Source organism: Mesorhizobium sp. M0518 (assembly GCF_040321125.1).
Classification (GTDB): Bacteria; Pseudomonadota; Alphaproteobacteria; order Rhizobiales; family Rhizobiaceae; genus Mesorhizobium.
Window position 1 is genome coordinate 1 of record NZ_JAMYQY010000028.1, and the last position, 57,671, is coordinate 57,671.

Annotated in this window: 47 protein-coding genes and 1 tRNA gene (1 of these 48 running past the window's edge); 19 read left to right on the top strand and 29 right to left on the bottom strand. The window is 63.6% G+C overall.

Going from position 1 to position 57,671, the window contains the following annotated elements:
• Positions 1-114 precede the first annotated feature (114 nt).
• From NKI66_RS28725 to leuD, 4 genes are all read right to left on the bottom strand, one after another.
• Positions 115-465: a VOC family protein gene (locus NKI66_RS28725; protein ID WP_023810903.1), complete on the bottom strand. Its 351-nt coding sequence runs from the start codon at positions 463-465 to the stop codon at positions 115-117.
• An 11-nt stretch (positions 466-476) separates the two neighbouring features.
• Positions 477-860: a RidA family protein gene (locus NKI66_RS28730; RefSeq protein WP_023810902.1), complete on the bottom strand. Its 384-nt coding sequence runs from the start codon at positions 858-860 to the stop codon at positions 477-479.
• A gap of 311 nt (positions 861-1,171) precedes the next feature.
• Positions 1,172-2,101: an Ivy family c-type lysozyme inhibitor gene (locus tag NKI66_RS28735; RefSeq protein ID WP_023810901.1), complete on the bottom strand. Its 930-nt coding sequence runs from the start codon at positions 2,099-2,101 to the stop codon at positions 1,172-1,174.
• Positions 2,102-2,185: 84 nt separating this feature from the next.
• Positions 2,186-2,791: a 3-isopropylmalate dehydratase small subunit gene (gene leuD / locus NKI66_RS28740; protein ID WP_023810900.1), complete on the bottom strand. Its 606-nt coding sequence runs from the start codon at positions 2,789-2,791 to the stop codon at positions 2,186-2,188.
• 127 nt (positions 2,792-2,918) lie between these two features.
• Here leuD and NKI66_RS28745 point away from each other — a divergent pair, with 127 nt between their 5' ends.
• Entirely contained in the window at positions 2,919-3,344 is a 426-nt protein-coding gene (locus tag NKI66_RS28745) for a GNAT family N-acetyltransferase (protein WP_023810899.1), read from the top strand.
• 223 nt (positions 3,345-3,567) lie between these two features.
• Here the strand turns inward: NKI66_RS28745 and NKI66_RS28750 are convergent, their stop codons facing one another.
• The 4 genes from NKI66_RS28750 to NKI66_RS28765 are packed head-to-tail and all read right to left on the bottom strand — an operon-like array spanning position 3,568 to position 8,587.
• Positions 3,568-4,734: an NAD(P)/FAD-dependent oxidoreductase gene (locus NKI66_RS28750; protein ID WP_023810898.1), complete on the bottom strand. Its 1,167-nt coding sequence runs from the start codon at positions 4,732-4,734 to the stop codon at positions 3,568-3,570.
• A 29-nt stretch (positions 4,735-4,763) separates the two neighbouring features.
• Entirely contained in the window at positions 4,764-6,362 is a 1,599-nt protein-coding gene (locus tag NKI66_RS28755; RefSeq protein ID WP_023810897.1) for an ATP-binding protein, read from the bottom strand.
• Positions 6,353-7,045, bottom strand: a complete 693-nt coding sequence (locus NKI66_RS28760) for a response regulator transcription factor (RefSeq protein ID WP_023810896.1) — start codon at positions 7,043-7,045, stop codon at positions 6,353-6,355. Before NKI66_RS28760 ends, NKI66_RS28755 begins: the two co-directional genes overlap by 10 nt.
• Positions 7,046-7,048: 3 nt before the next feature.
• Entirely contained in the window at positions 7,049-8,587 is a 1,539-nt protein-coding gene (locus tag NKI66_RS28765; protein ID WP_352753744.1) for a DUF4153 domain-containing protein, read from the bottom strand.
• Between the two features lie 521 nt (positions 8,588-9,108).
• Here NKI66_RS28765 and NKI66_RS28770 point away from each other — a divergent pair.
• Together NKI66_RS28770 and NKI66_RS28775 are read left to right on the top strand one after the other, a co-directional pair.
• Positions 9,109-9,999 (top strand): HpcH/HpaI aldolase/citrate lyase family protein, encoded by an 891-nt coding sequence (locus NKI66_RS28770; protein ID WP_352753745.1) that lies wholly within the window; start codon positions 9,109-9,111, stop codon positions 9,997-9,999.
• A gap of 51 nt (positions 10,000-10,050) precedes the next feature.
• Entirely contained in the window at positions 10,051-10,257 is a 207-nt protein-coding gene (locus tag NKI66_RS28775) for a DUF1737 domain-containing protein (RefSeq protein WP_127261267.1), read from the top strand.
• Here the strand turns inward: NKI66_RS28775 and NKI66_RS28780 are convergent.
• On the bottom strand, positions 10,244-11,119 hold the full coding sequence (locus tag NKI66_RS28780; protein WP_352753746.1) for a hypothetical protein: 876 nt from the start codon (positions 11,117-11,119) through the stop codon (positions 10,244-10,246). The genes NKI66_RS28775 and NKI66_RS28780 overlap by 14 nt on opposite strands.
• On the opposite strand from NKI66_RS28780, the gene NKI66_RS28785 reads away from it, so the two are divergent.
• A complete protein-coding gene (locus tag NKI66_RS28785) occupies positions 11,106-11,792 on the top strand; it encodes a TetR/AcrR family transcriptional regulator (RefSeq protein WP_352753747.1) in 687 nt (228 codons plus the stop codon). The two genes, NKI66_RS28780 and NKI66_RS28785, sit on opposite strands and share 14 nt — an antisense overlap.
• A 30-nt stretch (positions 11,793-11,822) precedes the next feature.
• On the opposite strand, the gene NKI66_RS28790 is transcribed toward NKI66_RS28785, so the two are convergent.
• Positions 11,823-12,245, bottom strand: a complete 423-nt coding sequence (locus NKI66_RS28790) for a metallopeptidase family protein (RefSeq protein WP_023763026.1) — start codon at positions 12,243-12,245, stop codon at positions 11,823-11,825.
• Positions 12,246-12,428: 183 nt separating this feature from the next.
• Here NKI66_RS28790 and NKI66_RS28795 point away from each other — a divergent pair, with 183 nt between their 5' ends.
• The 3 genes from NKI66_RS28795 to NKI66_RS28805 are packed head-to-tail and all read left to right on the top strand — an operon-like array spanning position 12,429 to position 18,245.
• Positions 12,429-13,481 (top strand): ImuA family protein, encoded by a 1,053-nt coding sequence (locus tag NKI66_RS28795; RefSeq protein ID WP_352753749.1) that lies wholly within the window; start codon positions 12,429-12,431, stop codon positions 13,479-13,481.
• Complete coding sequence (locus tag NKI66_RS28800) at positions 13,423-14,898, top strand: DUF6504 family protein (RefSeq protein WP_128304307.1); 1,476 nt, start codon at positions 13,423-13,425, stop codon at positions 14,896-14,898. The genes NKI66_RS28795 and NKI66_RS28800 overlap by 59 nt, the downstream gene beginning before the upstream one ends.
• Positions 14,895-18,245: an error-prone DNA polymerase gene (locus NKI66_RS28805; protein WP_352753750.1), complete on the top strand. Its 3,351-nt coding sequence runs from the start codon at positions 14,895-14,897 to the stop codon at positions 18,243-18,245. The genes NKI66_RS28800 and NKI66_RS28805 overlap by 4 nt, the downstream gene beginning before the upstream one ends.
• A gap of 225 nt (positions 18,246-18,470) precedes the next feature.
• On the opposite strand, the gene NKI66_RS28810 is transcribed toward NKI66_RS28805, so the two are convergent.
• From NKI66_RS28810 to NKI66_RS28825, 4 genes are all read right to left on the bottom strand, one after another.
• Positions 18,471-18,710, bottom strand: a complete 240-nt coding sequence (locus NKI66_RS28810; RefSeq protein WP_023810889.1) for a Trm112 family protein — start codon at positions 18,708-18,710, stop codon at positions 18,471-18,473.
• Positions 18,711-18,719: 9 nt separating this feature from the next.
• Positions 18,720-19,391 carry an LON peptidase substrate-binding domain-containing protein gene (locus NKI66_RS28815; protein ID WP_023810888.1) on the bottom strand — a complete coding sequence of 224 codons (672 nt, stop codon included), beginning with the start codon at positions 19,389-19,391 and terminating at the stop codon, positions 18,720-18,722.
• A 103-nt stretch (positions 19,392-19,494) separates the two neighbouring features.
• Positions 19,495-20,496, bottom strand: coding sequence for a thioredoxin (gene trxA / locus NKI66_RS28820; protein WP_127297739.1), 1,002 nt, complete (start codon positions 20,494-20,496; stop codon positions 19,495-19,497).
• Positions 20,497-20,580: 84 nt separating this feature from the next.
• Positions 20,581-21,078 carry a prolyl-tRNA synthetase associated domain-containing protein gene (locus NKI66_RS28825; RefSeq protein ID WP_023810886.1) on the bottom strand — a complete coding sequence of 166 codons (498 nt, stop codon included), beginning with the start codon at positions 21,076-21,078 and terminating at the stop codon, positions 20,581-20,583.
• Positions 21,079-21,323: 245 nt separating this feature from the next.
• Between NKI66_RS28825 and NKI66_RS28830 the strand changes: the two genes are divergently transcribed.
• From NKI66_RS28830 to NKI66_RS28840, 3 genes are all read left to right on the top strand, one after another.
• A tRNA-Gly gene (locus NKI66_RS28830) sits at positions 21,324-21,398 on the top strand.
• Positions 21,399-21,606: 208 nt separating this feature from the next.
• Positions 21,607-22,299 (top strand): hypothetical protein, encoded by a 693-nt coding sequence (locus NKI66_RS28835; RefSeq protein WP_245490573.1) that lies wholly within the window; start codon positions 21,607-21,609, stop codon positions 22,297-22,299.
• Positions 22,296-22,715: a PIN-like domain-containing protein gene (locus NKI66_RS28840; RefSeq protein ID WP_127297740.1), complete on the top strand. Its 420-nt coding sequence runs from the start codon at positions 22,296-22,298 to the stop codon at positions 22,713-22,715. Before NKI66_RS28835 ends, NKI66_RS28840 begins: the two co-directional genes overlap by 4 nt.
• An 11-nt stretch (positions 22,716-22,726) precedes the next feature.
• Here the strand turns inward: NKI66_RS28840 and NKI66_RS28845 are convergent, their stop codons facing one another.
• Entirely contained in the window at positions 22,727-23,503 is a 777-nt protein-coding gene (locus tag NKI66_RS28845; RefSeq protein WP_352753751.1) for a SapC family protein, read from the bottom strand.
• Between the two features lie 358 nt (positions 23,504-23,861).
• Here NKI66_RS28845 and NKI66_RS28850 point away from each other — a divergent pair, with 358 nt between their 5' ends.
• Entirely contained in the window at positions 23,862-24,131 is a 270-nt protein-coding gene (locus tag NKI66_RS28850) for a DUF6916 family protein (protein ID WP_352442381.1), read from the top strand.
• A gap of 299 nt (positions 24,132-24,430) precedes the next feature.
• Here NKI66_RS28850 and NKI66_RS28855 read toward each other — a convergent pair whose 3' ends face one another.
• The 7 genes from NKI66_RS28855 to NKI66_RS28885 all read right to left on the bottom strand — a co-directional run bounded on the left by NKI66_RS28855 (position 24,431) and on the right by NKI66_RS28885 (position 40,438).
• Positions 24,431-24,976: a GNAT family N-acetyltransferase gene (locus tag NKI66_RS28855; protein ID WP_352753752.1), complete on the bottom strand. Its 546-nt coding sequence runs from the start codon at positions 24,974-24,976 to the stop codon at positions 24,431-24,433.
• A 3-nt stretch (positions 24,977-24,979) separates the two neighbouring features.
• On the bottom strand, positions 24,980-26,296 hold the full coding sequence (locus NKI66_RS28860; RefSeq protein ID WP_128304311.1) for a DUF8189 domain-containing protein: 1,317 nt from the start codon (positions 26,294-26,296) through the stop codon (positions 24,980-24,982).
• A 29-nt stretch (positions 26,297-26,325) separates the two neighbouring features.
• Entirely contained in the window at positions 26,326-26,850 is a 525-nt protein-coding gene (locus NKI66_RS28865) for a phage tail protein (RefSeq protein WP_352753753.1), read from the bottom strand.
• Positions 26,851-26,859: 9 nt separating this feature from the next.
• Complete coding sequence (locus NKI66_RS28870) at positions 26,860-27,366, bottom strand: phage tail protein (RefSeq protein WP_023810879.1); 507 nt, start codon at positions 27,364-27,366, stop codon at positions 26,860-26,862.
• A 12-nt stretch (positions 27,367-27,378) separates the two neighbouring features.
• Positions 27,379-27,879 carry a phage tail protein gene (locus NKI66_RS28875; RefSeq protein WP_023810878.1) on the bottom strand — a complete coding sequence of 167 codons (501 nt, stop codon included), beginning with the start codon at positions 27,877-27,879 and terminating at the stop codon, positions 27,379-27,381.
• A gap of 210 nt (positions 27,880-28,089) precedes the next feature.
• Positions 28,090-28,755, bottom strand: a complete 666-nt coding sequence (locus NKI66_RS28880) for a hypothetical protein (RefSeq protein WP_352753754.1) — start codon at positions 28,753-28,755, stop codon at positions 28,090-28,092.
• Complete coding sequence (locus NKI66_RS28885; protein ID WP_352753756.1) at positions 28,652-40,438, bottom strand: beta strand repeat-containing protein; 11,787 nt, start codon at positions 40,436-40,438, stop codon at positions 28,652-28,654. Before NKI66_RS28885 ends, NKI66_RS28880 begins: the two co-directional genes overlap by 104 nt.
• A gap of 257 nt (positions 40,439-40,695) precedes the next feature.
• Here NKI66_RS28885 and NKI66_RS28890 point away from each other — a divergent pair, with 257 nt between their 5' ends.
• Complete coding sequence (locus NKI66_RS28890; RefSeq protein WP_245273202.1) at positions 40,696-41,262, top strand: invasion associated locus B family protein; 567 nt, start codon at positions 40,696-40,698, stop codon at positions 41,260-41,262.
• Between the two features lie 67 nt (positions 41,263-41,329).
• Entirely contained in the window at positions 41,330-42,574 is a 1,245-nt protein-coding gene (locus NKI66_RS28895) for a M24 family metallopeptidase (RefSeq protein ID WP_128304314.1), read from the top strand.
• 281 nt (positions 42,575-42,855) lie between these two features.
• Here NKI66_RS28895 and NKI66_RS28900 read toward each other — a convergent pair whose 3' ends face one another.
• The 5 genes from NKI66_RS28900 to NKI66_RS28920 all read right to left on the bottom strand — a co-directional run bounded on the left by NKI66_RS28900 (position 42,856) and on the right by NKI66_RS28920 (position 48,921).
• The gene (locus tag NKI66_RS28900; protein WP_352753757.1) at positions 42,856-44,292 is read right to left on the bottom strand and encodes an amidase; all 1,437 of its coding nucleotides are present in this window, start codon (positions 44,290-44,292) and stop codon (positions 42,856-42,858) included.
• 321 nt (positions 44,293-44,613) lie between these two features.
• Entirely contained in the window at positions 44,614-45,705 is a 1,092-nt protein-coding gene (locus NKI66_RS28905; protein WP_023814186.1) for a Gfo/Idh/MocA family protein, read from the bottom strand.
• A 305-nt stretch (positions 45,706-46,010) separates the two neighbouring features.
• Positions 46,011-47,174 (bottom strand): ABC transporter substrate-binding protein, encoded by a 1,164-nt coding sequence (locus tag NKI66_RS28910; protein ID WP_023813384.1) that lies wholly within the window; start codon positions 47,172-47,174, stop codon positions 46,011-46,013.
• A gap of 68 nt (positions 47,175-47,242) precedes the next feature.
• The gene (locus NKI66_RS28915) at positions 47,243-48,097 is read right to left on the bottom strand and encodes an ABC transporter permease (RefSeq protein WP_023813385.1); all 855 of its coding nucleotides are present in this window, start codon (positions 48,095-48,097) and stop codon (positions 47,243-47,245) included.
• Positions 48,094-48,921: an ABC transporter ATP-binding protein gene (locus NKI66_RS28920; protein ID WP_023813386.1), complete on the bottom strand. Its 828-nt coding sequence runs from the start codon at positions 48,919-48,921 to the stop codon at positions 48,094-48,096. Before NKI66_RS28920 ends, NKI66_RS28915 begins: the two co-directional genes overlap by 4 nt.
• Positions 48,922-49,257: 336 nt before the next feature.
• Here NKI66_RS28920 and NKI66_RS28925 point away from each other — a divergent pair, with 336 nt between their 5' ends.
• Together NKI66_RS28925 and NKI66_RS28930 are read left to right on the top strand one after the other, a co-directional pair.
• On the top strand, positions 49,258-50,202 hold the full coding sequence (locus tag NKI66_RS28925; protein WP_352753759.1) for a MurR/RpiR family transcriptional regulator: 945 nt from the start codon (positions 49,258-49,260) through the stop codon (positions 50,200-50,202).
• A gap of 116 nt (positions 50,203-50,318) precedes the next feature.
• On the top strand, positions 50,319-52,133 hold the full coding sequence (locus tag NKI66_RS28930) for an NAD(P)/FAD-dependent oxidoreductase (RefSeq protein ID WP_023813388.1): 1,815 nt from the start codon (positions 50,319-50,321) through the stop codon (positions 52,131-52,133).
• Between the two features lie 234 nt (positions 52,134-52,367).
• Here NKI66_RS28930 and NKI66_RS28935 read toward each other — a convergent pair whose 3' ends face one another.
• A complete protein-coding gene (locus NKI66_RS28935) occupies positions 52,368-53,600 on the bottom strand; it encodes an amidohydrolase/deacetylase family metallohydrolase (RefSeq protein WP_023813389.1) in 1,233 nt (410 codons plus the stop codon).
• Positions 53,601-53,629: 29 nt separating this feature from the next.
• The gene (locus tag NKI66_RS28940) at positions 53,630-53,995 is read right to left on the bottom strand and encodes a RidA family protein (protein ID WP_013528752.1); all 366 of its coding nucleotides are present in this window, start codon (positions 53,993-53,995) and stop codon (positions 53,630-53,632) included.
• 219 nt (positions 53,996-54,214) lie between these two features.
• Between NKI66_RS28940 and NKI66_RS28945 the strand changes: the two genes are divergently transcribed.
• From NKI66_RS28945 to NKI66_RS28960, 4 genes are all read left to right on the top strand, one after another.
• Positions 54,215-54,700: a hypothetical protein gene (locus NKI66_RS28945; protein ID WP_023813391.1), complete on the top strand. Its 486-nt coding sequence runs from the start codon at positions 54,215-54,217 to the stop codon at positions 54,698-54,700.
• 265 nt (positions 54,701-54,965) lie between these two features.
• Positions 54,966-55,757, top strand: a complete 792-nt coding sequence (locus NKI66_RS28950; RefSeq protein WP_023813393.1) for a COG4705 family protein — start codon at positions 54,966-54,968, stop codon at positions 55,755-55,757.
• A 430-nt stretch (positions 55,758-56,187) separates the two neighbouring features.
• Entirely contained in the window at positions 56,188-56,865 is a 678-nt protein-coding gene (locus NKI66_RS28955; protein ID WP_023813394.1) for a winged helix-turn-helix domain-containing protein, read from the top strand.
• Positions 56,862-57,671, top strand: the 5' portion of a protein-coding gene (locus tag NKI66_RS28960; protein ID WP_023813395.1) for a HAMP domain-containing sensor histidine kinase. It continues 564 nt past the right edge of the window; the window shows 810 of its 1,374 coding nt (coding positions 1-810); the start codon lies at positions 56,862-56,864; the stop codon falls past the right edge of the window. The genes NKI66_RS28955 and NKI66_RS28960 overlap by 4 nt, the downstream gene beginning before the upstream one ends.

Below are 57,671 nucleotides of genomic sequence, written 5' to 3' on the forward strand. Positions count from 1 at the left end.
TCATCCTCAATGCAAAAGCACGCGATGCGCGCAACGAGTTCGTAATTGCAACTTGACACCCCAGATAGTCGCTCTCCCCCACTCACGTGGGGGCGAGGAACCCGAGCTAAACCATCACCTGTGCGAGAGAATGTTGACCAGCCGGCCGAACGGATCGCGCACATAGAAGCGCCGCACGCTCCAGGGCTCGTCGGCCGGTCCGTATTCGATGGCGAAGCCGGCGGCCTTCATGGCGTCGAGCGCCGCATCGACATCGTCGACCTCGATCGACAGATCCGGCACCGGCGTACCGGAGCCGCCTTGCGCCATGAAGCTGACCTGCACCTGCATCTCTTGATCGGAACCGTAGGTCGCGATCCAGCCAAGGTCCATCAGCACGTCGAGGCCGAGCACGTCCTGATAGAAGCGCTTCGCCGCCGCGATATTAGATGTCTCGATGTTGGCAACGATACGCCGGACTTTCATCGGCCTGCCTTTCATGCCGTGCGCCGCAGCGCCGTCACTTCGATCTCGATCTTCATTTCCGGTCTGTTGAGCTGGCAGACGATCATCGTCGCCGCCGGCCTGATGTCGCCGAACGTCTCGCCGAGGATCGGGAAGACGATGTCCACGAAGGCCTGGTCGGTGATGTAGTAATGCGCCCGCACCACATCGGTCATCTCGAAGCCGCCGTCACGAAGCGCCTTGCCGATCGTCGCCAGGCAATTGCGCGTCTGTGCCTCGACCGTATCGGGCATCGTCATCGTCGCATAATCGTAGCCGGTCGTTCCCGACACGAAACACCAATCGCCCTGCACCACCGCGCGCGAATAGCCGGCGGTCTTTTCGAAGGGCGAACCGGTGGAGATCAGTTGTCGCATGGGGTTCTCGTGAGTTGTGGTGGGCCATTTTGCAGGGAAAGGGCAGATCTGACCATGGGTCAACGCAGAGCGACTGGCGCTGCAAAGGCATTTTTATGTCGGCGGGACAGCACCCCCCTCTGGCCTGCCGGCCATCTCCCCCGCAAGGAGGGAGATCGGATGTCTCGAATGCTTTCGCCAGTTACAAACGGTGCAGAGATAGGCAGAGCGGCCAAGCTGCCGATCTCCCCCTTGCGGGGGAGATGCCCGGCAGGGCAGAGGGGGGTGTGAAGGATCGCGGCGAAACAGCTTTTGGTTCACCGCCGAAATGCCTAGTTCGCAGACCCCAGCGCCTTGTCCAACGCCGCCTTCACATCGGCCGGCCATGTCGCCACATCAGGCCACGCCTGCGGCTTGCCATTGTCGCCGCGGCGCGCAAAATAGAGCCTGTGCTGGGCCGGGTCGACCGCCATGAAGCCGTCATTGCCGCCGCAGTCATGCGGCACGCAGCCGCTGGCGTAGAAGGCGCCCGAAGCGGTCTTTTCCGTGCCGCCGCCGACCAGCAGGCTGGTCGCCATATCGGGCATGTCCTTGCCCAGCAGCTTTTCGGCTTCCTTGTAGACAGCCTCGTTGTGGAAGGCGTCGATGATGTTCTGGTACTTTTCCGGATCGATGTCTTTCCAGTCCGTGCCGGGTTCCGGCATGTAGGTCAGGTTGCCCGAAATCGTCAGCCCATCGGTCGGCGACCATTGCAAAGCCGGTTTCTCATCCCCCGGCAACAGATACGGCACGAAATAGATGGCATTGTCGGACACCGCCGAGGGCGGGGCGCCGCACTGGTCCTGCTCGACCATTGTGCTCTGGATCGTGCCACCTTCCGGTTTCCAGACGATCACCGTCGCCGGCCCGCATTGGTTGCCGCCGTCGCCGACATCGAACAGCGCCACCTTGACGCCGCCGACTTCCACGATTCTGTCAAAGAAGACGTCATAGTTCGTGGCCAGCTGCTGGCCGTCATAGGCAAGCACCTTCTCGCCATACTGTTCCTTCTGGGTGATGGTCAGCGTGCCGCCTTCGAAAGGGACGGGCGCCTGCTTGTCGTCATCGGCAGCGTCGGCGGCGTTCGTCCCCTGATCGGCGGACGGCTGGTCCGTCGCCGGGGCCGGCTGGGTGGCGGGTGCCTGTGTCTGCGCAAACGCGCTCACGGTTTGCCCCAGCAACAAGGCCAGCCCGCAAACGCCGGCAAGAAGCAAACGTGTCATGACTGTCCCTCCACTCAGTCGCAACGAACCCGGCGCAACGAAGGCCTGAAAAGCGGCCGGGCCTCCGCCTGGAGTGTGTACCGCTCAGGCCCAGGGGCGCTGTTCGGCGTTTCGCTTCTCGAACGAGGCGATGGCGCCGGCCTTCTCCATGGTCAGGCCGATGTCGTCGAGCCCGTTGAGCAGGCAGTGCCGCTTGAAGTCGTCGAGGTCGAAGGTCACGACACCGCCGTCGGGACCACGGATTTCCTTGGCTTCGAGGTCGACCGACACGGTGGCATTGGAGCCGCGCGAGGCGTCGTCCATCAGCTTCTCGAGATCCTCGGGGCTGACGGTGATCGGCAGGATGCCGTTCTTGAAGCAGTTGTTGTAGAAAATGTCGGCGAACGAGGTCGAGATGACGCAGCGAATGCCGAAGTCGAGCAGCGCCCATGGTGCGTGCTCGCGGCTGGAACCGCAGCCGAAATTATCGCCGGCGACCAGGATCTGCGCCTTGCGGTAGGCCGGCTTGTTGAGCACGAAATCCGGGTTTTCCGAGCCATCGTCCTTGTAGCGCATTTCGGCGAACAGGCCGGTGCCGAGCCCGGTGCGCTTGATCGTCTTGAGGTAATCCTTCGGGATGATCATGTCGGTGTCGACATTGACGATCGGCATCGGAGCGGCGACGCCGGTGAGCTTGGTGAACTTTTCCATGGCTTTTGCCCGTGTTTTCGTTGCGGGGGAATTTGCTGACGCCGGTTTACACAAAGCCGGCGGCAAATAAAAGGCAACTGTTCGTGCATGGTGGCACAAGCCAGCCCGATGGTGCAGTCTGACGGCCATGGCAGAAAACGCACACGTCCTCTATAACAGCGAAGCCGCGCTCGACATCGCCGAATTCCGGCGCGTGCTGGTCGAATCCGGCCTCGGCGAGACACGACCGGTCGATGATGAAGCACGGCTGCGGGCGATGCTGTCGGGCGCCAACCTGGTGCTGACCGCGCGCCTCGACGTCGAGGGCAAGCCGCTGATCGGCGTTATCAGGGCGATCACCGACTTCTCCTGGGTCTGCTACATCTCCGAACTCGCCGTTTCCCGATCGGCGCAGGGGCTCGGCATAGGCAAGGGCCTGATGGACGAGGCGCGGCGGCAGCTTGGACCATCGGTCGCCATCAGCCTGATCTCCATGCCCGACGCCGTCGGCTTCTACGAACGTATCGGCATGAAGCGCATGGCGGATGCCTTCTGGTTCGACCGCAAGGGCTGACGTGCGGTCACCTGACTTGCAACGGCTAGCGGGACAGCGCCCCCCTCTGTCCTGCCGGACATCTCCCCCGCAAGGGGGGAGATTGAGCGCTCAACCGCTTTCGCCAATTCCTGCGTCGCAGGAAAGAGCAAGGCGCTGAAGCTGCCGATCTCCCTTCTTGCGGGGGAGATGGCCGGCAGGCCAGAGGGGGGAACTCGACAGAACGGCGGTCTGCGCTGATCGCTCAAATCACATTCAATTCCCGGAACGCCCTTCCCTCCGCCACCCGCTCATACCCAAACGCCGAGCAGTCCACCGTGCGGTAGCCACCATGCACGATCAGTTCGGCCAGCGCCTTGCCGACCGCCGGCGCCTGCTGCAGGCCGTGGCCGGAGAATCCGTTGGCGAAGATGAAATTGCCGACTTCGGGATGCGGACCGATCACCGCGTTCTGGTCGAGCGTGTTGTAGTCGTAGTGGCCGGCCCAGGCGCGGGTCGGCTTGATTGCCTCGAAGGCGGGAATGCGGGTCGCCAGCACCGGCCAGATCACCTCTTCGAACAGCGGCCAGTTTACCTCGAAGTCACCGGGATCGGGTGCGCGGTCGCCTTCCTCCGGTTCGGCGCCGCCGGTGAGGTAGACCGAGCCTTCCGGACGGACATAGATGCCGGAGGGATCGACCAGCAGCGGCATGTCGGCATATTTCTCGCGCGCCTCGAAGACGAAGACATTGCGCTTGCGCGGCTCGACCGGCAGTTCAAGCCCGGCCATGGCAGCCACCTTGCCGGCGTTCGGGCCGGCGGCGTTGACGACGATGCCGGCCTTCAGCGTCTCGCCATTGCCGAGGCTCACCCCGGTGACGCGATTGCCATCGCGCGCGATGGCGGTGACATCGGCGGTGATGAAATCGACTTTCTTCTGCCGCAGCGCCTTGCGGAACAGCGTCAGCATCGCATGCGCGTCGAACCAGCCTTCGCCGGTGCGGCCATAGGCGCCGGCTGAAATGCCCTCGGTCGACAGCCACGGGAACCGGCGGGTAAGCTGGTCGGCATCCTCGAGCATGATGTCGGCGCCCTCCGCGATCTGCGCCTCGTGATTGCTCTTGAGGATCGGCAAGCCGTCCTCGCCTGCAAGGATGAGGTAGCCGCCCTCGCGAAAGCCGATATCGGCGTCATCCCCGAACTCTTCCTTCAGCCGCCGGAACAGTTTCAGCGTGAACTGCGTCAGGCGGATGTTTTCCGGGATCGAGAATTGCTGGCGGATCGAGGCCATGGACAGCGTCGTTGCCGCATGCGCGAATTGCGGGTCGCGCTCGACCAGCGCGATCGTGCCGGAAAATCCTTGCTCACGCAGGTAATAGGCGACCGAGGAGCCGACGATGGCTCCACCGATGATGACGATGTCGTAGCGCATTTTTTCTCCGATCCGGCCGATGGTGTCCGTCACGCCACCGGCACAATGATCTCGAAGCGCGTGCCGCGTTCGCTGTCAACCAGCGCGATCATACCATCATGCGCTTTCAGGAGGGCCAGCACGATGCCAAGCCCCATGCCGGTGCCGCCCTGCTCGCGCCGCGTGGTGAAGAACGGCTCGAAAATGCGCGCCCGGTTGCTGGGCGAAATGCCGGCGCCGTCGTCGCTGACCAGGATGCTCGCCTTGCCGGCGCTCGTAGCCGAGACAGAAACCGCCGTCGCGCCGTGCCTGGCGGAATTGTCGATGAGATTGGCCAGCACGATAGCCGCGTTCTCGGCCGATATGCGCAATCTGATGTCGCCGCCGGCTCCGACGCAAACCGCCAGCCTGTTGTCGACGGGCAGCAGCGCCAGCGCCGCACCGATCGATGTGCTTTCGCCGCTCGGCGCCAGGTTTTCGGCACGCGCTAGGTCGAGCAGACGGCGAACCAGCAGATTGAGCCGCCCGGCGTCGGTGACGATATTGTCGGAAAAGCGCCGCCGCTCCGTATCGTCCATAGCGCCACCGGAATCGCGCAGCAGTTCGGCCGCGCCCTGGATCGCTGTCAGCGGCGATTTGAGCTCGTGCGAGACATGGGTGGCGAAAGTCTGGATGCTGTCCGACCGCGCCTGAAGCTTTTCGGCCATGTCGAGGAAGGCTGCGGACAGCTCCGCCATCTCTCGCGTGCCGTGATGGTCGAGCGGCCGGATCGCCGTGCGGTCGCCGGCGGCGATGCGCTCGGTGCGGTCGATCAGCGCATAGATCGGCCGGCTGACGGTGCGCAGGAAGATGAGACCGATGAGCAGCGTGCCGCCGAGAATGGCAATCGCCGCCAACGTCACCTTGCCGCGTTCGCCATAGAGATGTTTGATGATGTTGTTGGGCGTCCGCGACACATAGACGACGCCGGCGACCTTGCCGTCGACGGCGACCGGCAAAGCGACGAAGACCCGCACCTTGGTGCCGCGGCTGACCGAATAGAGCGGTGGCGCCGGCTGGTCGGGAATGCGCAGCCTGAGCGCGCTGGCATAGTGACCGGCAAGCGCTGCGCGCACCTCCTCGGCCGCACCGAGCGACTGGCCGACCTCGCCACGACCGGCGATGACGACGCCCCGGGGATCGAGCAGCCGGAAGCCGGCCAGCGTGGTTTTCTGCGTGGCGTCGAGAATACCGGACAGACGGGTACCGATCGCGGCAAAGGTGGGATCGACGATCGCAGGCATCGCCGCCGGCCGGGTCGGCAGCACATAATCCGAGGCAAGATCGAGTTGCGGCTCGATTGGCCTGTAGAGCGGGTCCGGATTGTCGCTTCGGCTTGAAGCTCCGCTTGGCCTCGGCATCGGCGCGCCGAGCTTGTCCGCCGCAATACCGGCGTCACGCACATCCTGCGCATAGATGGCGGCGATGGCCGCCCCTTGCGCGATCAGCTCCGCTTCGGTCTGGCGGATCAGCTGGTTCTCGTAGAGACGGAAGAAGAACAAGCCGACCAATGGCAGGGCCATCACCATGATCAGGATGGCGACGACGACCGTGGCAAGCCGTGGCCGCCATTTGCGGCCGACCCATTTGCCGGAAGTCGTCAGCCGCATCGGCCGAGCCGGAAGCCGACGCCATGCACCGTCTCGATAACATCCAGGCAACCCACTGCTGCCAGCTTGGCGCGGATGTTGCGGATATGGCTGTCGACGGTGCGGCCGGCGACATGGATGTTGCCGGCATAGGCACTGGCCATCACCGCGTCTCGGTCGAGCACATGCGCCGGCCGCGCCAGGAACCCCTTCAGGATCGAGAACTCTATTCCTGTCAACGATAGCGCCTTGCCGTCGAAGCTGGCAGCGTGACTGGCCGGCGCCAGAGCCAGTTTGCCATGCGAAAACTGCCTGTTGTCGACCGGTTCGGGCGCCGCCGGGCGGGCGCGCCGCAGGATGACGTTGACGCGGGCGACCAGCTCGCGCGGGCTGAATGGTTTCGTTACATAGTCGTCGCCGCCCATTTCGAGCCCGAGGATGCGGTCGATCTCCTCGTCGCGCGCGGACAGGAACAGCACCGGCACATCGGATGTGTGCCGCAGTCGCCGGCAGACCTCCAGCCCGTCCATCTCCGGCATGCCGATGTCGAGCACGACAAGATCCGGCGCCCGGCGTCCGATCGCTTGCAGGGCGGCGGCACCGTCGGCCACCCCTGTCGTTTTCATGCCGGCCTTTTCCAGCGCAAAGCAGATCACTTCGCGGATGTGCGGGTCATCGTCGGCGACGAGGATGTGATGCGGCATGGATCAGCGGCCCGGCATGGAAGGTTCGATAGCGGAGGGAATCACGAACGGCCCCTTGGTGTCGAGATATCGAAGCAGCCGCCAGTCGCGAAAGCTCCAGGCCCGCCAGTTCTGCTGGATAGTTCGATACCAGATTTCATCACTGCCGCGCACGCCAGCCAGTTCGCGGTTCGTGCCGGCGGCCGCCGTCTTGCCCTGCTGCTCGAGGAACCGATCGAGTGCGGGAAACGCGCCCGGACCGAGCGAGTGAAGATACCAGGCGTCTAGGGGAATGCCCTGGCCGGTCATTTCGAGGGAATGGTCGACATTGTAGTTGGCGATCGTCGCTGCAAAATTGATGAAACAGCCGGCATAAAGCGCCAGAGATAACGTCAGAAGATTGGCGGACAGCAGCCATTCGTTGGATTTTCCCAGTGCGATGCGGGCGATGATCAGGGCAAGCCCCGATGCGACCAGCCCCATCCAGACGAAGGCGGCGACGCGCCAATAGGTCAGCGCATAGATGCCGACATAGAGGTCGAGCCGCAGGATCGACGAGATGACCAGCATGATGTTCTGCACCACCCAGGCATAGACCAGCCGGCGGATGAGCGGATCGGCCGATGTCTCGCTGCCTGGCCGCAGCGCTGACAGCACGAAGCCGGCGGCAAGCAGCGCAGTGACGATCAAGGGATAGGCGCCACGATGCGCGTAGGCCGCGTAGCTCAGCCCGTCGGGAAGGGCCGCCCCGCCCCACAGATAGGTGGCGTCGAGCGCCGTCTGCAGCGCAAACAGGACGTTGAAGACGATCAGGGCGCGCAGGATGGCCGCCTTGCCGAACAGGATGTCTTCGATGGTGGTGACGGTTTTGTCGGCTTGAGCGCTGACGGCCGGCGCCGCGTGCGGGATGCGACGAACCAGGCGCGGCAGGCGCGGCCGCAGAAAAGCCCAGACAGCAGCTAGCACGAAGAGCCAGAAGGCAATCCGCGCAAGCTGGATAAGATCGAGCAGCCTCACGAGGTCGATCAGCGACAGCCAGTAGTCGATCACCGGGTTGGCGGCGCCGAACAGCGCCAGGAAGACCGCACCCAGCGTCAGCGGCATCACCCAGACAGCGATCGCCGCCAGCCGGATGCGCCGTCGGCCGAACCGGCGCGCCGTCTTGCGCCAGCGGATGAAATCATTGGCGAAGCGGAGCGGCGCCGCCAGCCCGAACAGCGCGATCTGGCCGGCAATACGCGCGATACCAGGTCGCAGCCGTCCGCTCAGCGAAAGCGCGAAGACGACCAGGGCCGCTAGCGCGATCGAGACCGACAAGGCACTGATGTTCTCGGCGAGCGGCAGCAGCGCGACAAGCAGGGCGGCGGGCTTGAGCCAGACCCTGCCGTCGCTGAAGGCCGCGGGATGCACGGCGACCACCGCTGCGGCAATCAGGGTGGCAAACAGGAAAACCGTGATGCCGGCGGGTTGGCCATAAAAGAGAGAATCCGCAAGTGCTGCCAGCAGGATGGCGACACCGAAGCGGCTGCAATAGCCTGGCGCGGCGGTGAAGAAGGATATCATGACCTGGCCTTCCTGATGGCGTCCGGCCGGATTGCCGGCGGGGTTCTGCGGACAAAGGGAATGAGGGTTGCGACAGGACACGCTCGCAGCGGATCGGCTAGCCACCAGCCTTCGCTGCGCAGCCGGTGAGGCAGACGGGGTTTTGCTCTCTTTTGCATGGTGCCTGTCTCGCAGGGCGGCGGGGAGACGGCAGGGCGGATCCGAGGAGGTTTTCCGCAAGCCTGTGCAGTTTTCGTGCAGGCAATTGAGGTTGAATTCGCCATCTTTCTAACGTGGGCGCTGCCCCTCGCCTGCCTGCCGGCATCCTCTCCCCGTAAACGGGGCGAGGGATGCTCTTATCTCCGGTTTCGCCAATCTCCAGCGTCGCAAGAAAGGCGCCGGCGTTGCGGCCAGCTACTCTCGCCCCGTTTACGGGGATGTCCGGCAGGACGGTGAGGGGCAGCACCAGCTTTCGCGATTGGCTCGCCTCAGGTACAAGTCGGGCGCTTGCCTCGACCGCCCGCAGGCGGCATAGATCACCCATGGAAACCTATCGCCCGCGCCGCTCCGTGCTCTACATCCCGGCCTCCAACGACAAGGCCTTGGCCAAGATCGCGCAGCTTGCCTGCGACGCAGTCATCATCGACCTGGAAGACGCCGTCGCTCCGGCCGACAAGATCACTGCCCGCGAAAAACTGGCCAGCATTTTCGCCGGCCATCCCGTTGCCAGCCATATTGGCAGACGCTGCGAGATGATCGTGCGCATCAATGCGATATCAAGCGAATGGGGCGCCGACGACCTGCTGGCTGCCGCAAGCTGTGAGCCCGACGGCATCCTTCTGCCCAAGGTCGACACGCCGCGCGACCTGCTCGAGGCCGGCGATGTGCTTGACGACAATTTTGTCCCCGACAGCGTGAAACTATGGGCGATGATCGAGACGCCCAAGGCGCTGCTCAACATCGGCGCCATCGCCGAGCTTGGCCGTGATCCGGCCTCGCGGCTAAATTGTTTCGTTGCCGGAACGAATGATCTGGTCAAGGAGACCGGCATTCTGGCAACGCCTGATCGACGCTACCTCGTGCCATGGCTGATGCAGATGGTGCTGGCCGCGCGCGCCGGCGGCATCGACATGCTCGACGGCGTCTCCAACGATTTTCGTGACCTCGACGCTTTCACCCATGAATGCGCGGAAGCCGCAGCCATGGGGTTCGACGGCAAGAGCCTTATCCACCCGGCCCAGATCGAAGCCGCGAACCGAGCCTTTGCGCCGTCCATGGAAGCGGTGGCCGAGGCGCGCTCGGTGAAGGAAGCCTTCGCGCTGCCGGAAAATGCCGGCAAGGGCGTGATCGCGCTGAACGGCAGGATGGTCGAGCGGCTGCACTTGGCGCAGGCCGAAAAACTGCTGGCGAAGGCAGCCGCCATCGGGTCATAAATGCTCGATGGATGTAAGCGGGCTATGGCTATTCACGACAGGAATTGAACAATGAAACTCTACCGCTTTCTGTCTGCTCCGGACGATGCCAGCTTCTGCCACAAGGTGACGGCGGCGCTGAACAAGGGCTGGCACCTGTTCGGCTCGCCGACCTATGCCTACGACAAGAAGGCCAAGACGATGCGTTGCGGCCAGGCCGTGGTCAAGGATATCGACGGCCAGGAATACGGGCCCGACACCAAGCTCAGCGACTGGTAGTCGGCGCTCGCATCCACAGCCAGCCAGCCAGCCAGGCTATCGCTGCCGCAAGCGTCACCAGGCCCAGGTCGAGAGCCCACTCCGGCACGAGCGCACGGAGAGCGACAGGCACTGCGCCAATGAAATAAATGGCGAGCGGAATGCGCGGCACGCCTCTTGCAACGACAAGAGAGATTACAAACGCCAGCGTCCCAAGCAGAAAAAGAACCGAACTGGCGACCAGAGCCAGCCCGAGAGGGCCAGCGCGCAGATCGATGATGGTTGTCAGCGGAAGTTTCGAAAATACCAGATTGATCACCACTTCCACACCGACCAAACTTGCCAGTGCAACGAAGTTGATGACAAACGCGATGGTGCCGAACAGGCCCGCGCGCCGGCCAAACGCAAGAAACAGGCCGACGACAAGACCAAGCGCCAATATCTCGGCGACCGGTGCGAGAAGTTGCGTCAGATCGGTGGTCGCGATGAGCGAGCTGCGTTTGGCCGCGTTGACCAGGAGAATAAGCGCGCTTCCGACGCCGGCCGCGGAGGCAAGCCGATAAAGCGTAGCGCTGGGCACAGCCGCGCTCGACTGGATGGTCGTGGAATTCTCCTTGTGCTGAGCTTCTTCGGCTGAACTCCTCAGCGAAATGAGCGATTGCGGACGGCGGGGTTCGGCGGTTCTGGCAAGCATCTTCGTTTCCTCATCCGGGAAAACGGGAGCCGCGAAGACCGCAGGCCTGTTCCGATCCCATCTGTAATCACTGCTTACATGCTCTTGCCTGCATTGTAAACAGTGATTACATAAATCGCGGATCGTGCTACAGATGCGTGAAGCAGGCCTCCGGAACGAAAACGAAGGAGAAGAGATGGCAAACGCCAAGACGCCTCACCGCACCGGCTACCACCATGGCCATTTGCGGGACACGTTGATCGATGCTGCAATTAAACTTGTCGAGGAAGGCGGCCCCGACAATGTAAGCGTGCGCGAAGCCGCAAAGCGGGCCGGCGTTTCCCCCGGCGCGCCCTTCCGGCATTTTCAGTCGAAAACAGCGCTGCTGACCGCGGTCGCCGAACAGGCCATGAACCGGCTGACAGAGGCCGTTGCCAATGCACTTTCAGCAGTCGACAGCGCGGATCCCATCGCGGCCTTCGAAGCAATCGGACAAGGCTATCTGGAATGGGCGATCGCCAATGCCACGCATTTCCAGATCATCAGTTCCCGAACCCTGATTGATTTCGACGCGTCGGACAGTCTTCGCGGTCAGAATGAGGCCATTCGCCGGAAGATGATCGACCTGCTGACCCAAGCGCAACACCAGGGTCAACTGACTGCGAACGCGGATTTCGATCATCTGGTTCTTGCCGCTCGTGCCTTTGTCTATGGGTTGGCACGAATGGTGGTTGATGGTCATTTTCCGGAGTGGCATCCGTCCGAGCCGCCATCGCTCGCCGTGCGCAAGGCGCTGCATCTTTTCATCAGCCGAATGACCAACCTATCTGAAGCGATATCCCAGAAACCCTTGCCGCCGCTGGGTTCTGGACCGACTGGATAGGAATGGACATTTCACGCGACGCAGAACCAGCTATTCCGCCGCCTCTTCGATCTTCTCCATATCATCGTCCGACAGGCCGAAATGGTGGCCGATCTCGTGGATCAGCACGTGGGTGACGATGTCGCCCAGCGTCTCTTCGTTCTCGGACCAGTAATCGAGGATGGCGCGGCGATAGAGCGTGATCCGGTTCGGGCCTTCGCCTGTCTGCGGGTTCCAGCGCTCGGCGATGCCGCGTCCCTCGAACAGGCCGAGCAGGTCGAACGGCGTTTCCAGCGACAGATCGTCCATGATCTCGTCGGTCGGGAATTCGGCGATCTGGATGACGATCTCGCCGGTCAGCTTGCGAAAATCCTCCGGCAGATGGGCGTACGCCTCCAGCGCCAGGAACTCCATTTCGTCCATCGAGGGCGAGAGTTCGTCGTGCCAGGTGCGGGTCTTGTAGATGCGGGCCATGCTTTGTCCTTTGATCCCGGCATATAGGCTTTCGCACCGTAATCGGCAAATGACACGGGCCGATGCGCCTGCGCCATCCATGCCGAGAGGAATAAATTCCCTATGTGTCTGCTTGACTCTTGGGATGCGCTCTGGAATCTATAGAGAACATAACAGGAACAATGTGAGTGGAAGCTGACCGTCATGGCGATGACCGCTGTGGCGCGGGAGACTGTTTTTGCCCTGCGCCGCCAGATCGCGAAAATCGAGGGAACGCTGCCCGAGCGCTTGGCTGCGCCGGCCGCCGCGCCCTTTGATGCCGACGTCAACACCGATCTCACAATCGTCCGGCGTGGCATTGCCGCGGCGTTGCCGGATGCGTTCCTGCCTGTTGGCGTCGAGCGCCTCGACGCCGCCCTGAGCGGCGGCCTGCCGAAGGCCGCCCTGAGCGAAATCCATGGCACGCAAACCCGCGATGCCGGGGCCGTCGCCGGCTTCGCTTTGTCGCTCACAAGCCTGATCCTCAAGCAAACGCCGGGGCTGCCGGTGCTGTGGATTGGCACATCGGAGATCTTTCGCGAGGCCGGCTTTCCCTATGCCAGGGGGCTTCACGCCTCGTTCGGCATCGAGCCGGAGCAATTGCTGTTTTCCGAGGCACCGAGACTTGTCGATGCGCTGTGGGTCGCCGAGGAGGCGGCCCGGATGACGGCGCTCGCCGCGGTCATCCTCGAAATTCGCGGCAATCCGCAGCGGCTTGACCTGACCGCGACACGCCGGCTGCATGCAAGGGCGCAAGCGGCCGGCCGCCCGGTGTTCCTGCTGCGGCAGGCGGCCGAGCCCGAACCGACGGCGGCACCCGTCCGCCTCATCGTCACGTCGGCACCGGCGGTGCCGCGCGACACCATCGCCGGGCCGCTGGCCGGCTCGATCGGCCGCCCGGCCTTCACCCTCACCATCGGCAAGAGCCGCACGGCCCTGCCTGGACAATTCACACTGGAGTGGAATCCCGATGAATGCGCATTCGACGAAAGAGCGGGCGACGAAAGAGCGGGCGACGAAGGAGCAGGTGGGGAAAGAAACCGGCCAAAGAATCCTGTCCCTGTGGTTTCCCTATCTGGCGGCGGAAAGGGTCCTGCGCCAGCGTCTGGGGCGGTCCTGGCGTTCCCGGCCGTCGGATCACCCATCTCACCCGCCGCTCGTGATCAGCCATCGCGACCGCAACGCACAGCGCATCTCGGCCCTCGACGAGCGGGCTGAGGCGCTGCACCTGAAGCGCGACATGGGCATCGCCGATGCGCGCGCCATGCATCCGTCGATCGACATCGTCGAGGCCGATCCGGAAGCCGACCGCCGCCTGCTCGAAGGCCTTGCCGACTGGTGCGACCGCTACACCCCGCTGGTGGCGCTGGATGGCGCGGACGGCCTGTTTCTCGACGTCACCGGCTGCACCCATCTGTTCGGCGGCGAACGTGCCATGCTGGACGACATCCTGTCGCGCTTCTTCCATCAGGGTTTCGATGTCCGTGCCGGGCTTGCCGCGACGCCGGGCGCGGCTTGGGCGGCGGCACGGTTTTGCGGCGACCGCATCGTTGTGTCAGGCGAGGAGGAAGCGCTGCTGGCACCCCTGCCGCTGGCCGCGCTGCGCATCGAACCGGCGACCCGCACCAGCCTGGAAAGCGTCGGCCTGCGCACGGCGGGCGCCGTCATGGCGGCACCGCGCGCGCCGCTCGCCCGCCGCTTTGGCACCTTGCTGCTCCTGCGCCTCGATCAGGCGCTTGGCCGCCTCGACGAGGCAGTCTCGCCGCGCCTTCCCGTCGCGCCGCTTTCGGTCGAACGCCACCTCGCCGAACCCATCACCCTGACCGAGGACATCGAACGGCTGGTGGGCATGCTGGCGGCGACCTTGAAAACCGATCTCGAGCGCCGCGGCGAGGGTGCCAGGACACTGGCGCTGCTGCTCTTTCGCGTCGACGGCGCCGTCAGCCGCATCGCCCTCGGCACCTCGCGGCCGATGCGCGAACCCATGCTGATCCAGAAACTGTTCCATGAAAGGTTGGCCGCGCTCGAACAGGATATCGATGCCGGCTATGGTTTCGATCTGGTGCGGCTCTCGGTGTTGGCGGCAGCCACCTTCGGCATGCAGCAGGCCGATCTGACTGGCGAAACGACCGACGACGGTGCCGATATCGCGCTGTTCGCCGACCGCATCCGCGCCCGGCTCGGCGAGGGGGCGGTTCTCCGGCCGGTCGCGGTCGAAAGCCATCTGCCGGAGCGTGCCGTCGCCACGATCCCCTTCACCGAAGCGCCGCGCCGGACCACGCCGCCGAAGAAGCCGGACAGGCTGCAGGCACCAAAAACCATTTTTCCGCCGGAACGGCCGATCCGGCTGTTCCGCTCGCCCGAACCCATCGATGTGCCGGCCACTGAAATGCCGGAAGGACCACCGCTGAACTTCCGCTGGCGGCGCGCGCTCTACCGGGTCACGCGCGCCGAAGGGCCGGAACGCATCGCCGCCGAATGGTGGCGCGAGGCAGCGAGCGATCCGATCACGTCAACCCGCGACTATTTCCGTATCGAGGACGCCGATGGTCGCCGCTATTGGCTTTACCGGCAAGGTCTTTACGGCAACACGCAGGTGCCGCCGCGCTGGTTCATGCATGGTGTCTTCGCATGAACGCGCTGACCGTCATTCCCTTTGCCGAGTTCGGCATCCAGTCGAATTTCTCCTTCCTGCGCGGCGCCTCCAAGCCGGAGGAGCTGGTGGTCGCGGCCAAGCTCCTGGGCTTCTCGGCGATCGGGCTTGCCGACCGCAACACGGTGGCCGGCGTGGTGCGCGCCTGGCAGCAGGCCAAGGTCGAAAAACTCTCCTATCATCCCGGCTGCCGGCTGGTTTTTGGCGACGGCACGCCGGACATCCTCGCCTATCCCCAGGACCGCAAGGGCTGGGGGCATCTGTGCCGCATGCTCACCCAAGCCAATCTGCGCGACGAGAACGAAAAAGGCGCCACCCTTCTCCAGCGCGGCGACCTCCTCGAATGGGGTGACCTGATGTCACTCGCAGTCCTGCCCGGTCTGTCGGCGGGCGCGGAAGATAGTCTTCCCCTGCTTCGAGGCCTCAAAGGCCGCTTCGGCAGGAACCTGCGGCTTGGCGTTTCGCCCGACTACGCCGGCAATGACCGTTTCCGCATCGAGCAGGCCGCGGCTCTTGCCGAGAGCGTCGGTATTCCGCTGATGGCGACCAACGACGTTCTCTATCACACCGCCGAACGGCGCCCGCTGCAGGACGTGCTGACCGCGATCCGCCTCAACACGCCCGTCGCCGAGGTCGGGCTGCAACTCACCGCCAATGCCGAGCGTCATCTGAAGCCGCCAATGGAGATGGCGCGCCTGTTCCGCAGGCATCCGCAAGCATTGGCCGAGACCTTGCGGTTTGCGGAAAGCCTGGGTTTTTCCCTTGAGGAGCTGAAGCACAACTATCCAGAGGAGACGACTGAGGCAGGCGTCGACCCTCAGACGGAACTGGAGAGATTGACTTGGGAGGGCGCCAGGAAACGTTACCCCGAGGGCATCCCTGACAAAGTGGAAGGACTCATCCGGCACGAACTCGAAATTGTCGGTCAGAAGAAATACGCCCGTTATTTTCTCACCGTTCGCGACATCGTTCGGTTCGCGCGTTCGGAAGAGGTCGGCATTCTGTGTCAGGGTCGCGGCTCCGCCGCAAACTCCGTCATCTGCTATTGTCTGGAGATTACGGAGGTAGATCCTGGCCTTCTGGACGTTCTTTTCGAGCGCTTTGTTTCGACGGAGCGCGACGAACCTCCAGACATCGATGTCGACTTCGAACATGAGAGGCGTGATGAGGTCATCGCCTATATCTACAATAAATACAGCGCCAAACGCACAGCCTTGGCCGCAGCCGTCATCAGCTATCGCGGCCGTTCGGCGCTACGCGAAGTGGCTAAGGCAATGGGCCTGTCGGAAGATGTCAGAAGCGCTTTGGCGAGCACGATCTGGGGTTGGTCGACCTCCGAACTTGGCGAGAAGGAGGCTCACGCTGGCGGCATCAACCGCACCGACCCGCTGGCAAAACTGGTGATCGAACGCTCCAACGATATCATGGGCTTTCCCCGTCATCTGTCGCAACATGTCGGCGGCTTCGTCATCACCAAAGACCGGCTCGATGAGATCGTGCCCATCGTCAAGACGGCGATGGACGAACGCAAGATGGTCGAATGGGATAAGGATGACCTGGATAATGTCGGCATCCTCAAAGTCGATGTGCTGGCGCTTGGCATGCTGTCTTGCCTGAGGCGTGCTTTCGATCTGCTGGAAACCCACTACGGAGTAAGGGACAAGTATGACCGGCGGCTGACCCTTGCGACAATTCCGCAAAAGGATAGCCGCGTTTACGACATGATCTGCCGTGCCGACACATTGGGCGTCTTTCAGATTGAATCGCGTGCCCAGATGTCGATGCTGCCGCGTCTCAGGCCCCGCACATTCTATGATCTGGTCATCGAAGTGGCGATCGTGCGACCCGGTCCTATCCAGGGCGATATGGTGCACCCCTACCTTCGTCGACGGCAGGGAAAGGAGAAGGTCGAGTATCCGAGCAAGGAACTTCAAGCCATTCTGGAGCGAACTCTCGGTGTGCCGTTGTTTCAAGAGCAGGCAATGAAGATCGCGATCGATGCCGGGGGCTTCTCGCCTGGTGAGGCGGATAAGCTAAGACGCGCTATGGCCACCTTTAAGCGCAGTGGCATGATCAAAAACTATGAAACGCTGATGGTCGAAGGGATGGTCAAGAAAGGCTATCAACGAGACTTCGCCGAGCGCTGCTTCAAGCAGATCGAGGGCTTTGGCGAATATGGCTTTCCCGAAAGCCATGCCGCTTCCTTCGCCCTGCTCGTCTATGCCTCCTGCTGGTTCAAGACCTTCTATCCCGACGTGTTCTGCGCCGCGATCCTGAATTCACAGCCGATGGGGTTTTACCAGCCGGCCCAGTTGGTGCGCGACGCAAGCGACCATGGCGTCGACATTCGCGACGTCGACGTCAATTTTTCGGTGTGGGATTGTACGCTGGAAAAGGCGCCATTCGATCCGGCCCGTATCCTCCCGCGCCATGCCGAAATGCGCGGCGTCATCGAGACGAAGCATGCCGTCCGGCTCGGCTTCCGCCAGATCAAGGGCCTGTCGAAGGAGCGCATGGCGGCCTTCGTCGAACGGCGCGGCTCAGGCTACGGATCCGTCCGGGATGTCTGGCTGCGCTCCGGCCTTGATGTCGGCGAGATCGAAAAACTGGCGCAGGCCGATGCCTTCCGCTCGCTCGGCCTTGATCGTCGCGAAGCGTTGTGGGCGGTGCGCGCGCTCGACGGCAAGAGCGCCGCCGAAAGGCTGCCGCTGTTCGACCAGCCGGCGCTTCGCCTGCGCGAGCTGGAGCCCGAGACGAAGCTGCCGAAAATGCCGCTCGGCGAGCATGTCATCCATGATTACCGCGCGCTCGGCCTGTCGCTGAAGGCGCATCCGGTCGCCTTCCTGCGCGAGCGGCTCGACCGCGCCGGCGTCATTCCCAATGCGAACCTGCCTTCCGTGCGTGACGGCAGGCGCGTCTCCGTCGCCGGCCTCGTGCTGGTGCGGCAGCGCCCCGGCAAGGGCAATGCGATCTTCCTGACACTGGAGGACGACAAGGCGGTGGCCAACGTCATCTTCTGGCAAAGAACCTTCGACCGTTACCGACCCATCGTCATGGGTGCCCGTTTCGTCAAGGTCACCGGAAAATTGCAGTCGGAATCGGGCGTGGTCCACATCGTCGCCGAGAGGATCGAGGATCTGACGCCCTGGCTGACCGTGCTTCTGGAGAAGGTCAGCGGGGCCATCCCGGCGGTTCCTCCGGGAGACCTCGCCAAGGAGCGTTCGGATCGCTCCAGCCCCGCCAAACAAAGCGCACCGATCCGGCAGGATCTCGCAATGCTGTCGGAAGAAGCGGAAAGGGTCATGCCCAAGGGACGGAATTTTCAGTAGTGTCAAAAACTTCGATGGCAGCGGGACAGCACCCCCCTCTGTCCTGCCGGACATCTCCCCCGCAAGGAGGGAGATTGGCAGCTTTGGCGCTTTCGCACATTCCAGCAACCGTGGAGATTAGCGAAAGCCGAGACTACATCCAATCTCCCCCCTTGCGGGGGAGATGGCCGGTAGGCCAGAGGGGGGTGCTGTCCCGCCCACCTCGCCAGCCTGTGGTGCAAGAACTCAGCCCGGCCCACCCAAGCGTGGCGGCGGCGGGGCGAGCACGTCCTCCACCGAAAGCGTCCGCGCCTCGGAGGGCAGCATGATCGGGATGCCGTCACGCACCGGATAGGCAATCTTGGCGACCCTGGAAATCAGTTCGCCGCGCTCTGGATCCCAGGCCAGCGGCCCCTTGGTCAGCGGGCAGGCCAGCAGCTCCAGCAGCTTGGGGTCGACCTTCCTCTCGTCACGTCCGTCCGCCATCGCGCCCTCTTACTGCAAACTCGAGCCAAAATCCTCATTCTCGCGCGCCAGCGCCATTTCGGTGATGGCGATCAGCGTCTCCGCCCGGGTCTTCAGGTCGGCTGCTTCGAGCAGCGCCTGTTTCTCGGCCGGCCCGTAGGGCGCCATCATCGACAGCGCATTGACCAGCATGGCATTTTCGGCGCGGCTGACGCTTTCCCAGTCGGCCTCCAAATCGTTGGCCTGCAGATAGGCGCGAAACGCCTTGAGCAGCGATGGCCGGTCGATCTCGTTGTCCGCCTGATCCTCGTCGAGATCGGCAAGGAAAGGCGCGGGCTTGCACTGGCGAAACGGCGTCTTGACCGTCAATTCGTGGGCGATGCGGAACCGGCACACGCCCTGCAGCGAAATCAGGTAGCGGCCGTCGCCACTCTCGGAAAAGGCGATGATGCGCCCGGCGCAACCGACATTGCAGAGCTCCGGCTCGCCATCGCCGCGCAAGGCGCCGTCGAGACTGGGCTGGATGACGCCGATGAGCCGCGAGCCGGCAATCGCCTCGTCCACCATCTGCAGATAGCGCGGCTCGAAGATGTTGAGCGGCATGCGGCCTCCCGGCAGCAAAAGCGCACCCTCGAGCGGAAAGATCGGGATCGTCGACGGCAAATCCTTGGCGAGCCGGTAATGCGCGTTTCCCGCTTGCACCATATTCCTCCGATCGCTTCACCAGAAGCGCGTCATGGCAGTTCTAATCTGGCGCAGTCATGGCCGACGCCAAGCCCGTGCGGCAAAACAACCGGCAAACGGCTCAGGAAAACAGCAATGCCGACAATTTGCGGCGCGCGGCAAGCGTTGCCTCGTCGGTCATGCCCCATGCCTCGAACAGCTGCAGCAATTGCGTCCTGGCGCCATCCTCGTTCCAGCTTCGGTCGGCCTTGATGATGGCCAGCAGATTGTCTGCGGCCGCAGTGCGGTCGCCGTTGGCGTTCTGGATCATGGCCAGATCGAAGCGCGCCTGGTGATCCCCAGGATTTTCCGCCAGCCGGCGCTCGAACTCGGCTGGATTGCCGAGAGCCGCCGCTTGCGCCGCAACCGCCATCCTGGCGCGCAGGGCTGCCAGCGGCGGCGCATCCTTCTTGGCCTCCGGGGCTGTTGCCAAAAGCGCCTCGGCGCCTTCCGTGTCGCCGGCGTCGAACAACAGTTCGCCCAGTCCGGCGATCGCCTCGATCGTCTCCGGCGCCTGCGCCAGGATGGCGTCATAAATGTCGGCCGCGGTCTGCATGTCGCCGGCCTCGCGCGCTTCGGTCGCCGCGGCCAGGGCTTCCGCCACCGGCGGCGCGCCATTGCCCTTGCCGCCGACCTTGGTGATGAATTCGTTGATCTGGCTCTCCGGGATGGCGCCCATGAAGCCATCGACCGGCTGGCCGTCCTTGAAGGCGATGACCGCCGGGATAGACTGGATGCCGAGCTGGCCGGCGATCGAGGGATGGTCGTCGATGTTCATCTTGACCAGCTTGACCCTGCCGCCGGCGGCCTTGACCGCCTTCTCCAACTGCGGCGTCAGCTGCTTGCAAGGCCCGCACCAGGGCGCCCAGAAATCGACCAGCACCGGCTGGCGGCGCGATTCCTGGATGACATCGGCGGCAAAGGCAGCCGTCGTCGTGTCCTTGATCACATCGGCGGGAGCGGCGGGCGCATCGCCAAGCGCGACTTTCGCCGGCGCCGGCGCCGCTCCACCATACTGCACCGAGGTGGTGTACTGGCCGCCATTACCGCCAAAGGAGCCGCCGAACGGATTGTTGTCGCTCATCTCTTTACCCTTCCGTGGCGCCGCCGGCCGGCGGCCAGGCGCCCTATGCTTCAGACCATCTGACTCAAGCCATCCATGTGGCGATCACACGGAGACTTTCAAGATAGCAGCATCGTGCCCGGTTGCCTCGACGAATCTGATCAGGTCCCGCGCCGCGATCGATGTCGTCGCCTCATTGGTCAGCGGATGCCCATTGATCACCGCATGCTCCATCAAATCCTTGTCGAGCACGAGCTTGACCCTGTTTGCCGTGTCGTTGATGACGCCAAAGACCGTCACGGCGCCCGGTGTGACGCCGAGCAGCTCCATCAGCATCTCCGGCTTGCCGAAGGAGACCCGGCTGGCGGCGCCGATCACCTGGTGGATCTGCTTCAGGTCGACGACCGCGTCCTCGCCGACGGTGACCAGGAAGAAATTATCCTTCTTGTCCTTCAGGAACAGGTTCTTCGTGTGCCCGCCGGCGATTTCGCCGCGCAACGCCTGCGAATCCGCGACCGTGTAGAGCGGCGGATGGCGCTTCGTCGAGGCGGCAATCCCGAGTTCAGCGAGAAAGGCCATCAAATCGGCTTCGGTCTTCGGCATCGGTTTCGTTCCGTTTCTCAAGCCAGCCGTTTACGGCCAATGGGGCAGCCGACACAAGACCGTCATGCGACATCATGGTGAGCGGCACCGCCCTTCGCGCTGGCGCCCCGCCGCCCGCCACTCACGCGCCCGCCGGCGGCTTGCCGGCCCCGCGCGGCGTGTCACAAAAAGCCTGTGATTTCCCTGTTGCAATCGCCGCGCTCTTCAGCCATATAGGCCCGGCTTGCGGCCAAGACGCCGTGCGAGCGGGTGTAGCTCAGGGGTAGAGCACAACCTTGCCAAGGTTGGGGTCGAGCGTTCGAATCGCTTCACCCGCTCCAGTTTCCTCTAGAGGGAATCAAGCAGATAAGAAGGCCGTCTAGTGCGGCTTCTTCTTTGTCTACAGTTGCAAGCTACCGCATAGCTACCCGCATGCGGAAAGCGAAAATCATGCAAATCGTAGATTGTGCTTGCCAGATCAGTCACTATTGAGCGCGCATATTGACAGCCGCCCAAGACGCTGAATCTATAAGGCAAGGGAGCATCGAATTGGACAGTCTGATCGGAGTCGGTGTCTACACGCCTGCGGAAGCGGGTCGGCTTTTGCATATCCGTCCTGCCAAGATTGCTAGGTGGCTCCGAGGCCACAACATTAAGGACCAGAAGTACGCGTCACTTTGGTCGCCTGAAGTTGATTTGGGGGATGAGCGGGTTTTTCTTGGCTTTCGAGACCTTATGGAAGTTCGGGTCGCGGATGCCTTCATTCGCGCCGGAGTTTCGGCGATGCGTGTTCGCGCGGCCATACATCTTGCCCGAGATATCATTGGTCAAGACCGTCCGCTTTCAACCAACCGCTTTCGAACGGACGGCCGGGAAATTTTTGTAACCGTCATAGAAACCGGCGAAGATGGCGAAGAGCGAGAACGGCTCCTGAACCTATTTCGTCGCCAGTATGAGTTCAAAGGGATCATCGAGCCGATCTTAAAAACTGTCGATTTTGGCGACGATGGCAACCCGCTTTTGTGGTGGCCCGGCGGTCGCCGGCTCAATGTCGTTGTAGACCCATCGCGGTCTTTCGGTCAGCCAATTGATGCCGCTTCAAGCGTGCCGACGGCGATCCTTGCAGCAGCTGCGCGTCAGGAAGGGATTATTGGCGCCGCCCGTGCCTATCTGGTGCCGGAAGCGTCCGTCCGCCGATCTATTGAGTTTGAGACATCCATGGGGCATGGAATTGCGGCGTGAACGTGCTGTTTGACAACTGCACCGCACCGCTATTTGCTACGACTCTGGACGGTTTCATAAGCCATTACGGGCATCGTGCTTTTCACATCAAGGACGTGCCAGGCCTTCCTGGCGGTCGGCACTCGGCCGACATTGACTGGATCAAACATCTTCAAAGCGCACCAGAGACATGGATCTTCATCTCGGGGGATGGCCGCGTTCTGAGAAACCCAGCCGAGAGAGCGGCTTTGCGATCAGCCGGCCTTCACGGATTTATTCTGGCGCCCGCTTACCAGAAAACGCCAATGAACCAGGTGGCGGCAACCATCGTCTGGAAGTGGCCCGAGATCGAAGGGGTCACTAAATTGGTCGCCGCGCCTTCTATGCACGAGATACCGATTCAGCGGATCAGCAAGTTGCGCGCTCTGCCTCTTTAGACTCGAGAGCCTTACTCCGCCTTCCGCAGCGACGCCTGATGCACCAGCGAGGTCCAGCTGTTGGTCGAGGCGAGGTGGCAATAGAGCAGGCCGAGCGCGCCGGATTTGCGCAGGTCGAGAAACGCCTCGTCGCTCAATCTGTTGAAGGCCGGCTCGTCGATCACCTGGAAATCGGTGAGGTTGAGCACCTCGCCGCCTTCCAGCGTCACCTTGCTCTGGCGCGGTGAAAACAGGCCGTGCGCATCGATCTTTTCGACCATCTCGCGGGTGGCTCTGAAGTCGATCTGGAACTGGTTGCAGAAGGCGAGCGCCTGTTTGGTCGCTTCGTTCGGCTCGTTGCCGGTGAAGAACGGCAGGATCTTGTCATCGCGGGACGGCGCCAGCAACTGGTCGACGACCCGGTCGCTGGCCCGTTCGACGCACAGCGTCAGCCGGCCGGCCGATGTCGGGTCTTCGGCCAGGATGAAGGGATAGCGCCGGACATAGGCGGGGATGTAGTGCGGCCCGGTCCATTTGCCGTCGGCATCGACGAACAGGTTCTCGTTCTGGCGCACGCCGGTGATGATCACCGGCGACTTGGCCGGGCCGATAAAGACGATCGGGTAGGATCGCATCGCCGCCGGCATTTCCGACGCGACCACCGGAATGGCGTGCGCGGAGCGGGCGAAGCCGAAGTCGCTGCGCGCGGTCAGGCCTAGCGAGCCGTGCCGCGCCGGATTGAGCGCCTCGGGCCTCGAATAGAACAGCGGCAACGCATCGCCCGTCCCGTTCGTCTTTGCATCCGCCATCATCCGTCTCCCGCACGCCCATCAGGCTGCCAATGGTCCCGAAGCCGGGATCTATGCTTGTTTGCGCTGATCTTGGGCCGAAAGGAATCCCGCGCAGGAACAAAGTACTACAGCGTCTCTTGCGCGCATAAAAGGACAGGCGGTGCTGTATTTTGGGATGCGGCGGTCGATTGTCTTGGGGAACACGACCGCCGGCCTGCCCGCCTCTGGACAGCTTGCGGCGAAGCGGCGACAGTGCCTCCGCTGGAGCAATTCCCGGAAAAGTGTGTAGTGGTTTCCCTTGCAATTGCGAAGAAACAAAAGCCGGATCAGCGATCCGAACGCTGAACCGCTCCAGCGGACAGATTAAGGAAACGGAATGGCGTCGGTGTCGGATTTCGAGCAGGGACAAACCTTCACCATAGAAGCCGGGGGCCGGCAGATCCCGCTCGAACTGAGCGCGGTCAAGCCCATCGCCGCCAGCCCGCGCCCGGGTGGCGGTTTCTCGCTGCTGTTCAAAGGCCCGCGCGAAATCGCATTGCCGCAGGCGACCTATTTTTTCACGGGGGAAAGCGGCAGCCACGAGATCTTCATCGTGCCGGTCGCCGCCGATGCGACGGGGCGGCTGTACGAGGCGGTGTTCAATTAGGACCCAGTTTTGGGCTGCATGCAGGCCTATCGCATCGTGACAGGGCCTAATGCGACAATCCTTGCCGCCGGCGCCGCCCCTCACTGTCCTGCCGGACATCTCTCCCCGTAAACGGGGCGAGAGTGGCTGGCTGCGACGCGGGCGCCTTTCTTGCAACGCTGGAGAGTGGTGAAATCCGCGGCGAAAGCGTCCCTCTCCCCGTCACTATACGGGGAGAGGATGCCGGCAGGCAGGTGAGGGGCAGCGCAAACGATGACCATAGACAATGATCGCATCTGCCAACAAATCGGTTCCGACGATCATAGATCGTCGCCCCCTGACGGCGCACAGGCCATCAGGTCATAAACGCCCTTGTCCTCGACGACCGCGAAGCCCAGCGCCAGGTAAAGCCGTCTCGCCGGATTGTGCTTCTCGACATGGATCGAGGCTGATTTGCCGGCTAACCATGCCTCGTCGATGAGGTCGCGCAGCAGTGCGGTGCCGTAGCCCTTGCGGCGATGCTCCGGCAGGAAAGCGATGTCGATGATGCGGTGCTGGCTCGGCCAGCGCTCGATGTAGAGGCGGCCGATGTCTTCGCTATCGCGTTCCACCACCAGCCAGTCGGCCTCGGGATAGTGTTTTCGGTAATGCGCGTGCTGGGCCTGGAACTGCATACCGAGGAATTCGGCCTTATGCGCCTCGCTCCACGACGTCACCGCGAGTTCTTCGAAGCGGGTCGAGGCATAGAGCCGCGACAGGAACGGCAAATCCGCTTCCGTCGCAGCGCGGAAGCCGAGCCCGGCCGTGTCAGACCGGGGCCAGACCGGACGGGCCTGCTTCGCTTGCGCCACGCTGGCGTAAATCAACCGTCAGACCGGCGGCGTCAGGTCGCGCACGACGACGATCTGCTTGAGATTGTTGTCGGTCAGCGACGTCCAGTTATACTCCCATTCGGAACTGTCGATGCCCATCTGGTTGATCGTCCACAGGCCGTTGGTGCCGTCCGGCATGAGCGCCAGGCTGAACAAAGCGAGCCGGCCGTCGGCATTGTAGTTGAGCGTCAGGCGCGTCGAGCGAAGGGATGCGCCGAAATCGCGCCATCCCGACCAGTTCTGGGTATAGGCATCCCATTGCGCGTTGAATTGGAGGAAGTGCTGCTGGTCGGCGGCGACCAGCACGATATCGCCGTCGCCCTGGATGCCGGCGGCAAGCGCAAGGTTGGGCGCCCTGGAGTAGCCGGGTGTCGCCCACTGCGTCCACGTATCCGATCCGGCGGGCATCTGGCGCGTATGCAGCACCTGGCCGTTCTGGGTCAGGGCGAACAGATTGGTGGCGCCCAGCGGGCCGACGACCGGCGCCATCTCGATGAAGCCACCTGTCTGGGTCGTGTCGATCTGCACCCAACCCGTCCAGTCGGCGGCCTTCAGGGCCTGCGCCTTCGCCTGCTGGCAGCGATAGAGATGCAGGTTCGAATTGATGCCGAACAGGGCGATGCGGCCGTCGCCCTGGCGTATCGCCGAAACCGTCACCAGCCCGCCGGGGATCTGGATCCAGTCGCTCCACGGTTTGGCCGGCGGCGTCAGCACGTCGACGGTGACGACGATCGGTGTCGTCGTGCCCGGCGGCGTGATGGTTTTCTGCACCTGCACGATCTGGTCCGGATTCTGGTAGATCCACCAGATGCGGCCCTGATTGTCAGTGACGAAGACCTCGATGCGGCCGTCGGCATCGCGCGCCATCGAAAGCTTCTGATAGGAGGTGGCGCCGGGCGGCGTGCCGATGCCCATCGGCGCGGTCCATTTCTCGACCGGGCCGATCTGGTTGGCGTCTTCGGTGATGAAGGACAGATTGGTGGTTCCCGATGGCTGCGCGACCACGGCGACACGGCCGTCCTTGGTGAGGCCCGCCGTCATGATCACCCAGGCGCCGGGCGCGATGAACGACCAGGCCGAAGGCCATGGCCCGTTCGGCGAAAGCTGCGCCTTCTGGATCAACTGCCCCTTGGCGGAATCGATCCCCACCACCATCAGCCGCGACAGTTCGAAAAACGACGTGCCGGCCGGCTTGTGCTGGTAAATGGATGGAGGGCTGGACGGCGCCGGGCGGACACTGGCCCTGGAAGCCGCTTTCGGCGCCGGGGCTTTCGCTGCGGGGGCCTTCGACTTCGGTTCTGCGTTCTTGGCCATCGTACGGTCCTGCCCTTTTGGTTCGGAATTCAGCTTCTTGGCGGGAAGACGCCTTGCAGCGCGATGCAGAAATAGAGCGTCAGATAGGGCTGCAGATTGTTGTGTGGCAGGTCGCCGCCGGCAGGGGGGAGCGATTGAGGACTCATCTGCGTCAGGTTGGCCGCCGGGGTATAGATTGTTGCGTTGGTGGATTTGGCCAGGCTTCGCGTCGATGACGGCGCATTGAGCTCGCCCAGATCAATGTCATGGTCGCGCATTGCGTGAGTGTGGTTAGGAATTTCCGATTCGAGCAGGGTTACCGTTTCCGTACCGCCAGGCTCGCCAAGATCGTGCAGGGACAAGCCCGGCCCCTGACCCCAGAACATCGGCGCACGGCCTTGCAGATCGGGCAAAGCGAAATTGGACTTGCCGTCGCCGCCATAAGTGGTGCCTAGCAGCGAAAACAGCGCCGTGTTCTGCGACAGCGGCAGCAACTGCCCGTCGCACCACGCCCAGCCCCTGGGCGCGAAATTGAACGGAAAGATCCGGATTTCGGCGACGAACGGGTCAGCCATGATGTCCTCTCAGGTGGGCGACGGAAAGATGCCGAAAAGTGAAATGATAAAGCTGATGCAAAGATACGGCTGGAAATTGTTGTGCGGCTGGCTGCCGCCAACGGCTGTTACAGCCTGCTGGGCCATGTTGGTATCGGTCGTGTCCTGGATGTAGGGCAAGGCGCCACCGCCAATCTGTGCAACGACCTTCCCGCTGGGACTGGTATCTTGACCAATATTCAGGGACGCGACCATTGGATGGCTGTGTGAAGGAATCTGGGAAATTGTCATATTGACTTCCTCCACGCCTCCCGTCTCCGCGAGGATAAAGCCGTTGCCCTGATGGAGCGGAACACGGCCTTGCAGGTCGGGCAGCGCAAAGGTGCTCTCGCCATCGCCGCCATAGGTTGTGCCAATCAGCTGGAAAAGTGTCTCGTTCTCCGAGATCGGCAGCAATTGTCCCTCGCAGAACATCCAGCCGGCCGGCGCGAAGTTGCCGGCAAACATGCGTATCTCGCCAACGTAAGGCTGTGCCATGGTCGCGCCTCCTTAATTTGGCGAAGGAAAAATGCCCTGCAGGGCGATGCAGAAGCTCAGCGTCAGGAACGGCTGCATGTTGAGATGCGCCTGACTGCCGCCAATACTGGCAATTGTGCTCGGGCTCAGCGTCGTCACGTTCGCGAAGTCGCTATACAGCCGCCCCGGAACCACCCCCAAAACGTTCCCAACACCATCTTGGCTACTACCGGTGTTTGTGCTGGCCTGCGCAAAATGAACGTGTGTCGGCATTTCGGAAATCGACAGCGTGTGGTTTTGCTCGCCACCGCGCTCGCCAAGTGTGTGACTGCTTCCGACGTGGATTGGGATACGTCCCCGATAATCGGGCAGTGCGAAATTGACCTGGCCGTCACCGCCGAAAGTGGTTCCAAGCAGTGAAAATAGCGCCTGGTTCTGGTTGATTGGCAAAAGCTGCCCGTTACAGAGCGCCCAACCCTTGGGCGGGAAGACAAATGACATAATCCTGATTTCCGATAGAAATGGTTCGGCCATGTCTCACGCCCTCATTAGGTATCAGTAGAATACACGGAACGGCAGCGAAGTCTACTTGACCTTTTCAATAAAATAAGCGTTTCATAGAATAATACGAAGTATTAAACAATAAGAGTGGGAAAAAACTAGCGCAAAATTGTATAGCGTCGCACCAGAGTCACGACGCTCGACAAGCCGAGCGGTGTCGCTACTACCGCCTCCGCGCCGCCATCATGGGAATGGCGGCGTGGCAAGCCCGGTAAATCCGATCGGGAGGGCAACCGGCTCAAACGTCGCGGTAGATCCAGAAACAACTGTATTGCGGCTGTTCAGATAAGCGGCCACTGCGGCGGTATCCGTGTTACCCCCAGCGTAGCCATTGAGGTTGAATGTCCCGGTGAAGCGCTGACGCACTCGGATGTCGCCGGCCGCCATCGTGCCGCCAAGCGAATGGGTGAAGATGTTGGCGAGAGCACCGGCGCCCCCTATGTTCAGATCGACGGACGAACCATCGCCAGACGGCGACGTGATGCCCGACTGAACGAGAATGCCAGCGACTGCATTTCCGGCGCCATCCAGTTTGATGTCAATCGCGTTGCCGGTTATCTGGGCCAGGATGCTGCCGGCGCCGTCCTGTCCGGTCTGGACAAGGATGGCGCGTTGCGAGCCGGCATAATCGATGGTGTTGTTTTTGATCCCGACCCGCATGGCGCCGCCGCCGGCATTGATTACCGATATGCCATCAGCTGTCAGCCCGTTTGCGACCGTGATGGTGTTGTTTTCAATTCGAGCGTCAAAAGTGAAGCCGTTGTCGAACGCCGAGCCGAGTAGGCTCACCACGACGAAGTCGCCCGTGGCCGTACTGCTCAGCGTGTTGCCGGTGGCGACGAGGCTCACATCGCTGTTGTCCCCGGCGCTGACGGACAGCTGATCGTTGTTGCTGCTCGACGTGCTGTTGATGACGTTCAGGTTCATCGTGGAACTGTCGAACGCATCGGCGACGATACCACCGCTGAAGTTGTTGCTCGAATTGGCACCCGAGAAGTTGATCGTGGCGTTCGACGTTCCACGGATGCCGAACAGATACCCGCTGCCAAGCACGGCGCCGGTCGAGCTGCCGCCTGAAATCGTCAGCGCGAGCGTGCCGGAGCTGGAAGTTGTCGTCGCCGCTGCCCGTGATCGTGGTGTTCGTGACCGCGCTGATGCCGGACATGTTGTAGAAATGGATGCCGTCTTCATCCGCGCCATTGCCGGCATTCGATATGCTGCTGTTGCTGAGTGTGAAGTTCGAAACGGTATTGCCGTTGATGCCTTGCTCGGCGCCGCCCGAAATGGCGATCCGGTCCAGCGTCGCCGTAGAGACGTTTTGAAGGTGGATGGCCGCGTTGGTCGCGAGGTTGTCACCGGTCGAAAGCCCCGAATTGTCGGCATCGAGATCGTCGGTGCCGGCATTGGTGAAATTCATGTTCTTCAACGTGATGTTGCTCGCGCTGATGAAACTGGCGCCGCGCCCGGTTGTGTTCTGAATAGTGCCGCCCGAGCCGGCGGTGGTGCCGACGCCTGTAACGGTCAATCCAGCCGAGCCCGTATTGTTGAGCACGATGCCGTTGGTGCCGCCATTCGCCGAAATGCTCTGGAAATTCAGCCCGCTGGCACCGATCGTCGTGTTGACGACGTTGAGCGCCGTGCCTGTGCCGGAGGTGATCGTGTTGCCGGTGCCCTGCACCGTCACCGTCCCTCCGCCCGTGGCGCTGAAGCCGCCGCCGCTCGTTGTGTTGATAATCAGCCCGCCATTGGTGAAGTTGATGGTCGCGCCGGGGTTGCTGGTCAGGATGACGGCGGCATTAACACCGGTCGAGAGCGTCTTGACCGCGCCGCCGAAGTTGATCGTGCCGCCGGCGTTGCTGAGCACGGCAATGCCCAGCCCGCCATCGCTGCGAGTGATCGTGCTGGCGCTGTCGAAATTGATTAAACCGCCGGCCATGCCGCGGATATTTGCGACATTGCCGCCGGGGTTGGTGATGTCGACATTGTTCAGGTTGACGACCGCGCTGACGTCGTCATTGCCTGGCGTGCCCTGATCGCCGTCGACGACAAAGGCATGGTTCGCAGCCCCCGCGTCGGTCTGGATGGCGACATTGTTGAAGGTGTAGGTGCCGGTCGCGTTGTTCAGCGAATCGCCGAGAATGGTGATGCCGGCCGTGCCCGTCAGGCTGGCATTGTTGACGGTGACGCTGCCCGCCGCGCCGTCGATCACAATGCCGGTGCCGCCGGTGTCGTTGAGCCCGTTCGCCACGGCAGTGGTGAAATTCAGCGAACCGCCGGCGGTGTCGGCGACGACGATCATGCGCTGGCCGGCGGTGGCTTGCGTGATCGTGCCGGCATAGGTGACGGTGGCGGTGCCGCCATTGACATTGAACGCGGTGCCGCTCGGGCTGGTGATCGAGGTGCCGGTGCCGAAATTGAACGTGCCGCCCGAGCCGTTGAGGATGTCGACGCTGGCATTGCCGCCATTCAGCGTCGTCGTGCCGACGAAACTGTAGATGCCGTCCGCATTGTCGAACTGCAGGCCGGTGCCGTTCGTCGCCGACAGCGCGCCGGTGGCGAAGTTGAGCGTGCCGCTGTGGCCGCCCGCGACGCTGACCAGGGTGGCATTGTTCGACTGGCTGACATTGCCGGTATAGTTGAGGTTGGCGGTGCCGCCGCTGACAGCGATGGTTGCCGCGCTGCCGCCGACCAGCGAGCCGGCGCCGAGATTGATCGTCCCCAACCCGATCACGTTGGTGAGGACGACGGCGCTGTTGCCGCCGGCGCCGTTGCTGGTCGAGGAAAAATTCATGCCGGTGGCCGCGACGGTGACGCCGCTCAGGTTCATCGCCACACCGGTGCCCGTGGCGATGGAGTTGCCCACGCCGGTGACGCTGACCGTGCCGGAGCCCGTGGCATTGAAGCCGGCGCCTGCCGAGGTCACGATCGCCAGACCGCCGCCGTTGAAATTGACCGTCACCGGGGCGCTGTTGCCGGCAATATCGACGCCAAGCCCGCCGCCGCTCATGCCGATGGCGTAGCTGGCGCCGCTGATGTTGTAGGTGCCGCCGGTGTTGGCGGTGATCGATATGCCGGTGCCCCCGCCGGTAAAGCTGTTCGAGGCGCCGGACGCCGTCACCGTGCCGCCTGCATTGTTGTTCAGCGATACGCCCAGCCCGCTGGCCGTCAGATTGCCGCTCAGGGCGACGAGGCCGGCGCCGGCAAGCCGGCTCTGGACATTCAGCGCCGGACTGAATGCGCCCGAATTGTTGACCGTGCCCGAATAGCTCACGGCAGCCGTGCCGCCGACGACATTGAACGACGCGCCCGTCGCCCCGCTGAGCGCGCCGGTGCCGAGATTGAGCGCGCCGCCGATATTGGTCAGGCTGACATTGTTGACGCCGCCGGTCGACGAGGTCGAATCGAGCGCGATGGTGGCGGCGACACCGGAGAGATTGATCGCTGTGCCGCCGGTTGCGTTCACCGTCTGGGCGGCAGCCGTAGCGGTGATGCCCATCGTGCCGCCGGTGGCGAGAATGCCGGTGCCGGCGGTGGTGTCGATGGTGACGCCGTTGGTGAAGCTGGTTGTGCCGCCGGCCTGCGAGAGACCAACGCCGCTGGTCGTGTCGATGTTGGCGAGACCGGTGACGTTGAGCGTGCCGGTCTGGACTCGGATGCCCCCGCCTGTGTTGGGGACGGTGACATTGTTCACCGTCACCGTGTTGAAGTTGAAGGTGCCAGTGTTGGTGTTGATGGCATCGATGCCGAAGCCCGTCGTGTTGGTGATGCTTGTCCCGCCGGTGACGGTGAAGGTCCCGGCGACGCCGTCGAAGATGATGCCGCTGGCGCCGCCTAGGGCGCTGACGGTGGCAAACGTCATGTTGACGGTCAGCGGATCGAGATCGAATGCCGCGCCGTTCGTGGTGGTGACCACGCCACCGCTGTTGTTCAACGTGAAATTGGTGGTTTTGGTGTTGGCGATGACACCGGTGCCGCCATTGTTGGCAAGGCTGAGCGTGCCCAGATCAAGGGTACCGCTGGTGTTGGTGAAACTGAGGCCATTGCCCTGGACGCGAGCGCCTGGGTTACCGATGCCGAGCGTGCCAGCGCTGACGGTGCCGCCGGCGCCGTCGGAATCGAAGCGGACATTGTTGAAGGCGATGCCGCCACTGCCGGCGCCGCCGGTCACCTTGTTGCCGGCAAACGACCTGATCGCAATTGAATTGTCGGTCGCATTGATGTTCTGACCGGCGAAGGACGCTGCGAGGCCGGAGCCGGTCGATTGCAGCGTGTTGCCGTCAATCGACAGCAGAAGCGTATTGGCCGGAGCTCCCGTGGTGGAGAAATCGAGCGCGTTGCCGCCGGCGGCGATGGTGTTGTTCCTGACGAAGAAACTGGAGGCGCCGGTCGCGTTGACGGCAACGCCCGCACCGGAACCGAGATTGCTGACGATCAGGTTCTGGATGCCGCCCGTGAAGATGCCGCTGCCTGATGTCGCCAGATTGATGACCTGCGTGGCGTTGTTGCTCTGCAGGACCGGCCGCAGCGTGTCGATGCCCCCCGGCGCCGAAATGATCGGCGAGTTCTGCACCGTGGTGAAGTGGAACGCGGCGGAGGCGCCGCTGCTGGTGTCGACACCGAGCTGCGAAACATCGACGGCCGCGTCGCCGCTCTTGAAGGCGAGCAGCACCTGCCCGTCATCGAGGTTGAACGTGGTGCCGCTGAGGTCGATGGTTTCCTGGGCGCCGTTGACGTTCTTGTCGATCAGGACCACGACGTTGGCCGTGGAAGCCTGTGCGCCCGCGTAACTGCCCGGATTGGCGAGGCTGCCGTCGCCGGTGCCGCCTTCGGTGACGTAGTAGACGCTGATCGATGACAGGTTCGAAACGTCGCCGGTGAAATTGACGTCGTTGAAATTGTAGTCGCCATTGGTCGGCAAGCTATCGGTGGTGTGGATGACCTGGCCGCCGGTGGTTGCGATCGACGACTCGGCCGGGCCGGCGCCGTCGCCGAACACCAGCCTGGCGTCGGTGGCGCTGGAGAACTGCACGCCATAGCCGACATTGGCGATAGTCGATTTCTGGCCGGCCGGATTGTTGTTGACGGTGTCGCCGAGCTGGATCGTGCCCGTGCCGGTGGTGCCGGCCATGTCAATTCCGATCGTGCCGGCGAAGCCGCCGCCGTCTACATCAAAATCGTCCGCGGTGATGTTGCTCGCGCCGAGCGCCGCGCCGTTGAGGTCGAGGCCGACCGCATTGGCGGCATTGAGCCCGATGGTCAGGCTGGCGAAATTCAGCGTCGAGCCGAGCGTGCCAGAGACCTGGACGCCGGTCGTGGTGACGCCCTGCAGGTCGACCGCGCCGAGATTGAGGGTGCCGCCGCTGACATTGTTGAGCGATATGCCGGTCGCCGCGCCATTGACCGAAATCGTATCGAACTTGATACCACCGGCGCCGACCGTCGCGCCTTTCGCCCCGGCGACGACCGCCGTCGCGTCGCCAAGCTTCAGCGCCGTGCCCGTGCCGGTGGTGATGGTGTTGCCGTCGCCGGTGACGCTGATCGTGCCGGGGCCAAAGGTGCTGGCGGTGAAGCCGGCGCCGCTGCTGGTGGTGATGACGAGGCCGCCATTGGTGAAGTTGAGCGTGCCCTTGGTCTGCGGGTCCATCACGTACGACGGTGCCTTGACGATGGCATCGTTGGCGCCGGTGTTGAATATCTTCGACGTACCAGAGAAGGTGACCGTGCCGTTGGCCGAGCCGCCGATGGCGACACCCTCGCCACCGCTGTGATCGATGGTGCTCGAAATATCGTATATGCCTTCGGCATGGCCAAAGAAGTCGAAGGCCGTCGATGACGTGGTGGAAACGACGGAACCGCTCATGTTCAGACGGGTCGCATCGCCGCTGGCGCTTATCACCGATCCCGCACCTACCGTGATCGAACCTTTGTAGGTCAGCGTGGTGAAGGCCAGGTCATTGCCGCCGCCGAGGCTGATAGCCGAGACGGTGGTGTTCGTGATGCTGGCGCTGCCGTTGACGCCGACGTTGACGGTCCCGCCCTGCGAGCTCTGTATGATGCCGAACTGGCCGCCATCGATGGTCAGGGTGGATCCGGCGACATTGGCGATGTTGACGGTGCCAACCTCGGGACCGCCGATATCGAACCCGGCATATTGGACGTCGAGATCGATCGTGCCGGTGAAGTTGACCTCCCCGGTGCCACTCAGGGCGTACAGCCAGGCGCCGGTGTATCCAGTATCCCTCAGGCCGCCGATGTTGACATCCCCGACGAGATTGGCGCCCAACAGCGTCACGCCGGCACCGCCGGGGTCGCCGGGAAGAGCAGGGATCGTGGAGTCCGCCGAGATGCTGTCGAAGGTAATGCCGGCGCTGCCGACATTGGCACCATACACCACAAGTCCGTCGCTGCCGGCATTGATCTCGTTGCCGGCGCCGGTGACGGTAATGATGGTGGAGGTTGCGCCAGCCGGGCCTAAATCGCCAATTGCGACGAAGCCCGCCCCGGTCATTGTCGTTATAGCAAGGCCACCATTGGTGAAGTCGATCGTGCTGTTGGTATTGAGTGCCGGGACGGCTGAAGCGTAATTGCCAATGATGCCCAAGCTCACGCCGTCCGTCGCGCCCGAGCTGATCACCTTGCTGGTGCCCGAGAAGGTGATCGCGGCCGCGTCGTTGCCGGCAACGACGATGTTGCCGCCGGCCGCCGCATTGGTATCGGTGAGATTGCCCGACAGCGTCACCGAGCCGCCGGTCATGCTCTGGATCGACACCGCGGCGCCCGTGCCGTTGCTGGCGATCGTGCCGCCATAGGAAATCGTCGCGTTGCCGCCGCTGGCTGCGGTCCCCGAGCCGACATTGAACGACGTGCCCGAACCGGTGTTGGTCAGCGTACCGGTGCCGAAGCTTGCCGTGCCGCTGAGGTTCTGCAGGTCGACGCCGCTGCCGGAAGCGAATGTGGCACTTGTCGAGGCGAAGTTGATACCGGCCGTGATGCCGTCGAGCGCCGCCGCCTGCGCGTTGGTGGCGTTGATCGTGCCGGTCACGACATTGACCGTGCCGCCGCCGGTGGCGCTGAACGCTGTCACGCCGTTCGTGGAGACATCCAGATCCGCGAAGGTGATGACAGAGCCCGTATTGCCGGTCAGCGAGACGCCATTGCCGTTGACCGTCACCTTGTCGGTGAAATCGACCAGGCCGCCGCTGCGGTTGGCGATCGAGATGCCGCCGCCGGTCAGCGTGCCCGCCGGTCCGCTGTTGGGCAGCGTGCCGCGCGTGACCGTGATGTTGCCGGTGCCGCCATCGACGTCGAGCAGCGTGCCGGCAACGTTGACGTTGTTGTCTGTGATCGACAAATTGGTGTCGAGGCCGACGACCTTGAACGCCGTCTGGCCGGTGGCGACATTGCTGACCGTGACGCCCTGGATGACGATACCGCCGACATTGCTGAAGCCGGCAGCATTCTGGTCGATGGTGAAGACCGAACCGCTGCCGCCAGTGAAGTCGAATGCGGTGTCGCGCACCTGATTGCTGCCGAGCAGCTGCAACGTATCGCCGCCCGTGCTCTTGACCACGCCCTCATTGCCGGTGACGTTGCCGCCGGTGGCGCCGAGATTGCCCTGGACATTGATCGGCTGGATGGTGCCGGAGGTGATGATCGAACTGCCGTTGCCGAAGCCGGCGATCGACTGGCCCGAATCGAGCGTGAACGGCATGGCGCTCAGATCGACGGTGCCGACAAAGGCGAAGGTCTGCGTGCCGGTCATGGCATCGGCCTGGGCGGCCGTGACCGTGGTCACGTCGGCGCTGAGCCCGTCCGTGTTGGCGTGGACGATGCCACCGTCCTGGGAAATCATGACGACCGCGCCGACCGCGCTGGCCAGATGGGCGGGACCGGAGAAGGTGACATCGTCGAAATCATAATTGCCGAGCGTCGGATCGAGCCCGATCGTGTTGACTGTGTAGCCGCCGGCGGTCGCGCTGATGAAGGATTCCAGCCCGTCACCCGCATTGCCGTCACCAAAGGTGAAATTGGCGTTGGCGGAGGTCGCCGTTGTGCCGCCGGACGACAGTTCGACGCCGACGCCAACCTTCGAGATGCTGGAGCCCTGCAGGAAGGTGATGGTCTTGTTGCCGATGGTCGACGACAGGTCGATGCCGCGCGAGGTCAGGTCGTCGGTGCCGGTGATCGTCGTCACGCCAAAATCGGCTGTCGTTGACGAACCGCTGAAGTCGATGCCGGTCTGGTTGGCGCCGGAGCCCATCGTCACATTGGTTGTTCCAAATGTGACATCGGCATTGGTCAGGGCGAAGTTGATGCCGGCTGGACCGACGGTCGAACCCATCGTCACGCTGGTGGTGCCGAAGGTGACGGCGCCGGCATTGTTGCCGATGCCGATGCCGTCCGCGCCAGCGCCCGTCACCGTAACCGCTCCGAAGGTCGCCGATGCGGTGCTGGCGACATTGGCGACGGCCAGGCCGGTGCTCGTGGCATTGGTGATCGACAGCGGCGCGGTGACGTTCAGCGTCGCCGTGCCGGCAAGGCCGACAACAACCACACCGCCGCCGCCTGTCGCCGAGAGTGTCGGGCCGGTGAAGCTGATCGCGCCGCCGACCGGGGGCAGCGACGAGCCGATCGCGAAAAGATTGCCGTTGCCGGTCGAGGTGACGCTGCCGCTGAAGGTCACCGAGCCGCCGGTGGTGCCGTCGACCTTGACCGCCGTGCCTGGCGCGGTTGCCGAGCTGAATATGTTGGCTGCTACACCGATTGTCGCGCTGCCACCGGAAATGACGACACCGTCGCCAACGCCCGAATTGGTGATGGTGCCACCGAGGATCGTGATCGAGCCCGTGTTGTTGGTCAGGCTGACATCGGTGCCCGCGACATTGGTCGTCATCAGATTGGTGATGGTGAAGGTCGATGACGAAGCGTTGATTGCAAGGCCGTTGATGCCGCCACCGGTGCCGCCGATAGTGACATTGCCACCCAGGAACGGGCCGCCCGAGACGGCATTGAAGTTGAGCGCCGTGGCTGCCACGACGCCTGTCGTGATGCTGTCGAACGCCATGCCGCCGGTGCCGATGGTGACGCCGTCGAGATAGATCGCGTGGCCGGTGCCGGTGGTGATCTGCTCCGTGCCCGCGGCCGCGACATTGACCGTACCGCCGCCGGTGGCGCTGAAGCCGGTGCCGGTCGTGGTGGTGAGGTCGAGCCCGCCGTTGAATTTGATTGTGCCGCCGGTGTTGCCACTCAGGTTGATCGCGAAGGCGGTGGCGGTGCTGGCGGTGATCGCTCCGCCGAACGTGGCACTGCCGCCGCTCATGCCAGAGATCGTCACCGCGCTGGTAGCAGCGGTCTGGTTGATGGTGCCGTTGTAGGTGACGTTGGGCGTCGAGTTGCTGATGGAGAAGGCGTTGCTGCTCGTGTTGGCGATGGAACTCCCGACCCCGAAGGTCAAGGTTCCGCTGGAACCGCCGACGATGCCTATGCCTACGCCGCCGCCGGTGATGTCGAGATCGTCGAAGGTGGCGATGCCGTCGAAATTGTTGGTGGACAGCGCGGCACTGGTGGCGTTGGTGATCTTGGTGTTGCCGGTGAAATTGACGGTCGCGCTCGAACCAACAAGCGCGATGCCGGTTTGAGATGCGGTCTGGACGGTCAGGTCGTCGACCGAGACCGTACCGGTCACTCCATCGAGGAAGAGGCCGGTAGCGACATTGCTGACCGTCACGCCTTGGACGGTCAGGCCATTGATGCCCAGGCCGTGTATGCCGGCGGCGGCGCCACCGGAAATATTGAAATCGAGCAACGTGTTGCCGTTGCCCAGCGTCACGACATCGCCGCCGCCGGAACTGGTCAGCGTTGCCGCGCCCGCGGAATCCGAGATGGATTCGTCATGATGGACGTTGGTGCCGGTGACATTCAACGGCACCCCGCCGAGCGAGAACTCGCGGCCGTTGCCGAACGAGGCCAGTTCCTGTCCGTCGCTCAGCGAGAAGCCGGTGGCGTCGTCGATTGTCCCGCGGTTGACCAGCACAATGATGGCGTCGCTGGCGGTAATGCTGTCGGCATAATCGATCGAGGCGAGGTCGGTGATCGACGTGCCGCCGCCCGAAGCCCCGGCCGCGACGAAGATATAGTTGCGCAGATCGTAAAGTTGCAGGCCGGTAAACTGTGTCGTGCCGAAGGCGTAGTGGCCGCTGCCCTCATTGAGCCCGCGCGCATCGAGCGAGGCGGTGATGCCGGAGATGGAGCTGGAATCGCCGCCGAAGGTAAATTCGGCGTTGGCCGTGGCCCCCGGCGTGCCGGCTATGCCCAGCCGCACGCCGGTATCGACATTGGTGATGACGCCGCCAACGGTGATGGTGATGACCGCCCCGCCAACACTCGGTGAGGTCAGGTCGATGCCGATCGAGCCGGCAGCACCGGTGCCGGTGATGTTGAGCGACTGCGCGGTGAAATTGGTCCTGGATCCGGAGAAGTCGAGGCCGGTGCCGACACCCAGTCCGGAGATGACGATGTTGCCGGCGACCACCGCCGCATTGACGCCGGCAAACGAGATGCCGTCGGCGCCGGGGTTGGTGATGCTGATGTCGCCGAAGCGGATCGTCGCCGGCGAATCCGAAATGGCGATCGCTGGTCCGGTCGTGTTGGAGATCGTCGTCGCACCGTTGACCGTGAAGCTGCCCGCGACATTCTCGAGCACGACACCCGACGTGCCGCCGCTCTGGCTGATCGAGTCCAGCACCACATGAGCGGTGATCGGATCGATGAAGACGGCGGTGCCGCCATTGCCCGATATTGTGCCGCCGGTGGTGGTGAACGTCCCGCCGGTCGAGGTGCCCTGCACGGTGATGCCGCGGTCGGTATTGTCCTGCGCATTGACGGTGGCGAAGGTGTAGGTGCCCTTGCCGGTGATATCGAGACCGTCGTCGAGATTGCCCTGCAGCAGCGTCGTGCCGGTGAAATTGTAGGTGCCGTCGCCGTCGATGTGCAGACCGTCGAGGCCGTTGCCGGTGGCGGTGAAGTTGGAGCCGGTAATGCCGGTCGAGCTGCCCGTGAAGTCGGCGCCGTTGCCGCCCGCACCGGTGACCGTCACATTGGTCAGCGTCGCGCCAGTGATGTTGTTGCCCAAAATGCCGTTGGCGCCGCCCGTGATGGTGATGCCGTTGAGCGTGTTGCCGTTGCCCAGCGTGATGACGGGGTTGACGACGTTGGTGCCCTGGATCGTGCCGTCGCTGCCGCCCAGGTTGAAGGTGCTGGTGCCGCCACCGAACAGCCTGGCGGTGACGCTTTCGCCGCCGCCGATGACGGTCTGGCCATTGGCGAGCGTCACGCCGCCGGTCGTCAGATTGCCGTTGCCGCCAAGCGCGACGACAAAGCCGTTCGCACCCGACTTGGTCACGGCGTCGTCCAGCGTCGTCGGGTCGGCCAGCGTGCCGGCGCCGGCGAGGCCGCCGTCGGCGAAATAGAACTTGCCGAAGGCGGCACTGGTGGCGGCGTTGATGGCGATGCGCGTGGTCGTGCCGCCGGTCAGCGTCTGCGACTGGACGCGGACGCCGATGTCGCCACGCACCCGTTCGTTGACGCGCTTGCGAAGGCCTTCGCTGACCGGATAGACCGGCTCCGCCCCGCTATCGGTCCCGTCTGCATTGTCCGAGCCGCTGCCAGGATTGAACGGGATGTTCAGCCGCACACTGCCGGCGAACTGGGTGTCGTCGCGATTGTCGTTGCGGACCTCGCCGGCGAAGACCAGTTCCGTGTTGCTGCCGAAGACATCGCCGATCGTATACTCGAACCCGGCCTTGGCGCCGGTGACGCTGCCGTCGTCGCCATGCGGATCCTCGAAATGATAGCCGCCGATGTCGAGCCGCAGCGAATGCTTGTCGGGCAGGGCGACCGGCACCTGCGCACCGATCTCGCCCTCGATGCCCCACGCCGCGTAGTCGCGGTGGTCGATGACCGAGATCTGCTCGATCAGCTGGTTGCTGACCATCGACAGGGTCGAGCTGGCCGAGTGATCCGTTGAATCGCCCTTGATCGGCAGATAGACGTTCACATGCGCATCGAAATGAGGCGTGATCGCCTCGGCGCCCAGCGTGGCGGCGGTGAACTGGGTGGAGTTGTAGTTCTCGATGTTGAGGTAGGCGTAGCCGCCGATCATCAGGTCCGGGTTGACGATGCGGCGAATGCCGAGGCCGACATCCTGGCCGAAACCATCCTTGAAATCGTGCTTGGCCCGGACATCCAGGAACAGCACGGATTCGGCCGTCTGCTTGAGCGGGATGAAACCTTCGAGCGCGGCGTTGCCGCCATTGTTGTCGGCGCCGATGATAGCGCGGATCTGCGGCTGCCACAGGCCGTTCGGATCGGCATGGGCCGCCAGACCGGAAAGGCCGAGCGCCAGCGTCGTCAGCGCCGTCGTCTTCCAGAGATGCCTGGCGATTCGCGAACGGCGATAGCCGGCGCGAGCGTGGAAATCCTCCCCACGCGCCGCTATCTCACCAACTTGCCGAGAAGTCTCGGTAGTTCCCATCCCTGGCGAGTCCTTCGGGGCCTACACGCGCCCCGTGTAAATCCTTAATCGAATTCTATTGTATAGCGAGTCTCGGGCGCTCCGATTTCTGAAAGCTCCCTGTAAAATTGTTCGCTGTATCCGAAAGGTCACAGTAATTTCGCCGGCTTTCTTGCCTCCGGTCGAGCTTTCGAAACAGTCGCGGGTGTTGTATCAAGCCGTGCTCGGGAGAATACCGGGCGCGGTGAGGAAACATGCAAGACGTCCGGCAAAATAACATGACAGCTACTTTAGCGAAGTCTAATTTACTTGGCGTGGCCGCGGGGCTGACCGCCCTGTGGCTTGGTCTGGCCGCCGGCCCAGCCCTTGCCGAAGATGCCAAGCCGGCCCAGCCAAAGCCGGCTGAAAGCAATGCAAAACCGGCCGATGCCAATCCATGGGCAGTGAACTGCTCCAGCGGTTCGGCGACCAGCGAGCTTCAGTGCCAGGTTTCGCAGAACCTGACCGAGGCCAAGACCGGGCAGCGCGTGCTGACCGTGACCGTGCGCCGCGACAACGGCAATGGCAGCCTCGCCATGCTGCTTGCCCTGCCACACGGCCTGTTCCTGCCGTCCGGCGCCTCCTTCCAGATCGACCAGGGCCAGAAGACGACGATTGCCATCCAGACCAGCGACCAGAACGGCGCTTATGCCGCCACGCCGCTGTCGGCGGATCTCATCAAGGCAATGAAGTCCGGCACCAATCTGAACATCGGCATGGAATCGGTCACCCGCAAGCCGGTCACCATCCCGGTGTCGCTGGCTGGCTTCACGGCCGCCGTCGCCAAGCTGGAATCGATCAAGTAGCTGCTGTCAGCGGCTTGATTGTCGATGCGCGGAGTGCTTCGTTGCCGCTTCGAACAGTGGGGAAATCATGACAGGCTTTGTCGATCGCAGGCGCGCGGCGCAACTGATGAAGCGCGCGGGCATCGCGGCGCTGGTGCTGTGCGCACCCGAGGCCTTCCACTATGCGACCGGCGCCTCGATCGGCCCGGCGGGACTGTTCCGGCGCGCCGGCGCCGGCTTCGTCGTCATCCCGGCCCGCCAAGGCCTGCCGATCGGCGTGGTGGTGGCGGATTTCAATGCGGGACAGTTGCAACTGGCTCTGCCCGACGCCGTCATCCGCAGCCACCCGATCTGGATCGAATTCGCCACGTTTGACGCCTCGAGGCCAGCGCAAGGGCTGGCGCGGCGCATAGTGGCCGGCTTTGGCTCGTCCGGCTGGACGCCTGCCATTACCCGGCCCGCTACATTCGAGTTGGCCAATTCCGTCCATGAGCTGAAGCAGATCCTGACCGGCTTCGGGCTCGAGCGCGCAACGATCGGCGTCGATCTCGATTTTGTTCCCGCCGCTGATTTCTCCGCCATGCAGGCGCTGCTGCCGGGCTGCACGATGGTCGACGGCTCGACCGTGCTGGACAGGCTGCGGGCCGTCAAGTCGCCGCGCGAGATCGATCTGCTGCAGCAAGGCATCATCCTGTCGGAGGCCGGGCTGGAGCGGCTGCAGGTCGATGCCATGGCCGGCATGCGTCAGGCCGATCTCATTGCCCTCTATCGGCAAGGCGTCGCCACGGCCGCGGCCGGCCTGTCCCATCCGGTCGCCACAGCCGAATATGTGACGCTCGGCGCCCGGCTCAAAAGCACCGATGCGAAAGCCATGCCGGGCGATCCGCTGAAGTGCGACATGGTCTGCACGGTCGGCGGCTACGCCTCCGACATGTCGCGCAACTTCACCTTCGGGCCGCCATCCGCCGAGCAGGCCGAACTGCACGCGATCGCCGAGCGGACCTTTGACGACGGGCTGGCATCCCTTGTTCCGGGAACCACGCTCGCCCAAGTGCATCGCGTCGCCACCGACAGCCTGGCGCGGCAAGGGCTGCGTACCTACCGCCGCGGCCATTTCGGCCATGGCGTCGGCCAGTCCGTCTTCTCAGAGCAATGGCCGTTCATTGCGGCCGACAGCGATGTCGTGATCGAAGCCGGCATGGTGCTGGCCTTCGAAATCCCGCTCTACATAGACCGCCTCGCCAGCTTCAATCTCGAGGACCAGTTCCTGATCACACCGGACGGGCCTGTTGCCATGAATCGTCTGCCGAGACGGTTGGAGAGGATTGGATAGCCGGCTTTGAGTCTGCACGCTGGAGATTGGCCGAAGCCTCCCCACCTTCGTCATCCACGGGCGGAGCAGGAGCGAAGCTCCGTCGCGGAGACCCGAGGATCCATGCCGTGACCTTGGCCGAGGAATGCAGCGGAGCAAAACTCTTCATCGTAGCGACGCTTTGAAGTCGCGGCATGGATCCTCGGGTCTGCGCTGCGTCGCTGCGCTCCTTGCTCCGCCCGTGGATGACGAAGCGATGGGCGGATTTGGCCAATCTCGAAGCCGCACGCGGTGCCCAGCACCTACCCACTCACCGCCGGCCTTCTCCCTCTCCACGGCATCTCCTGCTCCAGCTGTGCGGACGCGGCCAGCACCGTTGCCTCGTCGCCGTAGCGGCCGACCAGCTGCACGCCGATCGGGACGCCGCCTTTCGACCAGCCGAGCGGCAGCGAGATCGCCGGCTGGCCGGAGATGTTGAAGGGGAAGGCAAACACCGAGTCCGCCCATTTGGCGTTGTAGCGATCGATGTCTGTTTCCGACATGTCGTAATAGCCGAACGGGCGCGGCAGCTGCGTCAGGGTCGGGGTGATGAAGAGATCGTAGGCGCCGAGGTCGCCGACGATGTCGCGGCCGACCTGCCTGAGTTGCTCGACATCGGAGATGTGCCTCGTACCGCTGGTCGAACGGCCACGCTCGATGATCGCAAAGGTGACCGCCTCCACGTCGTTTGGCGTCACCGGCCGCCCCACCACCGTCTCAAGGTAGTCGAACGTCGCCGCCGTCTGCACGCAGGTCATGTTGGTGTAGGTCTTCCACACAGCATTGGCGTCGAGCGGCATGTCATGCTCCTCGACATGGTGGCCGAGGCGCTCGAGTGCCGCCACGGTCGCCAGCACCGCCGCCTTCACCTCCGGATCGATCGCCGTGCCGTTGGGCGGCGTGACGGAAAAGCCGATGCGCAGCTTCTTCGGCGCCCGTGCCGAGAGATCGAGCCAGGAACCGTCCGGGACCGGCGGCGTATAGGGGTCGCCCGGCAGCGCGCCGGCGACCGCATCGAGATAGGCCGCCGTATCACGTACGGTGCGCGAGCAGCAGAGAAAATAGGCGCCGCCATACCAATAGTCGCCGAACGGCGCGAGGCTGATGCGGCCGCGGGACGGTTTTAAGCCCACAATGCCGCAGCAGGAGGCCGGGATGCGGATCGAGCCTGCGCCATCGCTGGCCTCGGCGATCGGCACCATGCGCGACGCGATGGCCGCGGCAGCGCCGCCGCTGGAGCCGCCGGGCGTGATGCCTTCCTTCCACGGGTTCTTCGTCACACCGTAGAGTTTCGGCTCGGTGGTGATCGACCAACCGTTCTCCGGCGCGTTCGACTTGCCGACCAGCACCAGCCCGGCCGCCTTCATGCGGCGAACGACCTCGGTGTCGAAATCGGCGACAACGTCCTTCAGGTAGAATGAGGAGTTGGTGTTCGGCGCCCCGGTCCAGGACGAGGCCAGCTCCTTGAGCAGGAACGGCACGCCGGCGAAGGGCGCTGATGTGTCGACCGTTTCGGCCTGGGCGCGCGCCATGTCGTAGAGGCGATGGATGACCGCATTGAGCGCCGGGTTGAGCCGCTCGACCAGCGTGATCGCTGCCTCCACCAGTTCCGCCGGTGAAACCTGGCCGCTGTGCACCAGTCCAGCCAAGTCGAGCGCGTCGGACTCGGCATAGGTTTTCAGCAGACTTTCGGTGACCATGTCTCTCTCCCAATTTTTCAACGTCGTTCGTTGATCTTGCCAACGTTTGGCGCCGCCTCCCGGCACCCTCTGTCGAGAGGGACCAAGGCACTCAAGAAACCTAGCTTTTCGCCCTACGAATACCCCCACCCCTAACCCCTCCCCACAAGGTGGAGGGGGATTCTGTAGGCGCTGAACTCGGCAAATCACAGGCGTTTAACACCGAGGATGAAGAGCGCGGCAGCTTCCCTCCCCCTTGTGGGGAGGGTTAGGGTGGGGGTCCTTCTTCGCCAGAATCCATATGCGACAGCCTCGAATGGGGACGGGGAGACGGGAATTGCGTCAGGCCAGGTCGATGGTCCGCCCGAGCGCGATGCTCTGTTCGGCGGCGAGCACGATGCGCAGGCTGTTGACCGCTGCATCCATCTGCTCGGTCAGGTCGAGATCCTCGCGGATGGCGCGCAGGAAGAAGGCCTGCTCGCGGTCGCAGAGTTCCTGGTGGCCGGGCTCGTCCTCCATGCTGACGATCTCGTCGGGCTTGGAGAAATTCTTGTCGCCATCGACAGCGGCATAGTGGATCTTCAGCGCGTCGGTCTTGGTGTGGCGGTCGATGTCGGCGGAGTTCGACACCTCGGCGGTGTCGGCGGCGCTGCTCGCCTGCTGTCCGGCGACGATCGACACCGCGCCCTTGGGGCCGACCACGTCCTTCACGAAATAGGCCGTCTCGCTCATCATCGGACCCCAGCCGGCTTCGTACCAGCCGACCGAGCCGTCATCGAAGGTCACGTGCAGGTGGCCGTAATTCTGCTTGTCGGCTTCCGCCCAGAGCTTGACGCCGATGCCGTGCACGCGCACCGGCTTGGCGCCGGTCAATTGGCACATGACGTCGACATAGTGGACGCCGCAATCGACGATCGGGATCAGCGAATCGATCAGGTTCTTGTGCCAGTGCCAGGCACTGCCGCTGCTCTGCTGGTTGAGGTTGAGCCGCATGACCAGCGGCTTGCCGAGTGTCTTGCCGACCTCGATGAACTTGATCCATGACGGGTGGACGCGCAAGATATAGCCGAGCACCAGCTTGCGGTTCTTGGCGCGCGCCGCCGCGACAACCTTCTCGGCATCCTCATTGTTGGTGGCGAGCGGCTTTTCCATGAACACATGGCAGTTGGCGGCGATCGCCTTCAGCGCATATTCGGCATGGGTGTTCGGCCAGCTGTTGATCGAGACGGCGTCCGGTTTCGTCTCCTTCAGCGCCTGGTCGAAATCCTCGTAGAGTGGGTAGCCGGCTAATTCTCCTGGTATCCTCGTGTTGCTCTTGATCGAGCGGCTCATGATGCCGACGATCTCGAAACCGTCGAGCCGGTGATAGGCGCTGGCATGCGACGCACCCATATTGCCGAGACCCACCACCAGCACTTTAACCTTGTCGGACACCGCTGCCTCCCAATTGATTGAATTGTGGACGGCGATCAGCGCCGCCGCTCACTGCCCTTCCTCTCCCCCGTCGATCGGGGGAGAGGTGTCGAGCGCAGCTCGACGGAGTGGGGGTCGACCTTCGCCGCCCGCCTAATATTTCTTGCGCGTCGGATTGTGCCTGTCTTGCGGCGACTGCGCGTTTGGCGAACGCCTTCCCCCACTCCGTCGCCGCTTCGCGGCGCCACCTCTCCCCCCTCCGGAGGGAGAGGAAAGGAGCCCGGCAGGGCAATGAGGGGCGGCGCCGGCATGATCCGTTTGCGCCCCTACTTGATCGCCGAATCGAACAGATGTGCCTTGATCTTCTCGACATCGAGCGCGGCAAAGCCTTCCGACAGCTTGTATCCGTCGGCATCGGCCTTGACCTTGGCCTTGTCGAAATCATTGGCCGGACCGATCAGGTCGTTGGTGCAGACATCCTCGGCCTTCACCGGGGCGGTGATCTGGCCGATCTTGTGGATCTCGTCGAAAAAGCCCTGCCAGCTCGCCATGTCGTGCGAGCCCCAGCCGCCGCGCTTGTCCATGTCGCCACGGAAGACATTGATCTGCTGCAGGATCGAGGTGGTGCCGAGCTCGGGCCCGAGATTCTTGGCCAGCGTCGGGAACTGCTCGAACACCGCTTCGACCGCCGCGCGGGGATTCTGGTAGCCGAATTCGAGGCCCATCGCCCAGCCGCGCAGATACTTTTCCAGCAACGCCTTCTTGTCGGCATCCTCGAGGTCGGCGGCGCGCACGACGAAGGTGTTGGCCGGCAGCTTGGAATTCTGCACGCCGAGCCAGTATTCGAAGTCGAGCCCCTTGGCGATCCATTCGGCACGCAGCCCTTCCCATGCCAAAGCGGCGTCGCCCTGGCCGCCGGCCAGCGCCGTGCCCCAGGTCGGCCAGCCGGCCTCGACATATTTCACCTTCTTGATGTCGACGCCTTGTGCGGCCAGCAGCGGGTCGGTGATCGACTGCCAGGCGGCGGAGCCGAGCAGGATGGTCTTGCCTTCCAGCTTCTTCAGATCGTTCGACCCCTCGCCCTTGCGGAAGGCGATGCTGAACGTGTCGCGGGCGCCCATGTGGAACACCGACTTCAGCTTCATGCCGTTCTGGATGGCGAAGGAGAACACGCCGGGCGACGGGAAGCCCATATCCGCCTGGCCGACATCGACGAACTTCACCGTCGCGGTGCCGTCCGACGGCCCCGGCTGCATGTCGGTGTCCAGCCCATCGAAATAGCCGGCCTTCTTGGCCGCCCAGTAGGGATAGTCGTCGAGCACTTCGAGCGTGCCGCGCGGCGAGATCCAGGTGAATTTTCCGTAGGGTTCGGCCCTGGCCTTGAGGCCGGTGGCGCCGAGCGCCGTGGCGGTCACCAGCCCAGCGCCGGTCACCTGCAGGAAAGTGCGGCGGCTGATCCCCGCCGGATTAATCGAGATTTTTTTGGTCATGGCATTCCCCTTTTTTGTTTGATTTCGGTCTCTTGCCGCCCGCCTCCCGGGCGTTCATATCCTTGTGTTCAAGCCTCCCAGCTCGCCCACTTCTTGCCGATCAGGAAGAACAGCACGTAGATCAGGATGCCGAGCGTCGACAGGATCAGCACCACGGCGAAGAACTGCGGCATCTGGATCATCGACGAATAGGTCGTCAGCCGGTTGCCGAGGCCGAAACCGCCGCCGACCATTTCGGCGCCGACCGCTGTCAGCAGGCCGAAGATGGCGCCGATCATCAGCCCGACCAGGATCATCGGCAGCGCCATCGGCGCGCGGATCTTCCAGAATATCTGCAAGGTGCTGGCGCCATAGGAGCGCGCCAGCGCGATCTTGGCGCTGTCGACGCGGCGAAAGCCGGTCGCGGCATTGATCATCACCATCGGCCCGGCGGCCAGCGCCACCGCGATGATGCGCGGCGTGTAGCCGAAGCCGAAGCGCAGGATCAGAAGCGGCACCAGTGCCAGCATCGGCGTGGTGACCAAGAGCAGGATGTAAGGCGCGACGATCTTCTCGGCGAACGGGAACTGGGTGATGACCGCGGCCAGGATGAGGCCGATGACGGCGCCGATGGCGAAACCGGACACCAGCTCGACCAGCGTGTAGCCGAGATGCGGCGCGATCAGCGGAAACTCGTCGAACAGCGCATAGGCGATCGAGCTTGGCGGCGGCATGATGTAGAGCGGCACATGAAACAGCCGCAGCGCCAGTTCGATGCCGCCGATGATGATCACCGCCACGGCAAGAATGGCCGCCACCTCCTTGCCCGACTTGATGCCGGGGCCGCTGGCGAAGGCCGACAGATTGGTCAGGCTGACCTCATGGCCGTCGCCCGACTTGGCACCAGACTTGGACTTGGAGAATTCCGGGATCGTGTCGCTCACGGCCTGATCCTCACGATCTCGGCGCTCGGGCGCTCCGGCGCTTTTGGCCGCGTGCGTTCGCCGACAATGTCCATCTTGATACGGTTGGTGAGGTCGAAGACCTCTTTCGTCGCCATGATCTCCAGCGAGCGCGGCCGGGGAAACGGCACGCGATACTCCTTGGCGACGCGGCCAGGCCGGGCGCTCAGCACCACGACCCGGTCGGAGAGGAAGATCGCCTCCTCGATCGAGTGGGTGATGAAGACGATGGTTGTCTTGGTGTCGAGCCAGATCTCCTCGACCAGCCGGTTCATCTCCTCGCGGGTAAAACTGTCGAGCGCGCCGAACGGCTCGTCCATCAAAAGCACCGAGGGCTTCAGCGCCAGCGCCCGCACGATCGCCGCGCGCTGCTGCATGCCGCCCGACAGTTCGCGCGGAAATTTGCCGCCGAAGCCGTCGAGCCCGACCCGGTTGAGCAGATGCGCGATCCACGCCCGGTCCGGCTTCTCGCCCTTGATCTCGAAGGGAAAGCGGATGTTGGCATCGAGATTGCGCCACGGCAGAAGGTTCGCTTCCTGGAAAACGATGCCGATATCGGGATGCGGACCGGTGATGGCCTTGCCGTCGAGCCGGATCTCGCCGCTGGTCAGGCTGTGCAGGCCCGACATCGACCACAAGAGCGTGGTCTTGCCGCAACCGGAAGGACCGACGATCGAGACGATTTCGTTGGCGCTGACATCGAGGCTGCAACGGTCCAGCGCCAGCAGGTCGCCGGAGGCCGTGTGATAGATCTTGGTCGCGGCCTGCACGCCAAGCTTCGGCTTTTTTGCATCGCCCGTGTTCATCTGCCCCCCGGGAAGATTGCGCGATGATCCATTGGCTCATCCCCAGCGAAAATCAGTCTGTAACTATCCTACTTTCCTGTCAAGCGCCGACGATGGCAGCCGTACCACGAAAATCGGTTAGTATGCCTATCTATTTGTTTTAACATCAGTTTTACAACCTTGAAATGCATGTTGCTTTCCTACATACTCGGAACTGACACGTATCGGAGAGGAACGGAGGAAGGTGAGCTTTACCCAACGACACGCTGCGGTTGCGATGCGGCCGGGCACGTGGAGCCAGGGCGTGCAAACATGCTAAGACGGCGGCCTCGCAACCCAGGGAAAGACCAGGACCCCATGACCGAAGCTGGCAGCCAGGACGAGCCTGTTCCAGACCAGGATGCCCAGGGGCGCGATCCTGTCCGGCGCATTCCCGACATCATCTCGCTGGTCAAGGATTCCTACAGCGAATTGCGCCCGGCCGAACGGCGTGTCGCCGATGTCGTGCTCGACGACGTCAAATATGCCGTCGACGCGTCCAACGCCGCCCTTGCCCAGCGCGCCGGGGTCAGCGAACCGACGGTGACCCGGTTCTGCCGCGCCATCGGCTGCGAGGGTGTGCGTGACTTCAAGCTGAAGCTGGCGCAGAGCCTCGTCGTCGGCGCGCTCTATCTGGCCAAGTCGCCCTCCGTCAGCAATGACAATGGCATGCCGTTCTGGAACGCCGTGTTCGGCGAGGCGCGCCAGGCGCTGCAGGAGGCCGAGCGGCAGCTCGACCCGGCGCAGCTGCAGAAAGCCGCCGAGCTGATCGCCAAGGCGCGCCAGGTTACGGTCTTCGGCCTCGGCGGCAGCTCCTCGGCGCTGGCGCAGGAAACCCAATACCGGCTGTTCCGCTACGGCATCACAGTCAGCGCCCAGTGCGACCCCTATCTGATGCGCATGACCGCCTCGACGCTCAAGCCGGGCGATCTGGTGATCGCCATTTCGGCGACGGGACGCACCCGCGAGGTGATCGAGGCCGTCGAGCTCGCCAAGCATTACCGCGCCAACGCGATCGCCGTGACCGCGCCCGACACCGAACTCGCCCGCGCCTGCGACGTCAGGCTGACGGTGGCGGTGCCCGAATACCCCGACACGCTGAAGCCGACGGCCTCGCGCTTCGCCTTCCTGGCGGCGATCGACCTTCTGGCGGTGGCCTCGGCCTACAAGCTCGACGGTTCGGCCCGCGAGACGGTGCGCCGCATCAAATACAACGCCCAGATCCACCGCACCGGCAAGGAGATGGAGCCGCTCGGAGACTAGCTCCCTTCTCCCCGTTCACGGGGAGAAGGTGCCGGCAGGCGGATGAGGGGGGGCGCCGCGTTCGACAATTGAGATTTTTACGCCGTGTGCGGCGTGTTGCAGGAAGAGGGAAAGACATGCTCGAGATAGCCCCATCGAAACAGGCAGCCGCATGGCTCGGGTCCTTTGCCAAGGTACTCGAAGCGGGAGACGCGGCGGCCGCGACCAACCTGTTTGTCGATGACTGCTACTGGCGCGATCTCCTGACCTTCACCTGGAACATCACGACCATGGAAGGCCGCGAGGCAATCGCCGAAATGCTGAAAGCTGCGCTGGCGACGACCAAGCCCAGGGCATGGCAACTGACCGGCGAGGCGATCTCGGACGAGGGCACCATCGAGGCCTGGTTCAGCTTCGAAACCGCAGTGGCCAGGGGAGAGGGCATCATGCGGCTGCGCGACGGCCGCTGCTGCACGCTGTTCACGGCAATGACAGACCTGAAAGGGTTCGAGGAGCGCAAGGGCGCAGACCGGCCACTCGGCGTGCGCCACAAGGCCGATCCCCAGCGCGAGACCTGGTCGGAGGCGCGGGCGCGCGAGACGCGCGAGCTCGGCACCGAGGAACAGCCCTACTGCCTGGTCATCGGCGGCGGCCAGGGCGGCATCATGCTGGGGGCGCGGCTGCGCCAGCTCGGCGTGCCGACCATCGTCATCGAGAAGAATGCGCGGCCGGGCGATTCCTGGCGCAACCGCTACCGCACCCTCGTGCTGCACGATCCGGTCTGGTACGACCATCTGCCCTACATTCCCTTCCCCGAAAACTGGCCGGTGTTCACGCCCAAGGACAAGATGGGCGACTGGCTGGAAATGTACACGCGCGTCATGGAGCTCAACTACTGGGTCGCCACCAAATGTCTCAGCGCGTCCTATGATGAGGCCGAAAAAGTCTGGACCGTGGTGGTCGACCGCGTCGGCCGGCAGATCACGCTGAAGCCCAAGCACATCGTCTTCGCCACCGGCGCCTATGGCCCGCCACGGCGGATCGATCTGCCGGGTGCCGACCGGTTCAAGGGCGAATTGCTGCACTCCAGCCAGTATGCCAGCGGCGACAAATTCCGGGGCAGACGTGTCGCTGTCATCGGCGCGGCAAGCTCCGGCCACGATGTCTGCGTCGACCTCTGGGAAAGCGGCGCCGAGGTCACCATGATCCAGCGTTCACCGACGACGGTGGTCAAATCGAGCACGCTGATGGAAGTCGGCTTCGAGATCTTCTCGGAAGACGCACTGGCGCGCGGCATCACCACCGAGAAAGCCGACATGATCGTCGCCTCGACACCGTTCGCGCTGGTGCCCAAGGGTCAGCGGGCGCTCTACGAGGTGATCAAGGCGCGCGACGCGGCCTTCTATATCAGCCTGCGCGCCGCCGGCTTCGCCATCGATTTCGGCGACGACGAGACCGGCCTTTTGATGAAGGCCTACCGCACCGGCTCCGGCTACTACATCGATGTCGGCGCCTCCAGCCTGATCATCGACGGCGAGATCGGCGTCCGCAGCGGCGTCGCCATCAAGTCGCTGACACCGAGCGGCATTCTGTTCGAGGACGGCAGCGAACTCGCCGCCGACGCCATCATCGCCTGCACAGGCTATCAGTCGATGAACGAGACGGTGGCGGCGATCGTCTCACGTGAAGTCGCCGACAAGGTCGGCCCCTGCTGGGGATTGGGCTCTGGCGTCAAGGGCGACCCCGGCCCTTGGCAGGGCGAGCTGCGCAACATGTGGAAGCCGACCGCGCAGGAAGCGCTGTGGTTCCACGGCGGCAATCTGGCGCTGTCGCGCTTCTATTCGAAATATGTGGCGCTGCAGATCAAGGCGCGGATGGAAGGCATTGAGACGCCGGTTTTTGGGGCGGTTAGCAATTCAAGCAACGAGCGTCCTATGGATTCGTCATCCTAGGGCGAAGCAAGGAGCGAAGCGACGCGGCGCAGACCCTAGGATCCATGCCGCGCCATTCGTGCACGCGAAAGCGGACCAGAATCGGCTTTCAATGCACCAACGGCGATGAAGGGCCTATCGAACAACCATCCTGATCCGTCGCATTCTTCGGCAATGGTCACGGCATGGATCCTCGGGTCTGCGCGTCCGCTTCGCTTCCGCTCCGCCTGTGGATGACGAAGTCGCGCAGAACTTTCACTCATGCCGGTGCCCAAAGTGCCTCGCCGCCACCTCGACATGCGTGTGTGACGCCTGCGCCACGAAACGCTCGGTCTCGTTGTGATCAGCCGCCTCGTTCGGCCACCAGGTGCCGCCAATAACGATGCCTTCCGACACCAGCCTCTGGTCGGCGACCAATGACACGCCGACCGCATCGACAAAGGTGAAGCGGCCCGGGCGCTGGCGGAGCACGGCGACATCGCCGACGGTGCCCACCGCCAGCGTGCCGAGATCAGGCCGCGCGATCGCCCTCGCCGGCGCTTGCGTGGCGGCGCGCAGGACCTCGACCAGCGGCATGCCGAGCGCCAGCAGCTTCGACATGCAGACCAGGATGTCGAAGGCCGGCCCATCGACGCAGTAGAGATGCACGTCGCTCGAGATCACGTCCGGGGCCAGCCCTTCCTCAAGCATGGCGCGGGCGACGGCGAAATCGAACGAGCCCATGCCGTGGCCGATGTCGAAGATGACGCCGCGCTCGCGCGCCAGCCGCATGTCGGGCCGCACCGCGCCGGAGGCGAACACCGGCGCATTGGGAAACGGCCGGAAGCAGTGGGTGAGGATGTCACCCTTGCGCAGGCGCGGCAGCACTTCCGAGCGGCCGGGCGGCGGCTCGTCGATATGCGCCATCAGCGGCAGGCCAGCCTGGTCGGCGGCCTCCAGCGCCAGATCCACCGGGGCGATGCCGCTGGTGCCGCCGGCATGCTTGCCGGAGCGGACTTTTACGCCGACCACGACATCGCGGTGTTCACGCACCGCCGCGACCACCTCGCGCGGTTCGCACAGCCTGAGGTCGCTACACTCGCCGACCGACACCGTCTGCGAGAAGCCGAAAATGCCGGCAAAGGAAATGTTGACATAGGCCAGGATGCGGACCTTCGACCGCTCCATGACATGGCGGCGGAAGCCGAGGAAATTGCCGGCTCCCGCACTGCCCGCATCGATGAAGGTGGTGGTGCCGCTCTTGGCGGCCAGCCGGTCGGCATCGACGCCAAGCGACGTGCCGCCCCAATAGACGTGGCTGTGCAGGTCGACCAGGCCCGGCGTGACGATGCAGCCGCCGGCATCGACGATCTGCGCGGCGCTGGTCACCGGGATATCGGCATCGACAGCGGCAACGCGGCCATTGGCGATGGCGACATCGCGCGGCGCATCGATCCCGGACGCCGGATCGATCAGCCGTCCACCCTTCAGCAGGAGGTCGAATTGCATTTGGGGTCACCTCCGCTTGGTTGCTTTGCCTACAGAGGCCGGTAGGCGACCGCCTCGACCTCGATCTTGATGTCGATCATCAGCCGCGATTCGACCGTGGTGCGGGCCGGCGGGTTTTTGGGGAAGTGCCGGGCATAGACCGCGTTGAAGGCGCCGAAATCGCGCGCATCTTCCAGCCAGACCGTGGTCTTCACCACATCGTCCATGGTGCAGCCGGCCAGCGCCAGCGCGGCCTTGATGTTGGCGAGCACCTGCTCGGTCTGTTCCGATATGCCGCCCTTGACCACGATGCCGTCGCTGCCGACGGGAACCTGGCCCGAGACATAGACGAGATCGCCGGCCCGCACGGCTGGCGACAACGGCACATGCGACGTTCCAAAACACTGTTTCGGCAAGGGAAGCCTCCTCTGATGACAGGACCGGGTGCCATGGCAGCGCCCGCTTCGATCGACATTTACGCCGATCGGGGCGATCCTCATAGGGGCCTTGTTGGAAAGCAACATTCTTCGAAATCCGCGTTGCTTTATTACATGAGCGCTTGCATCGTACGCGCTGGCGGGCGACTTGGGAGCTGTAACGCACAGACGCATTTGCCAGAGCGGAGACACCCAGCAATGACTTACGACAAGAACCCGTTTCCATCAGGCGATACCGATCGCCACGCGCTCTGGGAAATGCTGGTGCGGCGCGACATCGACGCCTTCATCGGCCAGGATTGGGCCATGGTCGAGGATGATTTCGTCGCCGAGAGCTTCTTCGGCATGCATGCGCATTTCCTGCACAACGCCGACGCCTGGCGGCTGCAGTTTCCAAGGCTCGAAGTCTACCGCGACGAATGGCTGCGCCAGGCCAGGGAGACGGCGGCGACCAAATTCGCCGAGCCGCTGCGCGAGGCGCTGTTTCGCGTAACCAACATGCGCGACATCGATGTCGACGGCGACCGCGCTGTGCTGCACAAGAAATTCGACGGCTCGGTTGCCAAGGCGGACGGCAGCGTCGATCGCTTGAAATGGCAGACGCTGTATTTCTGCAGCAGGGTCGGCGGCAGCTGGAAGATCGCTGGCTTCGTCGGCTACATGCCGCATCCGCTCGGCAGCTAGAACCACCGATCACTAGAGCGCAGGTGGGTCGGGCCGAACGTGCGGCCCGGCATCGCGCCCGCCATCAGCGCGCCGTTGAACAGCGATGGCGGATGCAAGGCGCCGCATTCCATCAAACGCACCGCCAGGCATTCGCAATGCCTTTTGCGCGCCATTCTTACGAATTTGTATGCCGCCGGACAGGCCGGTGTGAACTCGTTTGCTTACGATGCGCGGGGTGGATCGCCGCCGCCCCGCCGCAACCGTCGACCTCTGGACTTCAGCCATGCTCGCGCCCAACAGGCAACAACCCGCCGCACCGAGCCACAACAGGGTTCCCGACGTCACCCTCGACTTCTGGCTGATCAAGCTGATGGCGGTCACCACCGGCGAGACCGCGGCGGATTATCTTGCCGACACAATCGGGCTTGGGCTGACCGCCACCTCGCTGATCATGACCGGCATCCTGACCACGGCCCTTGTCCTGCAGTTTACGCGGAAACGCTATGTGCCGTGGGCCTACTGGCTGGCGGTGGTGCTGATCAGCATCGTCGGCACGCTGGTGACGGACAACCTCGTCGACAATTTCGGCGTGCGCCTGCAGACGACGACCATTGCCTTCTCGGTCGCGCTCGCCGCGACGTTCGCGGTCTGGTACGCCAGCGAAAGGACGCTGTCGATCCACACCCTCTTCACCACCAGGCGCGAGATCTTTTACTGGCTGGCGATCCTCTTGACCTTCGCTCTCGGCACCGCCGCTGGCGATCTCGTCGCCGAAAGCTTCGACATGGGCTACCTCACATCGGGGCTGCTGTTCGGCGGCGTCATCGCGCTGATAGCGCTCGCCTACTGGCTGCTCAGTCTCGACGGCATCCTGGCCTTCTGGCTCGCCTATATCCTGACGCGGCCGCTCGGCGCTTCCTTCGGCGACCTGCTGTCGCGGTCGGCCAGGCATGGCGGCCTGGGTCTCGGCACCATCTTCACCAGCCTGCTCTTCCTCGGCTGCATCATTGCGCTCGTCCTGCACATGACCCTGAAGGGCGACGAGGCCGATGAGATCCTCCTGGAATCGGATTGACCTCAGCGTGTGCGTGCGCTGACCAAGTGCAGAGCAGAATGGAAGTTTTCTTCAGTAGCGATCCTTCACACCCCCCTCTGGCCTGCCGGCCATCTCCCCCGCAAGGGGGGAGATTGACTGTACCTCCGCTTTCGCCAATCCTCGAATGTTGCAAGAGTTGCAAGAGGGGTGGGGGGATCGAAGCTGCCGATCTCCCCCCTTGCGGGGGAGATGCCCGGAAGGGCAGAGGGGGGTGCTGTCCCGCGGGCGTCGGGTTCCGCATCGCTACGCGGCTCGGAGATGTCACGGCATCCCAAGGACGAAGCCAGGAAAGCTTCCGCCAATCGCGAATGTATGACGAAAGCGCCACCATACCTGCGCGTCGTGACATCCTAGGAACAAGCCCGTGCCGGTGATAGCCTCTCCATCTCGGCAACGGACCGGACCTTTCATGCGACTGCTTCTCGTCGAGGACGACCACAGGACGGCCGCCTATATCGTCAGGGGACTGACCGAGGCCGGCCATGTCTGCGACCTCCTGCGCAACGGACATGACGCGCTGTTCGCGGCGACCCGGGGCAATTACGACGTGATCATCGCCGATCGGATGATCCCCGGCCTCGACGGCCTGTCGATGATCAAGGCGGTCCGCGCCGCCGGCGTGCGGACGCCGGCGATCTTTCTCACCTCGGTCGGCGGCATCGACGACCGCGTCGAGGGGCTCGAGGCTGGCGGCGACGACTATCTGGTCAAGCCCTTCGCCTTTTCCGAGCTTCTCGCCCGCATCAACGCGCTCGGCCGGCGGCCGGCCGCGCAGGAGCAGAAAACCGTTCTACGGGTTGCCGACCTCGAGATGGACCTGATCATGCGACGCGTCATCAGGCGGGGCCAGACGATCGACCTGCAGCCGCGGGAATTCAGCCTGCTGGAAGTGCTGATGCGCGGCGAAGGCCGTGTCATCACCCGCACCATGCTTCTGGAGCGCGTCTGGGATTTTCATTTCGATCCCAGGACCAGCGTCGTCGAGACCCATATCAGCCGGCTGCGGGCCAAGGTCGACAAGCCCTTCGAAACCCAGCTCATCCACACCGTCCGCAACACCGGCTACAGCCTGCACGCGCCGTCATGACCGGAACATGGTCCCGCCTGCTGCGCAGCACGCCGTTCCGGCTGGCCCTGACCTTCGCCTTCCTGTTCGTGCTGGCCTTCGTCCTGTCGGGCGCCATCGTCTACCAGATGATGAGCGCCGATCTTGCCGAGCGGCTCGACGACACCATCAAGGAGACCTACGCGGTGGTCGCCGCGACCTATGCCGAGAACGATCTCAAGGAGCTGGTTGAGACCGTCGGCAGCCACTCCCTGCGCAGCCTCAAGAAGGAGCAGCTGTTTTCGCTGACCGACGCGACGGGCAATCGCCTGGCCGGCAACTTCACCGCGGCAGGGCTCCCCGACGGCTTCTCGATGTTCGACACCGAAATGCCCGGCGTGCCGCCCGGCGCCGAGTACCGCGCCTATTCCGGTCCGGTCGGCGGCAACACCCTGACCGTCGCCTTCAGCCTTTCCGAGACGGAGGAGCTGGAGAGGATCGTGCTGATGAGCTTTGGCTGGGGAACCCTGATCATCACCGGGCTGGCGGTCGCCGGCGGCGCCCTGCTGGCCTCGCGGGTCCAGCGCCGTCTCGACGGCATCGCCGCCACCATGGTGGATGTCTCGCACGGACGGCTGGACACCCGCATTCCGCTGACCGGCAAGGGCGACGACATCGACATCGTCTCCAGCCAGGTCAATGCCGCGCTCGATCGCCTGTCGGCACTGGTCGAAGGCATGAAACAGGTCAGCGCCAACATCGCCCACGACCTGAAGACGCCGCTCAACCGGTTGCAGATGATCCTCGACACCGCATCGGAAAAGAATCTGTCGGGCCAGAAGATCGCG

Coding starts and splice junctions, on each gene's coding strand:
- NKI66_RS28805 (WP_352753750.1), top strand. CDS start 14,895: ATGAACGCGCTGACCGTCATTCCCTTTGCCGAGTTCGGCATCCAGTCG.
- NKI66_RS28790 (WP_023763026.1), bottom strand. CDS start 12,245: ATGGCCCGCATCTACAAGACCCGCACCTGGCACGACGAACTCTCGCCC.
- NKI66_RS28795 (WP_352753749.1), top strand. CDS start 12,429: ATGGCGATGACCGCTGTGGCGCGGGAGACTGTTTTTGCCCTGCGCCGC.
- NKI66_RS28955 (WP_023813394.1), top strand. CDS start 56,188: ATGCGACTGCTTCTCGTCGAGGACGACCACAGGACGGCCGCCTATATC.
- NKI66_RS28875 (WP_023810878.1), bottom strand. CDS start 27,879: ATGGCCGAACCATTTCTATCGGAAATCAGGATTATGTCATTTGTCTTC.
- NKI66_RS28725 (WP_023810903.1), bottom strand. CDS start 465: ATGAAAGTCCGGCGTATCGTTGCCAACATCGAGACATCTAATATCGCG.
- NKI66_RS28765 (WP_352753744.1), bottom strand. CDS start 8,587: ATGATATCCTTCTTCACCGCCGCGCCAGGCTATTGCAGCCGCTTCGGT.
- NKI66_RS28890 (WP_245273202.1), top strand. CDS start 40,696: ATGACAGCTACTTTAGCGAAGTCTAATTTACTTGGCGTGGCCGCGGGG.
- NKI66_RS28810 (WP_023810889.1), bottom strand. CDS start 18,710: ATGGCGGACGGACGTGACGAGAGGAAGGTCGACCCCAAGCTGCTGGAG.
- NKI66_RS28860 (WP_128304311.1), bottom strand. CDS start 26,296: ATGGCCAAGAACGCAGAACCGAAGTCGAAGGCCCCCGCAGCGAAAGCC.
- NKI66_RS28930 (WP_023813388.1), top strand. CDS start 50,319: ATGCTCGAGATAGCCCCATCGAAACAGGCAGCCGCATGGCTCGGGTCC.
- NKI66_RS28825 (WP_023810886.1), bottom strand. CDS start 21,078: ATGCCGAAGACCGAAGCCGATTTGATGGCCTTTCTCGCTGAACTCGGG.
- NKI66_RS28900 (WP_352753757.1), bottom strand. CDS start 44,292: ATGGTCACCGAAAGTCTGCTGAAAACCTATGCCGAGTCCGACGCGCTC.
- NKI66_RS28775 (WP_127261267.1), top strand. CDS start 10,051: ATGAAACTCTACCGCTTTCTGTCTGCTCCGGACGATGCCAGCTTCTGC.
- NKI66_RS28895 (WP_128304314.1), top strand. CDS start 41,330: ATGACAGGCTTTGTCGATCGCAGGCGCGCGGCGCAACTGATGAAGCGC.
- NKI66_RS28935 (WP_023813389.1), bottom strand. CDS start 53,600: ATGCAATTCGACCTCCTGCTGAAGGGTGGACGGCTGATCGATCCGGCG.
- NKI66_RS28920 (WP_023813386.1), bottom strand. CDS start 48,921: ATGAACACGGGCGATGCAAAAAAGCCGAAGCTTGGCGTGCAGGCCGCG.
- NKI66_RS28760 (WP_023810896.1), bottom strand. CDS start 7,045: ATGCCGCATCACATCCTCGTCGCCGACGATGACCCGCACATCCGCGAA.
- NKI66_RS28865 (WP_352753753.1), bottom strand. CDS start 26,850: ATGGCTGACCCGTTCGTCGCCGAAATCCGGATCTTTCCGTTCAATTTC.
- NKI66_RS28745 (WP_023810899.1), top strand. CDS start 2,919: ATGGCAGAAAACGCACACGTCCTCTATAACAGCGAAGCCGCGCTCGAC.
- NKI66_RS28870 (WP_023810879.1), bottom strand. CDS start 27,366: ATGGCACAGCCTTACGTTGGCGAGATACGCATGTTTGCCGGCAACTTC.
- NKI66_RS28850 (WP_352442381.1), top strand. CDS start 23,862: ATGGCGTCGGTGTCGGATTTCGAGCAGGGACAAACCTTCACCATAGAA.
- trxA (WP_127297739.1), bottom strand. CDS start 20,496: ATGAGCGACAACAATCCGTTCGGCGGCTCCTTTGGCGGTAATGGCGGC.
- NKI66_RS28770 (WP_352753745.1), top strand. CDS start 9,109: ATGGAAACCTATCGCCCGCGCCGCTCCGTGCTCTACATCCCGGCCTCC.
- NKI66_RS28945 (WP_023813391.1), top strand. CDS start 54,215: ATGACTTACGACAAGAACCCGTTTCCATCAGGCGATACCGATCGCCAC.
- NKI66_RS28910 (WP_023813384.1), bottom strand. CDS start 47,174: ATGACCAAAAAAATCTCGATTAATCCGGCGGGGATCAGCCGCCGCACT.
- NKI66_RS28885 (WP_352753756.1), bottom strand. CDS start 40,438: ATGGGAACTACCGAGACTTCTCGGCAAGTTGGTGAGATAGCGGCGCGT.
- NKI66_RS28950 (WP_023813393.1), top strand. CDS start 54,966: ATGCTCGCGCCCAACAGGCAACAACCCGCCGCACCGAGCCACAACAGG.
- NKI66_RS28750 (WP_023810898.1), bottom strand. CDS start 4,734: ATGCGCTACGACATCGTCATCATCGGTGGAGCCATCGTCGGCTCCTCG.
- leuD (WP_023810900.1), bottom strand. CDS start 2,791: ATGGAAAAGTTCACCAAGCTCACCGGCGTCGCCGCTCCGATGCCGATC.
- NKI66_RS28785 (WP_352753747.1), top strand. CDS start 11,106: ATGGCAAACGCCAAGACGCCTCACCGCACCGGCTACCACCATGGCCAT.
- NKI66_RS28845 (WP_352753751.1), bottom strand. CDS start 23,503: ATGGCGGATGCAAAGACGAACGGGACGGGCGATGCGTTGCCGCTGTTC.
- NKI66_RS28755 (WP_023810897.1), bottom strand. CDS start 6,362: ATGCGGCTGACGACTTCCGGCAAATGGGTCGGCCGCAAATGGCGGCCA.
- NKI66_RS28730 (WP_023810902.1), bottom strand. CDS start 860: ATGCGACAACTGATCTCCACCGGTTCGCCCTTCGAAAAGACCGCCGGC.
- NKI66_RS28925 (WP_352753759.1), top strand. CDS start 49,258: ATGACCGAAGCTGGCAGCCAGGACGAGCCTGTTCCAGACCAGGATGCC.
- NKI66_RS28735 (WP_023810901.1), bottom strand. CDS start 2,101: ATGACACGTTTGCTTCTTGCCGGCGTTTGCGGGCTGGCCTTGTTGCTG.